This window comes from Paenibacillus sp. JJ-100 (assembly GCF_948329825.1).
In the GTDB taxonomy this organism is placed as follows: Bacteria; Bacillota; Bacilli; order Paenibacillales; family Paenibacillaceae; genus Paenibacillus.
The window spans coordinates 1-57,671 of sequence record NZ_CAOJCM010000004.1; the positions used below are offsets into that span (position 1 = coordinate 1).

General features: G+C 45.3%; 50 protein-coding genes (1 of these 50 running past the window's edge). 39 read left to right on the forward strand and 11 right to left on the reverse strand.

Translation table 11 applies throughout. The annotated features are described in order from the left end of the window. Positions 1–63: 63 nt before the first annotated feature. From PQG66_RS15945 to PQG66_RS15995, 11 genes are all read left to right on the forward strand, one after another. Positions 64–297: a hypothetical protein gene (locus PQG66_RS15945; RefSeq protein WP_272038746.1), complete on the forward strand. Its 234-nt coding sequence runs from the start codon at positions 64–66 to the stop codon at positions 295–297. Between the two features lie 501 nt (positions 298–798). Continuing rightward, positions 799–2,031, forward strand: a complete 1,233-nt coding sequence (locus tag PQG66_RS15950; protein WP_272038747.1) for a radical SAM/SPASM domain-containing protein — start codon at positions 799–801, stop codon at positions 2,029–2,031. Positions 2,032–2,058: 27 nt separating this feature from the next. Further along, the gene (locus PQG66_RS15955; protein WP_272038748.1) at positions 2,059–3,105 is read left to right on the forward strand and encodes a radical SAM/SPASM domain-containing protein; all 1,047 of its coding nucleotides are present in this window, start codon (positions 2,059–2,061) and stop codon (positions 3,103–3,105) included. A 14-nt stretch (positions 3,106–3,119) separates the two neighbouring features. Then, positions 3,120–3,290: a hypothetical protein gene (locus tag PQG66_RS15960; RefSeq protein WP_272038749.1), complete on the forward strand. Its 171-nt coding sequence runs from the start codon at positions 3,120–3,122 to the stop codon at positions 3,288–3,290. Between the two features lie 18 nt (positions 3,291–3,308). Next, positions 3,309–3,485, forward strand: a complete 177-nt coding sequence (locus PQG66_RS15965) for a hypothetical protein (RefSeq protein WP_272038750.1) — start codon at positions 3,309–3,311, stop codon at positions 3,483–3,485. Between the two features lie 31 nt (positions 3,486–3,516). Then, entirely contained in the window at positions 3,517–4,542 is a 1,026-nt protein-coding gene (locus PQG66_RS15970; RefSeq protein WP_272038751.1) for a S8 family serine peptidase, read from the forward strand. Then, entirely contained in the window at positions 4,542–6,323 is a 1,782-nt protein-coding gene (locus PQG66_RS15975; protein WP_272038752.1) for an ABC transporter ATP-binding protein, read from the forward strand. The genes PQG66_RS15970 and PQG66_RS15975 overlap by 1 nt, the downstream gene beginning before the upstream one ends. Positions 6,324–6,352: 29 nt before the next feature. Continuing rightward, the gene (locus PQG66_RS15980) at positions 6,353–7,219 is read left to right on the forward strand and encodes an ABC transporter ATP-binding protein (RefSeq protein ID WP_272038753.1); all 867 of its coding nucleotides are present in this window, start codon (positions 6,353–6,355) and stop codon (positions 7,217–7,219) included. 27 nt (positions 7,220–7,246) lie between these two features. Beyond that, positions 7,247–8,137, forward strand: coding sequence for a hypothetical protein (locus tag PQG66_RS15985; protein ID WP_272038754.1), 891 nt, complete (start codon positions 7,247–7,249; stop codon positions 8,135–8,137). A 362-nt stretch (positions 8,138–8,499) separates the two neighbouring features. Continuing rightward, the gene (locus tag PQG66_RS15990; RefSeq protein ID WP_272038755.1) at positions 8,500–8,832 is read left to right on the forward strand and encodes a hypothetical protein; all 333 of its coding nucleotides are present in this window, start codon (positions 8,500–8,502) and stop codon (positions 8,830–8,832) included. A gap of 340 nt (positions 8,833–9,172) precedes the next feature. Beyond that, entirely contained in the window at positions 9,173–10,048 is an 876-nt protein-coding gene (locus tag PQG66_RS15995) for a hypothetical protein (RefSeq protein ID WP_272038756.1), read from the forward strand. A 245-nt stretch (positions 10,049–10,293) separates the two neighbouring features. Here the strand turns inward: PQG66_RS15995 and PQG66_RS16000 are convergent, their stop codons facing one another. Both PQG66_RS16000 and PQG66_RS16005 read right to left on the reverse strand, forming a co-directional pair. After that, positions 10,294–10,683 carry a hypothetical protein gene (locus PQG66_RS16000; protein WP_272038757.1) on the reverse strand — a complete coding sequence of 130 codons (390 nt, stop codon included), beginning with the start codon at positions 10,681–10,683 and terminating at the stop codon, positions 10,294–10,296. Beyond that, positions 10,680–11,024, reverse strand: coding sequence for a hypothetical protein (locus PQG66_RS16005; protein WP_272038758.1), 345 nt, complete (start codon positions 11,022–11,024; stop codon positions 10,680–10,682). The genes PQG66_RS16000 and PQG66_RS16005 overlap by 4 nt, the downstream gene beginning before the upstream one ends. A 312-nt stretch (positions 11,025–11,336) precedes the next feature. Between PQG66_RS16005 and PQG66_RS16010 the strand changes: the two genes are divergently transcribed. Continuing rightward, positions 11,337–12,632: a galactokinase gene (locus PQG66_RS16010; protein WP_272038759.1), complete on the forward strand. Its 1,296-nt coding sequence runs from the start codon at positions 11,337–11,339 to the stop codon at positions 12,630–12,632. A gap of 96 nt (positions 12,633–12,728) precedes the next feature. Here PQG66_RS16010 and PQG66_RS16015 read toward each other — a convergent pair whose 3' ends face one another. Both PQG66_RS16015 and PQG66_RS16020 read right to left on the reverse strand, forming a co-directional pair. Then, complete coding sequence (locus PQG66_RS16015) at positions 12,729–13,673, reverse strand: DUF2268 domain-containing protein (protein ID WP_272038760.1); 945 nt, start codon at positions 13,671–13,673, stop codon at positions 12,729–12,731. A 108-nt stretch (positions 13,674–13,781) separates the two neighbouring features. Beyond that, positions 13,782–15,116 carry an MFS transporter gene (locus tag PQG66_RS16020; RefSeq protein WP_272038761.1) on the reverse strand — a complete coding sequence of 445 codons (1,335 nt, stop codon included), beginning with the start codon at positions 15,114–15,116 and terminating at the stop codon, positions 13,782–13,784. A gap of 149 nt (positions 15,117–15,265) precedes the next feature. Between PQG66_RS16020 and PQG66_RS16025 the strand changes: the two genes are divergently transcribed. Further along, entirely contained in the window at positions 15,266–15,550 is a 285-nt protein-coding gene (locus tag PQG66_RS16025; protein WP_272038762.1) for a hypothetical protein, read from the forward strand. Between the two features lie 236 nt (positions 15,551–15,786). Here PQG66_RS16025 and PQG66_RS16030 read toward each other — a convergent pair whose 3' ends face one another. Beyond that, entirely contained in the window at positions 15,787–16,311 is a 525-nt protein-coding gene (locus PQG66_RS16030; protein ID WP_272038763.1) for a hypothetical protein, read from the reverse strand. A 353-nt stretch (positions 16,312–16,664) separates the two neighbouring features. Between PQG66_RS16030 and PQG66_RS16035 the strand changes: the two genes are divergently transcribed. Next, positions 16,665–17,558: an NAD(P)-dependent oxidoreductase gene (locus PQG66_RS16035; protein ID WP_272038764.1), complete on the forward strand. Its 894-nt coding sequence runs from the start codon at positions 16,665–16,667 to the stop codon at positions 17,556–17,558. 241 nt (positions 17,559–17,799) lie between these two features. Then, positions 17,800–18,540 (forward strand): nuclease-related domain-containing protein, encoded by a 741-nt coding sequence (locus PQG66_RS16040; protein ID WP_272038765.1) that lies wholly within the window; start codon positions 17,800–17,802, stop codon positions 18,538–18,540. Between the two features lie 174 nt (positions 18,541–18,714). Here PQG66_RS16040 and PQG66_RS16045 read toward each other — a convergent pair whose 3' ends face one another. The 3 genes from PQG66_RS16045 to PQG66_RS16055 form a co-directional block, all read right to left on the reverse strand. Next, positions 18,715–19,383 carry a DUF2642 domain-containing protein gene (locus PQG66_RS16045; RefSeq protein ID WP_272038766.1) on the reverse strand — a complete coding sequence of 223 codons (669 nt, stop codon included), beginning with the start codon at positions 19,381–19,383 and terminating at the stop codon, positions 18,715–18,717. Positions 19,384–19,399: 16 nt separating this feature from the next. Continuing rightward, positions 19,400–20,755 carry an arsenic transporter gene (locus PQG66_RS16050; RefSeq protein WP_272038767.1) on the reverse strand — a complete coding sequence of 452 codons (1,356 nt, stop codon included), beginning with the start codon at positions 20,753–20,755 and terminating at the stop codon, positions 19,400–19,402. Positions 20,756–20,954: 199 nt separating this feature from the next. Next, on the reverse strand, positions 20,955–21,713 hold the full coding sequence (locus PQG66_RS16055) for a hypothetical protein (protein WP_272038768.1): 759 nt from the start codon (positions 21,711–21,713) through the stop codon (positions 20,955–20,957). A 243-nt stretch (positions 21,714–21,956) separates the two neighbouring features. Here PQG66_RS16055 and PQG66_RS16060 point away from each other — a divergent pair, with 243 nt between their 5' ends. From PQG66_RS16060 to PQG66_RS16070, 3 genes are all read left to right on the forward strand, one after another. Continuing rightward, a complete protein-coding gene (locus PQG66_RS16060; RefSeq protein ID WP_272038769.1) occupies positions 21,957–23,108 on the forward strand; it encodes a CotH kinase family protein in 1,152 nt (383 codons plus the stop codon). A gap of 259 nt (positions 23,109–23,367) precedes the next feature. Beyond that, positions 23,368–25,188, forward strand: a complete 1,821-nt coding sequence (locus tag PQG66_RS16065; protein WP_272039159.1) for an ABC transporter ATP-binding protein — start codon at positions 23,368–23,370, stop codon at positions 25,186–25,188. After that, positions 25,169–27,010, forward strand: coding sequence for an ABC transporter ATP-binding protein (locus PQG66_RS16070; RefSeq protein ID WP_272038770.1), 1,842 nt, complete (start codon positions 25,169–25,171; stop codon positions 27,008–27,010). Before PQG66_RS16065 ends, PQG66_RS16070 begins: the two co-directional genes overlap by 20 nt. Positions 27,011–27,264: 254 nt before the next feature. Here PQG66_RS16070 and PQG66_RS16075 read toward each other — a convergent pair whose 3' ends face one another. After that, positions 27,265–28,893 (reverse strand): bifunctional metallophosphatase/5'-nucleotidase, encoded by a 1,629-nt coding sequence (locus PQG66_RS16075; protein WP_272038771.1) that lies wholly within the window; start codon positions 28,891–28,893, stop codon positions 27,265–27,267. Between the two features lie 195 nt (positions 28,894–29,088). Between PQG66_RS16075 and PQG66_RS16080 the strand changes: the two genes are divergently transcribed. The 4 genes from PQG66_RS16080 to phnE (PQG66_RS16095) all read left to right on the forward strand — a co-directional run bounded on the left by PQG66_RS16080 (position 29,089) and on the right by phnE (PQG66_RS16095) (position 32,878). Beyond that, complete coding sequence (locus PQG66_RS16080) at positions 29,089–30,075, forward strand: phosphate/phosphite/phosphonate ABC transporter substrate-binding protein (RefSeq protein ID WP_272038772.1); 987 nt, start codon at positions 29,089–29,091, stop codon at positions 30,073–30,075. 342 nt (positions 30,076–30,417) lie between these two features. Next, positions 30,418–31,215, forward strand: a complete 798-nt coding sequence (phnC, locus tag PQG66_RS16085; RefSeq protein WP_272038773.1) for a phosphonate ABC transporter ATP-binding protein — start codon at positions 30,418–30,420, stop codon at positions 31,213–31,215. Beyond that, positions 31,212–32,069 (forward strand): phosphonate ABC transporter, permease protein PhnE, encoded by an 858-nt coding sequence (gene phnE, locus PQG66_RS16090; RefSeq protein ID WP_272038774.1) that lies wholly within the window; start codon positions 31,212–31,214, stop codon positions 32,067–32,069. The genes phnC and phnE (PQG66_RS16090) overlap by 4 nt, the downstream gene beginning before the upstream one ends. Next, on the forward strand, positions 32,066–32,878 hold the full coding sequence (gene phnE / locus PQG66_RS16095; protein ID WP_272038775.1) for a phosphonate ABC transporter, permease protein PhnE: 813 nt from the start codon (positions 32,066–32,068) through the stop codon (positions 32,876–32,878). The genes phnE (PQG66_RS16090) and phnE (PQG66_RS16095) overlap by 4 nt, the downstream gene beginning before the upstream one ends. Before the next feature lie 233 nt (positions 32,879–33,111). Here the strand turns inward: phnE (PQG66_RS16095) and PQG66_RS16100 are convergent, their stop codons facing one another. Further along, a complete protein-coding gene (locus PQG66_RS16100) occupies positions 33,112–35,919 on the reverse strand; it encodes a chitinase N-terminal domain-containing protein (protein WP_442955110.1) in 2,808 nt (935 codons plus the stop codon). Positions 35,920–36,564: 645 nt separating this feature from the next. Between PQG66_RS16100 and PQG66_RS16105 the strand changes: the two genes are divergently transcribed. Then, the gene (locus PQG66_RS16105; RefSeq protein WP_272038776.1) at positions 36,565–39,006 is read left to right on the forward strand and encodes a glycoside hydrolase family 6 protein; all 2,442 of its coding nucleotides are present in this window, start codon (positions 36,565–36,567) and stop codon (positions 39,004–39,006) included. 137 nt (positions 39,007–39,143) lie between these two features. Here the strand turns inward: PQG66_RS16105 and PQG66_RS16110 are convergent, their stop codons facing one another. Beyond that, on the reverse strand, positions 39,144–39,971 hold the full coding sequence (locus tag PQG66_RS16110; protein ID WP_272038777.1) for an HAD-IIB family hydrolase: 828 nt from the start codon (positions 39,969–39,971) through the stop codon (positions 39,144–39,146). Positions 39,972–40,058: 87 nt separating this feature from the next. Between PQG66_RS16110 and PQG66_RS16115 the strand changes: the two genes are divergently transcribed. The 16 genes from PQG66_RS16115 to PQG66_RS16190 all read left to right on the forward strand — a co-directional run. Next, positions 40,059–41,042, forward strand: coding sequence for a LacI family DNA-binding transcriptional regulator (locus PQG66_RS16115; RefSeq protein WP_272038778.1), 984 nt, complete (start codon positions 40,059–40,061; stop codon positions 41,040–41,042). A gap of 246 nt (positions 41,043–41,288) precedes the next feature. After that, complete coding sequence (locus PQG66_RS16120) at positions 41,289–43,694, forward strand: rhamnogalacturonan lyase (protein ID WP_272038779.1); 2,406 nt, start codon at positions 41,289–41,291, stop codon at positions 43,692–43,694. 306 nt (positions 43,695–44,000) lie between these two features. Further along, complete coding sequence (locus PQG66_RS16125) at positions 44,001–44,951, forward strand: AraC family transcriptional regulator (protein ID WP_442955111.1); 951 nt, start codon at positions 44,001–44,003, stop codon at positions 44,949–44,951. Between the two features lie 243 nt (positions 44,952–45,194). Beyond that, complete coding sequence (gene licT / locus PQG66_RS16130) at positions 45,195–46,043, forward strand: BglG family transcription antiterminator LicT (protein ID WP_272039164.1); 849 nt, start codon at positions 45,195–45,197, stop codon at positions 46,041–46,043. 190 nt (positions 46,044–46,233) lie between these two features. Then, the gene (locus tag PQG66_RS16135) at positions 46,234–48,156 is read left to right on the forward strand and encodes a beta-glucoside-specific PTS transporter subunit IIABC (protein ID WP_272038780.1); all 1,923 of its coding nucleotides are present in this window, start codon (positions 46,234–46,236) and stop codon (positions 48,154–48,156) included. 1 nt (position 48,157) lies between these two features. Next, positions 48,158–48,952 (forward strand): carbohydrate deacetylase, encoded by a 795-nt coding sequence (locus PQG66_RS16140; RefSeq protein WP_272038781.1) that lies wholly within the window; start codon positions 48,158–48,160, stop codon positions 48,950–48,952. A gap of 195 nt (positions 48,953–49,147) precedes the next feature. Beyond that, positions 49,148–50,653 (forward strand): alpha-glucosidase/alpha-galactosidase, encoded by a 1,506-nt coding sequence (locus tag PQG66_RS16145; RefSeq protein WP_272038782.1) that lies wholly within the window; start codon positions 49,148–49,150, stop codon positions 50,651–50,653. Positions 50,654–50,861: 208 nt separating this feature from the next. After that, positions 50,862–51,215: a PadR family transcriptional regulator gene (locus PQG66_RS16150; RefSeq protein ID WP_272039165.1), complete on the forward strand. Its 354-nt coding sequence runs from the start codon at positions 50,862–50,864 to the stop codon at positions 51,213–51,215. A 3-nt stretch (positions 51,216–51,218) separates the two neighbouring features. Further along, positions 51,219–51,938: a permease prefix domain 1-containing protein gene (locus PQG66_RS16155; protein ID WP_272038783.1), complete on the forward strand. Its 720-nt coding sequence runs from the start codon at positions 51,219–51,221 to the stop codon at positions 51,936–51,938. Between the two features lie 2 nt (positions 51,939–51,940). Beyond that, positions 51,941–52,504 carry a DUF4825 domain-containing protein gene (locus tag PQG66_RS16160; RefSeq protein WP_272038784.1) on the forward strand — a complete coding sequence of 188 codons (564 nt, stop codon included), beginning with the start codon at positions 51,941–51,943 and terminating at the stop codon, positions 52,502–52,504. Between the two features lie 127 nt (positions 52,505–52,631). Beyond that, positions 52,632–53,402 carry an amino acid ABC transporter substrate-binding protein gene (locus PQG66_RS16165; RefSeq protein ID WP_272038785.1) on the forward strand — a complete coding sequence of 257 codons (771 nt, stop codon included), beginning with the start codon at positions 52,632–52,634 and terminating at the stop codon, positions 53,400–53,402. Between the two features lie 231 nt (positions 53,403–53,633). Beyond that, positions 53,634–54,293, forward strand: a complete 660-nt coding sequence (locus tag PQG66_RS16170) for an amino acid ABC transporter permease (RefSeq protein ID WP_272038786.1) — start codon at positions 53,634–53,636, stop codon at positions 54,291–54,293. Between the two features lie 36 nt (positions 54,294–54,329). Continuing rightward, the gene (locus PQG66_RS16175) at positions 54,330–55,085 is read left to right on the forward strand and encodes an amino acid ABC transporter ATP-binding protein (protein ID WP_272038787.1); all 756 of its coding nucleotides are present in this window, start codon (positions 54,330–54,332) and stop codon (positions 55,083–55,085) included. A gap of 342 nt (positions 55,086–55,427) precedes the next feature. Further along, positions 55,428–55,775, forward strand: coding sequence for a DUF4190 domain-containing protein (locus PQG66_RS16180; protein WP_272038788.1), 348 nt, complete (start codon positions 55,428–55,430; stop codon positions 55,773–55,775). Between the two features lie 294 nt (positions 55,776–56,069). Then, positions 56,070–56,264, forward strand: coding sequence for a stalk domain-containing protein (locus tag PQG66_RS16185; protein ID WP_272038789.1), 195 nt, complete (start codon positions 56,070–56,072; stop codon positions 56,262–56,264). Between the two features lie 397 nt (positions 56,265–56,661). After that, positions 56,662–57,671, forward strand: the 5' portion of a protein-coding gene (locus tag PQG66_RS16190; protein ID WP_272038790.1) for a methyl-accepting chemotaxis protein. 679 nt of this gene lie beyond the right edge of the window; the window shows 1,010 of its 1,689 coding nt (coding positions 1–1,010); the start codon lies at positions 56,662–56,664; its stop codon lies beyond the right edge, outside the window.

Here is a 57,671-nt window from a genome sequence, read left to right on the forward strand (position 1 = left end):
GATTTATAATGAGTATTTTGCTGATCAAGCTAGTTTTTAAATTCATAGATAGCCAAAATGATTATGGCAATTAGTGCTATAAGAAAGAAAATAAATAGGGCAGTTAGAAGTCCATATCCTAGTATAGATGCTAGCTTGGTAATTAACTTTTTCATAGAGAACAACCTTTCTAATATAGGAAGTGCGGATATAAGATATGACCATGGCAAAGACGGTATTGAAGAGTATCAAAAGCAACAATATTGCTACTTTAGAGGCTCAGGTACAACAAGAGACTTAGGCCAAACTTTTGGATAAAGTACAACAATTTCAGTCTTCTACAAATGCTAATGATCCATCTAATTTTGCAGCAACAGCAGAAAAGAACAAAAGCACAGTATCGTTCTGACTTTACTTTAATAGCGCTATCACTAGGCTCTCTCTATTGAACTTTTGCAGGACAGGCTTTTAAAAATCCGCTTCAGGATTCTCCATCTGCACTTAATTATGTTGCTGGAAAAACATTTGTTTCTGGTGATTCGTGTGTTGCTACCAGCGCCGGAAATCATAAAAGGTGCGAAAGCTCAAGAAGCAGGAGACAGATCCTGAAGTTTCGCCAATTCCCGAATACCTTTCAGGAGTAATAGTTGTCTTGGAAATAGATTGGCGTCTAGGAATTGAAATAAAATACAAATAAAGAATATATTATATTGGAAAAAAATGTTTTTGTCTATGTCAAAGAATATGGATTCTTCCATACTGAATTGGTAATATGAGTAAAAAAAGAGAAAGATACTGGGTTGAAACGGAGGGTAGTATATGAAAATAGCAAATGAAGCCAGATTTTTATTTAGAGAGAATAAAGTGGTTGCATTGAGCAGGCAAGCCGGGACATGGATGAGATTAACGAAAGAGTGTTATGACATTCTCATGCAGGCTATCGAGATGGCACTTACCAGGGAAAAGCTTATATCAAGTATGTATGACGAGGAAGACAGAATATACTTTGGAAATCTTTTGAGCAAATTATATGAAATTGGTGTCCTTACGGATGGAAACACACCACACAAGGCTGATTTGACAGATGTGAGTATTATTTTGACCAAACGTTGCAATTTGAAATGTACTCATTGCATTGTCGATGCCAAAGCAGAAGATTTTATAGATCATTTGAATACAGAGCAATTGAAAGAGGTCATAGACAAGGTTAAGGCTGCCGATCCTCGTAACATCACACTAACCGGTGGAGAACCTATGGTCAGAAAAGATTTTATGGAAATACTCGAGCATACTTACCATAAATTCAATGGGAAGATTACTTTAATGACAAATGGCACTTTGATCAATCCAGCGAATGTTGGGGCTATTGTTAAAATGGTCAGCAATATCAATATCAGTATTGATGGCGTTGACGAAGCGTCTTGCAGTTTAGTAAGAGGAAAAGGTGTTTTTAACAAAGTTATTCGTACGGTGCGGTTACTTCAGCAGAATGGATTCAATAAAATCAGTCTTTCCATGGTTTTAACTAAAAATAACGCAAATGTCGTTACTCAATTTCATGAATTATGTGAAGAGCTCGGAACTAAACCCATGCTACGTGCCTTGTCTCTGGAAGGGCGAGCCAAACAAAATAAGGAATTGCTTACAGAAGTTCAGTTACATGAGGATAACAAGGAATTGACTAAGTTTGTTGAGTCCAAAACCCGTGTTTTTGGGTGTTCCTGTTGCGCTGGCGTCGAAGAATGCACCATTGAGACTAATGGAGATATATTTCCATGTAATCTATTTGTTAATAAGGAGTTTAAAATGGGCAATATTCAAGAGGTTCATTCATTATCGGCAATTCTTCCGATAGAAAACAATGGCTGTGCTCATTCATGCCTTCACCGTTATGAGCCGGAAAAAAATGAACAATGCAAAAATTGCGATGTTAACCTATTTTGCTGGAGCTGCTTACATGATTTGTACCAGTTTGAGGCGAATCCAGAAGCGTTCAAGAACAGATGTGCATACATGAAACGGGAGCTTGGCGAGTTAGTCTGGAGTAGCTAGGGATATGATTGCAAAGGAGGCTATATTTTGATTGCAACAGTATATCTTACAAACAGGTGCAATATGGCATGTACATATTGTTATCAGGGGAGTGAAAAAGCAGATCGGTTGATGGATAGGGAGACTCTGATCCAGACTGCAAAATATATCGGCAGGCACTCCCGTCAGTTGCGAGCCTCCAATGTTATGGTCGTTATTCATGGAGGGGAGCCTGTCCTTGCATTCCAAGAAATGAAGTTACTTATGAGTGAAATTAGATCGATCATCCCAAATGTATATTTTTCAATTACCACCAATGGATTGTTACTAACAGATGAAGTTATTGATTATATATCTGAAGAATTTCTGTACGCATCCGTGAGCCTTGACGGGGATGAGTGGTCCCATGACTGCAACAGAATCACTCATAACGGCAAAGGGACATATAAACTAATTATTCCAAAAGCGTTAAAACTGCTGGCACAGAAAAATGATGTTAGAGCTAGGATGACCATTAACCCGTATACCGTAAAAAACTTATATGAGAATGTGAAGCATTTAGTCCATTTGGGTTTTGGGACCGTTGCTCCTGTTCCGGACGCTTTTGATTCAGACTGGGACTCCGATTCCATGGGAATTCTTAAAGAACAATTGGAACGCATTGTGAACTGGAAACTTGCAGAAAACATAGAAAATAAGATTACCATTATCGATGAGGTCATTTCTCCACCTCGAGGTAAGGGCCTATGTTCTGGTGGTGTAGACACGATTAGCATAGATACAGATGGAAGTATTTTTCCCTGCACGTATGTCGTCGGGAATAGCGAGTATCGCATGGGGCATATCGCGGAAGGCGTTGCTCTGGAGAAGATTGAACATATAAAAACTATTGGGGAAAAGCCTAACGATAGTTGTGTAGGATGCAGCAGATATCATAGTTGTTCGACGACTCGATGCAAAATTATTAACAAAGTGTGTATGGGAGACTACCATGTGTCTTCTCCAGTATTTTGCCATCTAGAAAATATTAAACATGAGCTTGGATTGTATTATCGCGAGCAGACCCAAACCAGCATGAGAAACATGATGACATGAAGGGAGGTGATAAAGTGGAACTTAAAGTGAAAAAAATCACAGATTATATGGATTTATCAGTATCAGGTCAGGGTTGTAAAGATGATTGTATCGGTATGATCTGGAAAGCCAAAACCGACAAGGAAACCAAAGGCTGCTACTACAGCAATTCAGGTTATACACCTGAAACCACCTCATGGTTCTAAAAGAGAGGAGGAAAATACATGAGCTTAAAGTTATCTAAGATTACAGACAAAACGGAATCATTGGAAGTCATAGGTCAAGGATGCAAAACCGATTGCGTTACAGATTGGGTCTGGAAAGGGAATACGAATGGTAATGTCAAGGGCTGCGTAAAGTGGGAGAACGTATACACGCCACAAACGACTTCTTGGTTCTAATAAGTGCTTTCAATTATGGGATCATATCTATATGATCCCTTTTAAAATACAATATCTTTCTACTGAGGTGTTTATGGCCAATCCTTCGCTTGTAATTATTGATAGCGGTATTGACGATCTTACATTGGGAGGAAGCTTAGTAAAAGAATATGAGTATGATAAAGGTTTGGGGAAATGGAATGAGGTCTCTCAAAGTTTTGATCATTCAGGTCATGGCACGGCTTGTGCTTCAATTATCAAAAAAAAGATTCCGTCGGTCAGTATTATTTCGTTAAGGATTTTAAATAAAGAATCAAAAACTTCAATTACTGCTTTAAATTCAGCTCTGAAATTTTGCTTGGAATTAGATAGCGCATTGATTCATCTTAGTCTTGCTACAACATCCATAGAGAGAGTTCCAGATTTGAAAGCAACCTGTGAGTTGTTAAAGAAGGAAGGCAAAATTATTGTTTGTTCGGAATCCAATACGTCCAGATTTAGTTACCCTGCCTCATTTTCTTCGGTTATAGGAGTGAGAGGGTCATTTTTTGAGAATGAAGAGGAATTATGGTTTAACCCTAATTATACTATTCAAGCTGTCGCAAGTCTCGTGCCGGAGTATACAACCCGTTCAGCTAACCAATATATGTTCATGGGCGGTAATAGCAAAGCAGCTGCATTAGTAACTTCGGAAATTATTCGTTATATGCGAGAAGGAGATCTCAAGTTTGAAAGAATTTTGCAGAGACTGGAATCTCAGGCTTCAAGAAGGGAATGGAGTGAAGGTGTTATTATTAGAAGTTTCAATTCTCTTCTGAGCAAGTCTCCGAAATGTATTGAATTAAGTCCTAGTGAGAAGGGAATTTATCAAGCTCTTCTTCAATGGTTACCTGAGGGACAAATAAAGATTGATACAAACCTGTTTCTTGGAGGCTTTCTTCAATCTCCGGATAGATTAATGGAACTTTTGCAGAAGATTGAACAACACTTTGAATTGGTTATTCCTGACGATGACTTGCAAATCCAAAAATTTATAACCCCATATTCTATTATTAAGCTCATTACGGGGTGCTTGTGATGAGTAAAATCAAAATGCTTAAAGATGTGTTTGCATTTATATTACCTAACAACAAGAAAGATTATTTATTTGCAGTAATATTACTGTTGATTAGCACTGGCGCGGCAGTTGCCTCTCCATATTTTATTATGAGAATTTTGGATAATGCTCTATCTTTTCAGGGATTACAATTGTTCTATATTAACATCGGATTAGCATTGCTCTGCAACTTGCTGCAGTATGGGAGTAAATTTGGATCTGATTATTTGTTTGAAAAAATAGGAAGGAGATTCACTTCTTCCCATAGAAAGAAAGTATTAAGCCACGTCAGTAAGTTTTCCGGCTCAGAACTGATCACGTTGGAGACGGGCGATACGTATACCGTGTTATTTGAAGATATTGAGAACGTCCGTCAGATTGCTACCAAAGACTTAATCAACTTTCTATCAGACATCATGATGTCACTAGGCATGTTAGTGTTCCTATTATGGATTCAACCGGATATAGTACTCATTGTTGTTTTGTTGCAGTCTGGGGTATTTATTTTCCAAAGAATTTGTAATCGTAAAATGGAGCATTATGGGGAGAGAGCCAGAAATGCAATGGGGAGTATGGCTTCATTCTCACAGCAATTATTGAGTAATCTGTTCAGTATTATTTTATTACATTCAGGAAACTACTTTCTGAACCGATTTGCTATCGAGGAGGAAGAGAGTGCCCGCACGAAAATGAGATTGCAAAATCTGATATCTGGTTTCTCTAATGTACTCAATATCTTTAGCAGTTTAATAACGTTAATTATACTGGGCTATGGTGGATACAAAGTTATGATGGGGGCACTTACCATCGGAGGATTGGTAACGTTCAATATATACTCTCAACGATTAATATCTCCTATAACAAGAGCTTCCCAGTACCAGATGACCCTCACAGATGCCTACATTTCTTGGAATAGAGTTAGCAGAATTATGAATACTCCTATTCCATCAGATTCTTATTATTCCAGTCACATAGTCAATAAATTCAATGATTTTGATATTCAATTCTGTAATGTTCAATTTCACTACGCAGAGGATACGGTTATTTCTAAATTTAATTTGCGATTGGATTCAGATCAGACTCATGCCATTGTAGGGGAAAGTGGATCAGGGAAATCTACGTTAGTTAACTTGTTACTTAGGTTATGGGAACCCTCACGTGGAGAAATTAGAATCGATGGAAGGGATATTAGAGATCTCCCTATTAACTCTCTAAGAGATTTGATAGGGATTGTTAACCAGAATACGTTTTTATTTAATGATTCCATATACAACAATATCGTGATAGGTAGAGAAAACATTACTGAGCAGGATGTGGTAGACGCTTTGAAAAGAGCGGATATTTATGATTTTGTTCAAAGTTTGCCTGGAAAAATCCATACCATCGTTGGAGAACAAGGTATCAAACTGTCGGGTGGTCAAAAACAAAGAATCTCTATTGCCAGAGCATTACTGGGGAAAAATCCTATTTTGATTCTGGATGAAGCCACATCCATGCTGGATAATTTCTCAGAAGAAAAAATTATGAGTAAGTTTTTGGAAAGTAAGGGGCACAGACTTAAAATTATTATTGCCCATCGACTATCTACTATAACCAAAGCAGACGTGATCCACGTGATCCACGAGGGTAGGGTTGTTGAAGAAGGAACGCACTTCCAACTTATGGAGTATGGAGGTTATTATTACAGGTTGTTTACAACTTCCAATAATATGCAGACAGAGGGTGAAATAAATCACGGAAGGGAAGAAGTGGATATGTTATAAAATGGAAATAATATACTGAGGTGGCCAATATGACTATTGTTACACAAGATCTTTACAAAAAATACGGGAATCAGGATGCGCTCAAAGGGATCAATATAACTATACCTACAGGAATGTATGGGATTTTAGGGAGAAATGGTGCGGGAAAGACAACATTCATGCGCATACTCACCACGTTAATTGAGCCCAATAGTGGTAGTGTCGAAATGAATGGTATTCCCTTGTTACCCAAGAACGTAAATAAGATTAAAGCCATGGTGGGGTATTTACCACAGGAGTTTGGTTTTTATCCTAACTTCACAGTTAGGGAGAGCTTGGAATATATTGGTCTTCTGAATAAAATGGACTCTAGAATAATCAAGGCTCGCATCGATGACATCTTGGAAGAGGTTAACTTGATTCAACATACGCGAAAAAAAGTGAGGCAGTTGTCTGGGGGGATGAAACGTAGACTTGGTGTAGCCCAAGCTATTTTACATGAGCCAGAGATTCTTATCGTGGATGAACCAACAACAGGTGTTGATCCCGAGGAACGGATTGCACTGAGAAATCTATTAAGTAACTACTCCCGGGACAAGATTGTTATATTATCAACTCATATCATTGAGGATATAGCCAGCACCTGCAACCAGATCGCCATCTTGGATCAGGGTCGCCTTGCATTTGATGGGGAAGTACGAAGTCTGATAAAGCAGGGTGAAGGATGCGTGTGGACTGCAATGGTATATGACGTGGAAGAATTGGATCTTGTTAAGGAAAGCTATCCTGTCCTATCTACACGTTTTCTGGAAAATGGAATTGAGATTAGAATGATATCTAGAACAAGGCCAGCTATGGAATGCAGTCCCGTATCTCCAAGCATTGAAGATGCCTATATGCTTCTTCTGAAAGGATGAGGTTTATCTATGTCCGTTCTCAAGCTCATGGGATTTGAAATGAAACAACAATTCAGGAGCCCGATCCTTATCATGATCGGGTTAATTCTGATAATCTTTACCTATTCGGAATTCAATACATATATATATTATTATCCAATACAGAGCCAATCTGATATTGAAGGTTTACAACAGTCAGGATATCATTCTTTTCTCTATGTACCTCAGGCTGACGAAGATGTTAACGGTATTCATACTGAGGTGATCGGTACTGTTAAACAGGTCAACCAAAATTTGCTGCGAGAATTGGATGGTCGGACATTAACCTCTGTAGTAGCTCAAATCTTTGCCGACCGTATGCAAGTTGTGTCTTCGCTGCTGGCTCTGCCGTTATTTACGTTTATGTTTGACAAGGATCGCAGGTTTAGGATGAATGAGCTTGTTCGAACGCGACCCATCCATAAATATAGTTATGTTCTGGGGAAATACGGTGGAGTGCTATTGTCTTATTTGTCCATCATTACTGTCATAGGTATTATTCTGAACACCTGGGTGCTGTTCAAGGTATCGGGCTCAGGCAGTGGTTTAACGGGAAGCTTCTGGGATATGCCGATAACTTTGATTATACAGGTCTATCCAACAATATTGTATATGAGCGCCTTTATCGTCGGTATTTCCTTGTTATTTTCAAGCAACGTTATAAGTGTTCCGGTGGTGTTGGTATATGTTATTTTTAGTATTTCAATAACAGCTTTCACCGGAGAAGTGAATAACGATGTAGAACTATATAGTGCTATTATTCGAAATGACACAGGGTTCATTGAGCAATCGCAAGTCATGGTTCTGTTGAATCGCTTAATATACCTGGTTGCCACAGTTGCCATTCTTTACTTTGCTGGGTTTTGGTGGGAGAAGACGGGGAGGAGAGTTGATAAGTAGTGCTTAGAGATATAGCCTATCAATGGAAACTGATATATAGCCCCGTTCGATGGATCGTGTGTCTGCTATTCATTGTAATGGTGCCCTTCATATTCTATGCGCCAACAGCCAGAGACGTCTTGAACATATCAGAAATATATATGCCGTTGGCTGGAATGATTATGATGACCGATCTGATGTTAATTGAAGTTACATGTCAGGCAAGTGAAACTGTATATATGAGCAAGCAACACAGGGGGGTACCTCTGGCTTACAGATTCATTATGATTACCATACTTCTTTCATGTTGTTTACTAATTTCCTACGTTATAATTCAAGGGAAAAGTATGGACACGAGCTCGTTTACGTTTGATTTTCTCAAGATGTACATGATTGTTATGCCGGGAATACTTCTGATGGGCATGCTTGGAATGACGTTTGCCAATTTAACCTCATTCACTGCCGCCGGATACCTGCCTGCGCTGCTATACTGGGGATATTGGATGACCAATTCGACTATGAATCAGGATATGCCTTTTCATCTGTTTGCATTTGCCAACAATAATAACTATATCTTATCCAAAGGATTGCTTCTCCTCACTGCATTATTTTTTCTCGGAATAAATATTTATATGGTCAATCAGAGTCCATTGCGTAGAATGCGAATAAATCATCTGAAAAAGCATATAAAGCGATTTAAGAAAAAGATTATGTGAATACCAATCCACAGAGGGCCAAACGTTGCTTGTTTCCACACGAAAAAGCCCTTGTAATAGTAATGTTGCATCAGAACACTGTAGTCCATATGGACGGCAGTGTTTTTTCTTTTGGTGTGTTTGGTGTAGCAGAAATACCTACTGGTCTGCAATCAAAAAAGCCTTTAGACACAGGTATATGGTCGTATACAACCTATTTTTTACTTATGATACAATATAGTCCGCATCCAATGTGAACCGCGCTTGTTATCCGAAAGGGTTATTTTTGGAACAGGTATTCATAACTTGAAGCAGGGGTTAATGGTTCTGAGGAATATACATACGATAAGGGGAAGAGCATATGATGAAATGGAAATATACGATGAAAATGTTTACGATCATGTTCAGTGTAGCAGCTGTTCTGACAGCTTGTGGTGGTGGAGCTAAAGAAACGCCAAAGCCAGAGGCAACTTCCAGTACAGAAGTCACTCCATCCGAGACGAGTAGCACAGATCCTGTCTCAACGGAAGCGACGACATCTGGTTCGAATGGGAATGAACAGACAGGTTCAGCTACCGAAGAAGGTCGCATTGGGATGGACTCCACTATGGAAGAGTTGGAGCAGAAGTATACGGATAAGCTCGGTTATATCCGTATCCCAATTAGTGATCATCCGATTCGTCGAATCAGTGAGAATGGGTCTAAAAATGTTAATATTTCCAATTATGGTGATGCTGTTGTGGATTTGAATGCCGGTGTGCCGGTTCATTCCGATTCGCAGAAGCTGATCGATGATGCTTTCCCTTTTTTTACAACGGTGCAAGCACCTGACGTGTCTTATGTGACTTGGGAAGAGGCCACCAATATGGAGCGTGCCATGGTGAAAACGCTGTTTATCGCCCGTGAAGGCTTGCTCATCACTGAGGATGCTATGAAGAATAAGGACTACAGCAGCCAGGAATTTCGTGATTCCATGAATTTCTTCACAGTAACCGCCAAGTTCGAATCCATGGCACCCGTGGCACAGCATCCGTACGACATTACACTGACCACGCTGTATGAGAAGGCTCGAAAATCGTGGGGGCAGCTGGCTGCAATGGACCCGGAGCAGGATGAAGCGGCATTTGCCGAGATGTATAAGACGGCCCGAAAGGATGCCAACAATGCGATGGGATTTCTTAATGTGGTGTTGTCTACGAATGAGGAAGAGCGAATCAAAGAGATCTATGGGGAGTAAACCTAGCAATGTGCTGGTCGGCAGTGCCGTTGTAGCTTTTACCGCAGGAATTGCCAATGAAGGTGCAGAAGCTCAAGAGGCAGCGGCGGCATTGGTTTTTAATCCATAATGGTATTTATTTCTATATAACAACTAAAAAAGAGATTAGTTTCCCATTATTATCAAAAAAAGTGACTCTGAGCTTTTGAGTCACTTTTTATTTTGGGTTAGTGCTTTATAGATAGGTTGGTAATGGGTTGGAAAACTTATTTGGAGTTAACCTCTTCCTCGCTTTTTCGTTTGTCAATAAACTCTCCCGGTCCACTAGCTCCTTCAATTTCTAGAGAGGGAAGATAGAACGTAAGGGAAACTTTGGTATAGGGGTCATCTTTAGGATATCCATTTAAAACCATAGTAGAAGACATAGGCACATTAATATAAAACTCAGTAAATTCAACATCCGCATCATAATATTTTTTAAAGTAGTCTTGACCGATAGGAACGGCTCTTTCGTAATATGTATTCGCTTCTTTGTCAGAAAGTCCTCCACAGCCAGTGGCCATAGTGACGGTACCTAAAATCAGCACTGCTAAACAAAACCATTTAAGAAAGATAATATTTCTATCTCCTACAGGAGTTTGAGTGTAATATCTCATTTGTAGTTAACCTTTTCCTCGCTCTTTCGTTTGTCAATAAATTCTCCCGGTCCACCTTCTGAATCGATTTCCAAGGATGGTAGATGAAATATTAAAGAAACCCATGTTTGCGGATCATCTTTAACATGTCCATTTAATACGATTGTAGAAGACATAGGTAATAAGATCTGGTAATCGTTGAATTCAACATCCGCATCATAATACTTCTTGAAATATTCTTGTCCAATAGGAATCGCTTTATGATAATATTCATCACTTTCACTCTGAGATAATCCTCCGCAACCAGTTACAAGGATCATAAGTGTAATGAACATTAGTAATAAACGATGGTTAATAACCAAAATGAATATACATCCTTTCTTGGAAAAAAGTATGTGTCATAGTATACTATAATCCTCATGAAAATACATACGCCAATGCTATAGACCTTTAAAGACCATCCTATTCTCCATGGAGATTGGTGCTTAAAGGTTTTTGTTATCTTAATTTCTAAATAGACACATCTTTCAAAAAACGCTTACAAAATTTCAATTCTGCCCTACCCATTCGGCTACGAAGCTGAGATAATGGAAAGGGCTGATCCGATGAGGATTTTAGACGACATAAGAGATAGCGGTTACAACCCGCTCGCATATGAAATGGGAGGAATAGAGATGACCACACAGGTAACAGAACTCATTCAGTCAAAACAGGGACAGGCATTGCTTGCGCAAATGTACGGTTCACAGCATGCTGAGGAACAGGGCGCACGATACATCAAGCTAGATGCTTCATTTCGCGAGCACTTTGGTGAGCAAGAGCAGGTGCATTTGTTCAGTTCTCCGGGACGCAGCGAGATCGGTGGTAACCATACGGACCATAACCATGGTAAAGTTCTTGCGGGTAGTATCACACTGGATACGATTGCGGTAGCAGCAGCGACAGATGATTCCGTAATTACGTTTTACTCCGAGGGATATGATCAAAAATATGTCATCGATCTTGCAGATTTGAAGCCGAACGCAAATGACGACGGTACTACTGCATTGATTCGTGGTATGGCTGCCGGACTTGTCGAAATGGGCTATAAGGTTGGCGGATTCAAGGCAGACATCTCCAGTAACGTATTTGCGGCCTCTGGCGTGAGCTCCTCTGCATCCTTCGAGATGTTGATCTGTACGATCCTGAACCATTTCTACAATGAAGGTAAACTGGACGTTGTGACACTTGCGAAGATTGGGCAGTATGCAGAAAATCATTTCTGGAACAAACCGTCCGGCCTGTTGGATCAAATGGCTTGTGCATATGGGGGTCTGATCTCCATTGATTTTGCCAATCCGGCTGAACCTGTGATTGAGCCTGTGGAATGGAATTTCCAAGAGAACGGTTATTCCTTGGTCATCGTGAATACAGGTGGTAACCATGCCGACCTGACAGAAGATTATGCTTCGGTTCCTAATGAGATGAGAGCTGTTGCGAAGGCGCTTGGCGCTGAATATGTACGTGAAATTTCGGAAGAAGACATCTATGCGAAGCTGCCTGCGATCCGTGAAGCAGCTGGAGATCGCGCTGTATTGCGTGCACTGCATTTCCTGGAAGAGAATAAACGCGTGGATGGACAAGTATCTGCTCTACGCGAAGGACGCTTTACTGATTTCTTGTCCCTCATTACTGCGTCGGGTAACTCATCATGGAAATGGCTGCAAAACGTGTACCAAAGCGGTGCTTCGCGTGCACAGGAGATATCCGTCGCTCTGGCATTGACCGAGAATTACTTGAGTAAACTAGGGGATGGCGCTTGCCGTGTCCACGGCGGTGGATTTGCAGGGGTTATTCTGGCTATTGTACCGAATGCCAAGGCAGAGGAATACATGAACTGGATGCGTGGCATGCTGGATACACCAGTCATCGTGGTTAACGTGCGCCAGCATGGCTCCATCTGTTTGAATGCGGAGCTGAATGAAGTTTAAGGCGATAATAATTCAAGGCGGCCTGGAGGAAATTCCTCTAGGTCGCCTTTTTTGGATTCGGGAAATAATGCCGGACAATGGTTAGTCAGATGAGTTTCATATTAAACGTTGATTCTGAAAAATCGTGTCTTCATGCCAGAAGTCCTCGATCTCAGCAAGGATAACACTTGCCGGTGTAATGGTGGCTTCCGTAATCGGTTGGCCTGTTTTGTTCAGATAATATCGGATCAGATGATATCCGCAAGCGTATCCCGCAGCGTAGGGCATGCCCACAGGCGAAAAGTGCTGCATACGTGCGAGTTCATCACCGTAAAGATAAGGGTGAATCTGGTCGAACCCGGTCACACTTAATCGGTCTTTAATCTTAGGTTTAATGATGGTGTTTAAGGTATTCATATCCGTTTTAGTCACCCATGGTCCAAGTAGCCCCTCCCCATATAGTGATGTGGCAAAGTTCTCCGCAAGCCCCTCGCTCACCATCATCTCACCGAGTGTAATCGCCGGATTCCACTGGATATGTTGGTACCTCACATTATGGTTACACTCATGGGCAAGTACGGATGGAATGCGAGGTAGGGTATACGCGTTTGGAACCAGATTGGCAATAATATAACCTGGAATTCCTCCATCTCCACTAATGCCTTCATTTATTTGCAGCATCGGGCTGTCCGGATTACCTAATAAAATGGTGTATATGTATTCCGAAACGTTCAAGGTAACGCCATCCTCTATAAATGCATGCAGGTTTCTCTCAACCGCCTCCTGGCATTGCTGCCAGAATGTCTCCGAAGAGATGGCTGCGAGAGGTTCTTTAATGTCCGCAGTGATCGCTTCTGGTGCGATATTCATCCAGTTGTTCATCGTAATTACATCGAAACCGCCAGGCTCCTGAGCGCGGAAAGGGATGTGCTGAATGTTCCATTTTTCCATAAAAGGGCTCAGCATCTTCTGACGGTACAATTCTATTTTTTCCGCTGGCACAGCTTGCATAATATTCTGATAGATCTTGTCTGAACGTAACGCAGTTATGTTTAAAGACATGTTAAATCGCTCCCTTGTGTATGATGGAACTCATTATCCGGGATCACGTTACGTGAGAGTCAAGTGGGTCTGGACAAGACTTTGATTTTGATTCTGAACTGGACCAGACTACATGGATGAATGGTGCTGTTGCTGCTCAGGAAGATCAGACACATTGCGCATCTTGGAGGCAAACAGGAAGCAGGCCACGATGTAAACGGCACTAAGTAACAGATAAGGCAGTTGCAATGAGAAGGAGCGGTCGAAAAAGGTTTCGCTCACACGTACGAGTAATCCGCCCAGCAAGGTGCCGATCGCACTAATGCCGAAGGACAGGAATCGGAATACGCTGCCTACACGCCCGAGTAGTTCATTCGGAACAGAGCGTTGCAAGATCGACGAACGTGTCACGTTATAAACAACAATGAAAAAAGCTGCACAGAAGTACAGGCCGCCGACAAGATAAGCATTGGACGTCAGTCCGACCGCGCCGTAAAGTATGCCCATCGACAGGATGGATAGAAGGATGAGCTGCTTGGCACTCCAGCGTGTTCGCATATGTGCTACAGCCTGACTACCCAGAATACTGCCGATCGTCGCAATGGAGATGAGTACACCGAAGGCATACGCTTCTAGCTGCAACACTTCACGTACAAAGAAGATTTGAGTCACCAGAATCATCGAGAACATTAAAGTGATCGTCACCGAGAGAATAGCGAGACCCCGGAGAAAACGATCCTGAAAGACATACTGAATGCCGGACCACATCTCACGTTTCCAATTATGCATCGGCGGGGCTTTCTGCTCAGACTCTTCCTGAGTTGTTTGCTTGGAATCTTCTGTTGATGGTTCTTGGTCTTGGGACGCTGTCGGTTTCGCAGGCACGAAGCTGCCGCGTAAACCCATAATCAGGAGCAACGAGAGTACAGCCGTTACGGTGTCGATGGCAAAAGGATAAACGATATGCAGCGTAATAATAACTCCGCCGAGTGCTACGCCCAGAATATCACTGGTGATCAGCTGCCCGGCCGTGAATTGGCCGTTGGCTTTTTCAAGATTCTTTTCCTCCACGATCTGAGGAATAATCGTCTGGACGGTGCTGTCAAGGACAACGCGGCTCAGACCGATTCCGAACATAAAGAGGGCAAGCAATGGGATACTGATCCAGCCTCCCCAGATACATATCGTCAGGATCAATAGAAACATCATCCGGGTAAAGGTGGCTCCAACCAGCATATGTTTGCGTGAATATCGGTCGATCAGCACACCAACCGGCAGGGTGAAAATAAGCCAAGGCAATCGCAGAGCGGTCATCGTAATGGATGCATATAACGTATCTGTCGTTAAGGTGGAGACAAGCCAGGGGACAGCAGCGAGAGTCAAACCGTCTCCTAGGAAAGTAAGGGAGAAAGCGCTGAATAGTTTGGTGTAATTATTCTTTACCGATATGGATTTGCTCTTCATTATGTCCTCCATTTAGCTGATGAATGGTGGTATCTACTCATACGTCGCAGGATAAAGTATGAATGTGGCATAACTCCAATTTATGGTATTATAAAATGGATTTCAATCCTTATTATGTAAACGGATGGAATGAAGAGGGAGGAATGTCTATGAATACATTGCATCCGGAGACAAGTCTGGAAGAGGCGCGTCTATACGAAGAATTGCACCGTGCACTGGTAGACATACCGCAAGGGGAAGGGCGGCAGCGAGTTATGCAGCGAATGATTCGTCAGCTACAAGCTACCAACGGGCGCAATAAGCGTTTGAATGGACTCAAGGAATCATGGAAAAGTGGCAGGCCAGCTAAGCTGTGGATATGGATCGCTACTGGAGCGCTTGCACCTGTCGTGTTCTTCTGTATATTTATCTGGGCATCCCTTTGGGTGGAGTGACGGGGAATATGAAACTGATAAAGGGACGTTCCTCAGTCTATTGTTAATTTCCTTTATTATTGATGGCTACATTTTTATTATCTTTAACGTATCCACTCAAATTAACAGTTATGACTACGATCCTTTGGATATAGACTCAACAAAAAATAGTTAGAATCGGGTGAGAAGAAGCTCCGAATCTAACTATTTTCATTTATATGTGGATGGCTAAGATCTGCGAGGCTGAAGGTCCGTTGTTATTTATTCATTACCTTGACCTGACCTTGCACATACTCATGGTAGTCCCGAAAACTGCTGATATGGTGAAGGGCATCAGTTTTCGACGATTGAATTTTGATTTTTCCAGACCGAGTGCTGTTCTTCATTTTGGCTACTGCATTTTTGGAGCCTTCGATATCCCCGGACATCTCTTGAATGCGTTGCAGCAGGGCAGGTTGGCCTTCATATTGAAGCATCTCGGCGAGCGGTCTCATCTCTTCGAGTTTTTGACTTGAACGTTCCAGCGTTGTCATGACTTGATCACCATCGGTGTTGACGCTTAGAGAGACCATGCGATGAATGTGATCTTTCTCCATCCGTTCCAGAGCTTCAAGGTGAGAAGCTTCTAACCGTTTGGGATCTCCCCAGCTCTGGGCCTGTTCAGTTTGCTGAGACTGATCCATTGCCGTATGGTTGCCGTTTCCGCTGTTAGTCCCGCATCCCCAAACTAACGAGGTACATGCCAGAATCGCTCCAATAGCAGCTATGCATTTTATACTCATGTTGTCTTGTCACTCCTTCAAAATTTTCCTGAAGGTAGTATGAGCTATATTTTCCAAAAACATGCCTGATTTTTCAAGGATTCATTCTACAAGATTGCGCGTAAGACTACGATTTGGAAATGAGCCGGCATAGGAGAGGTTAGAATGAAGATCACTATGTTGTGTTGAAAATATAACGACTGAAATCCCTCATGCTGAGTTTCAACAAAATATCAGACCGAGATGGACGCAATAGAAAGAAAGCGATAACATGTACTGTATAAGGTATAGATCAAGCTATGCAGGATGAGTATTCAGGACGAGTAGATCGAGAGCTCCGACGGTTTCACTGAACAAACAGGGAGGAACACACAATGACCATATCAACAAAATCACCTGAAGAGATTACAGTAGGTTTTATTGGAACAGGCGTTATGGGGAAAAGCATGGCTGGTCACATTCAGCGTGCAGGTTATCCGCTTCATGTATACACGCGCACTGCCGCTAAGGCAGAAGCGCTCGTGAAGGAAGGGGCTGTCTGGCATGAAACGCCGGCAGACTTGGCTGCTGCATGTGATGTGATCATTACCATGGTAGGTTACCCCAAGGATGTAGAGGAGATTTATCTCGGAGAAGCTGGGCTTGTTGCTCATGCTAAGCCGGGTTCATATCTGATTGACATGACCACATCCAGCCCGCTGCTGGCAGCCCGCATTGCGGAGGCGGCCGAAGCCAAAGGTCTGCACGCACTGGACGCGCCTGTATCCGGCGGTGACATTGGCGCTCGGGACGCCAAGCTGTCCATTATGGTGGGCGGTAACGAGGACGCCTATGAAGCGGTGCGTCCGATCTTTGAGCTGATGGGCACCAACATTGTGCTGCAAGGCAAGCCGGGCGCCGGGCAGCATACCAAGATGTGCAACCAGATTGCCATCGCCTCTGGCATGCTTGGCGTATGCGAAGCGCTCGCCTATGCCAAGACGTCGGGACTGGACGCGGAGAATGTGCTGAAGAGTATAGCAACAGGCGCAGCCGGAAGCTGGTCGCTCAGCAACCTCGGACCGCGTATGATCGCAGGCGACTATGAGCCGGGATTCTATGTGAAACATTTTATCAAAGACATGGGCATTGCCCTTGAATCTGCTCAAGCGATGGGCATGACAACGCCGGGACTGGCTCTGGCGGAATCCCTCTATCAGGAAATATCGAAGAACGGTTTGGACGAGAAAGGTACACAGGTGCTGTACACCTACTATCTTCAGGCCTGAAGTTGAACATGAGAAAATGACAGTGGACTCTTTGGCTTGGGGGAAGGGGATGCTGTCTTTTTCTTTTTATGTTGAGCCAAAGGTGTGTCTGAAATCGCAGATTAGGGTATATCATGTCGTGTACTTATAACAAATCATTGAATTTATCGAATATCCCTTTATTTTTGTTCGACTTTATCCGACATAAGTTATAGAAGTTTACATAATGATTGTACCAATATAAATAGAACGGAGCTTGCCCATGTTCAAAAAAATCTTGTCTCTGTTCAAGACTCAGTCAGAGCTTGTGAGCCCGCTTACCGATTCTGTTTCAGCTGCGGCTGTGCCGACAGCTACAGCGATCCCTCCACGCATGGCGCGTAGTCGGCGCAAGAAGAAAAAATCGGATTCCGATTGGATCAGCGTCCCGCAAGAACCAACAACTGCCGAGCTTCTTCTTGGGTTGCCAAGCGAATATAAAGTGTTGAACGATCTGCTGGTTACCAATCCGAAGTCACGTTCGGGGTATTCACAGATTGATCATGTGGTGATTGGTCCGCGAGCAATCTTTGTCATCGAGACCCGCAACCTGACCACCGGAGAGATTCGTGGTGGCCGCCGGGAGGCGAATTGGTCGGTGAGCAGTAGCCGGGTCAAAATGTATAATCCGCTCATGCAGCATCGTGCTCGTGTTGAAGCGATTCAGGCACATCTCGGAGACTACAAGCGTGTTCGGCTTGTCTCCATGGTGACATTCACCAACCGCTGCCGGATCAGTGTGGATCCAGACGTAAGGTATGTCAATTCCGATGAGATGGTTATCTACGATCATGAATTGGTGGAGACCATCCAGCGCAAGACAGAACGGCTGGAGGCTGAACTTCCCGAAACCTTATATAAAGAGCAGGATACACAGATGATCTGGAACATGCTGAATGCAGCGAATACAACAGATTATCAGGTCCGGGCCGAGCATATGGCCAAGGCCAAAGGGATCAAGTAGTCAGGAACCAGTTAAACAGTAACTATTCGATCGGCTGAATGAATGAGCTACCAAGTTTTCAGAACCCAGAGTCAAGGGTCAGAGGTCAGCACAAACTACATGCAACAGGGATACTTCGAGCTATTGTACGATGCTCTGGAGTATCCCTGTTTGTTGTTCTTCTCCTTTTAACGATTAAGGCAGATGAAGCGTTTGAATATGACTGGTGTGCATGATACGTGCGGAACCTTCTGCATCGATTACTTCCAGTAACTTGCCATTTATACTTTTGAGCAATCCCGTCTGTTCAGGCTTGTAACTTAAGTTCAAAACTACGAGCCCTCCTACCATTTTCTGTAATTGTTGATCGAGAGTGCGAGAGAGTGAGAGTGATGATGGCTGGATCGGGAAATGTTGATGGTCCATAGCAAAAGGTCTACTTTCGGAGGGAGAAGGGATGATATATTTCAGATGGTGAATGGAAACATATACGGATTGATGTATCGGCGAGTAGAAGATAAAGTAATCGTTCATAATGCTAGTAATATAACCATGCAGGGTTCGTCCACCAATGGAGATTTCGCTGAATTTTGCACGAGCATTCATTAATACTTTTCGGTAAGAGATATCGTTATGGTCCATTTCAGGATCAGGGGCAGTTACATCTATGGTATTGGAGTTCTTCTCTGAATTCATAAAACACATCGTTTGAAGATGATGAAGCGGCACATAAATGTAGCGTTGATTCCCATACACCACCATGATGTCCTCACCTGCATCAATGACTTCCCCCTGAATAGGCATCTTACAGCCCGACAGTTCGAACTCGATGCTTTTACCTAACCACGTTGCTGCAGGTTTCACAGTATTTTACCCCCTATCAAAACAGCATAGCGACCCAAATATATAAGGAAAAGAGGCTAACAATTAGACTGAGAGGTATCACAATAAAGGTTACCTTCATATACTGTTTCCAAGAGACTCGAATATGATGAGTCCGTAATATATACATCCATATCAAAGTGGCAAGTGTGCCTATAGGAGTCAATAGTGCACCAATGTCACTGCCCAGTATATTGGCGAGGTATGCCAAATGCACCTGGGTTTCACTCAAGTGAAGGTCAGTAACAGCAAATGTTCCGATCATAACCGAAGGCAGATTGTTGAACAAATTAGACAGTGTAGTAAGCAGTAACCCGGATACAGCAATAAGTGTGGCGTCTCCACTTGCTGCAATCGGACCGATGATTTCGGTAATCCATGTTGTCATTCCGGCCCGGTGAAGACTGTCCACAATAATATAGATGCTGAAAGCAAAGAGAAGAATATGCCATGGCGTCTGTGTAACAACATCTTTCAGTCCAGATCGTGTACGATACCATCGTACAGTGAGCATGAGAACAACTCCGGTGATGGCCACAATCTCCATATGAATGCCGAATTGTTCTGCAAGGAAATAACCTGCCCGAATGAACACGACGATCCCGATACAGACACGGAATAACCACCAGTCTACCTTGTTTTTGGAATTATCGGATTCGGCTGTCTGGAGCGGATGATAACCTGAACCAGATGAGTTCTGCATAGACACGGGGAAATGATGAATAGTTTTGGGTATACTCTTGCGAAAATAATAGAGTAACAGCAGAGTCATGACGATAATCCCGAGCATAGAGGGTACAAACATCATCTGAGTATAGGTGTTCAAGTTCAATCCAACCATCTTTAACGCGATCAGATTAGCTAGATTACTGAGTCCGATAGGAGCACTGGAGGCTGTAGCAATGAGTGCACCGGATATGAGGTAGGGTAACTGCTGATGGATTTTTAGACGTAACATGGAACAGATTCGAATGATAATTGGGGTAGTGATCAGAATGCTTCCATCGTTGTTGAAAAAGATGGTCATGAGAAAACAGAGTAATAGAACGAGCCAGAATAATCGCAAGCCGGAGCCTCGTGCCTTCTCAATCATATTCACAGCGATCCAGCGAAAAAAGCCGATGCTATCTAGAATAATGGACATGACAATGGTAGAGAGAATCGTGATCGCTGCGCCAGAAACAATCTCAAAAATATTCAAGATATGCATCCAACTACTCACACCCGTTATCACAAGAAGCAGTGCGCCAACCGAAGTGGGGATGGATTCGTTTAATCCGCCAGGCCGCCACATGAGGAAAATAACAGTAACTATAAATATCCCGAGAGTTAACCACAACTGGTAATCAGGCATTTACTGTGATTCACCTCCCAGGGGGAGAAGTCTTTGTGAAGACTGAATTAAATGTTCATGGGTCGGGGCAGGCCTTCCCGGGATAACGATCCAATACAAAGGCACACCTGTCAAGATGATTGCAATAAAGATCAGCATGATAATTCCCCCCTTTAGACTGGCAGTATCTTATTTCCTTTGCAGACTTAGAAGACTCAAATTACCGTTTGCCACCTGACTTATTTCCACGAGATTGATTCCCCTGAGCTTTGTTCCCTTGAGACTTGTTCCCACGAGATTGATTCGCTTGGGATTGGTTCCCTCTGGACTTGTTGTTGGACCAGCGATTCCCGTTAGATTTATTGCCTTGTGCTTTGTTTCCTTGAGACTTATTGCCTTGAGATTTGTTGCCTTGGGATTGATTGCCCTGTGACTGATTCGCTACATTGCGATTCCCTTGCGAACGATTGCCACCGGATTGGTTGTTTTGTGTTCTATTTCCCTGGCTTGTATTGTTATTGTTACTGTTGTTATTGCTGTTGCTGTTATTGTTATTATTGTTGCTTCCACGAACAATCGAGACAGACTTAACATGCTGCAACGGAATACGAATGATCTCCTGGTTTTTCAATGTCAGTATCAATTGACTTTGGTTAGCCTCTGCCAGAACGCCTGCTACTTTTTCAGGGCCTCCACGGTTAATCTGAACATGACGGAAGCGAAGTGCCTGCATAACACCGAGGAAGGTGTTCGACGGAATTGGATTCCCGACCGCTCCTCTGACACCGCCAGAACGACCTGTGTCCGTAATGCTCTTGACATGGGATTCGTTCACATACACAATACCTTCCTTGCAACCCATCGCCATATAATCCCAACGAACATCCATCAACGTGCCTTGTATTGCATCAGGCCCGCCACGATTAACCTTGATGTCTCTTCCAATCAAACTTCTCAATCCTTGACCATTCATAGACATGGTTTGTTGCCCCTTCCCGGTATAAGTTCAGATAGGCCATTGACGGCTGTGACTTAAATCCCTTCCATTCGCCATTGGAGTCTGTCTGTAGTTTAATCATATGTGTCCTACGATGAAGTGGGACCAGCAGACAACTATTTATCTAGTAAATTGGCAGTAATCTATGAGAAAAATAGTAATTTATAGATTAGTGATATGTTTTTTCAGCAAGTTTACATAATGAATTTGCGTATGGTTCCATAAATGGGCTGTGTATATGCCCTTACGATCTACTGTGCTTTTGCATACGATGGTGTAACAGTCTACGGGCTAAACTCACAGGTGACTGAAAGGCGGATGGAAATGACTCTACCTGTCTACCACATCCAAGTGTCTGCGAATGAATACCAGCGCTTAACTTCGAACATATGGTCAGAGGTGTTTTCGAACGGCACGATGCGGATGGACGGCAAGCAACTTCCCATTCGAATTCGGTACCGGGGAGGACATACGCGTGCTTATGCCAAAAAATCATTCGAGGTTCGCACCTCCAGCCGTACGTTCCACTTTAATGCAGAATACGACGATCCATCTCAATTAAGGAATGCACTTTCGTTTCGATTTTTCGAATCCATTGGTGTTCCTGCGCCTTCTACGCGCCACTGTGTGCTGTATCTCAATGATCAGCTTGCAGGAGTGTATGTACGAATCCAAGGGGTGAAATCTTCTTTTTTTCGCCAGAGAAAAATGCCTGTCCGAAGCATTTTCTATGCTGTTAATGATCACGCCAATTTTGCTGTATCATCCGGGTCAACCGATGCAAGGACCAATGTATTGTCTGGATATAGTCTTATCCGGGGAGATGCAGGCGATCGAAAAAGACTAGGTCAGTTCATTCAACAATTGAATGCCAAGTCCCGCATGGATTTATTTCATTTTTTACAATCGAGAGTAGACATTACTAACTATTTGCGGTGGTTAAGCGGTGCTGTGCTGACAGGCAACTACGACGGATTTCATCAGAACTATACCTGGTATGAAAAAGCGAGAAGTCGAAAATACGGCATACTACCCTGGGACTACGAAGGAACTTGGGGGAGAAACTGTTACGGTGCAAAGGTGAATCCGAATCTGGTTCGCATCCAAGGGTATAACAAACTAACGGGCCGTCTGCTCGCATTCCGTGTATTTCGTGAACGATACAAGAAATTAATGCAACAACACCTGGAGAACGCATTTACGGAGAAGAGAGTCATGCCACTGGTGTACCAATTGCACGATGAGATACGGGAAGATGTGGAGAAAGACCCTTTTAAAAAGTGGTCTATGAACGTGTTTCTAGATGAACCGGAGCTGATTCGCAGGTATGTGAAAGAGCGCCGAGAATATGTATCCAACGCATTAAACCAGTTGTAAGAAGATGCCCAGGCAACGAGCAACGCTGCCTTGGGTATTTTATTTTGGCTAAATCAGCATGTTCTGGGGCAGTCGATTGCAGGTTAAAATTTGGGGGTAATACTAAGAATGGAAGAACGTAGCGATGTGCAGCTGGAAAATGCGATATAATAGTCGTATTGGTTACGTGAAATTTTACATAGTGTTGAAGTAAGAGAATAACGGAGCTAACGGTTTAGCCTCATGCAAGGTTGCCAGAAACGTGCTCCGGGCCGGAGGAATGGGAATGCTCAAGCTGTTTGTTCACTTGAAGAAGTACCGGGTCGCCGCCATTGCAGCGTTAGTTATGATGCTGATTGAATTAACGGTGGAGCTGGCTCAGCCTTATCTGATCTCCAAAATCATTGATAACGGTATCCAGCAAGGAGACCTGGCCGTCGTTTGGATGTGGGGCGGTGTACTCGTCGGTAGTGCAGTCATAGCGTTTGCCGCCGGGATTGCAAGTTCCTTTTTTGCTTCCCATGCGAGTCTTGGGTTTGGATACGATCTGAGAGAGAAGCTGTATGACAAGATGCAAACGTTTTCCTATGCGGTATTCAATCGCTTTGCAACCTCATCGCTCATCACTCGGTTAACCGGGGATGTGACGCAAGTGCAGGATACCATCTTTATGAGTCTTCGATTCATGACCCGTGTTCCGCTCGTGGTGATCGGCAGTATGATCATGGCGGTGGTGGTGAGTCCGAGACTGGGATTGCTGCTCGTTGTTATGGTGCCAATCCTGCTTATCGTTGTCGTTTGGATGATCAAAAAGGCAGCGCTGCTGTTCCGCAATGTGCAGCGCAGACTGGATGCCGTGAACGGTGTCATCCAGGAGAATCTGACAGGCATCCGGCTGATCCGTGTTTTTGTGCGGATGGGCCACGAGATTGAACGCTTTGCCACTTTTAGCGGCAAGCTGATGAAAGGCACCATCTCCGCGCTGCGTCTGACGGAGACAACGATGCCATTCATGCTGCTTATGATGAACGGCTGCATTATTACCGTGCTTTGGTTTGGACGGAAGGATATCGTGTCAGGTTCAGCAACAGTTGGAGAAGTTGTCGCTGTGATTAACTATTTGCTGCGCACGATCGGAGCGATGTCGGCACTCTCTTGGATCTTGGTTACCTTTTCACGGGCGAGCGCTTCAGCACAGCGTCTGAATGAAGTGTTCGAAACGGAGGATACATCGGAGACAGAACGTACCGGACAGAGAGAACAGACCACACAGCATGGAAAGACTGGAATGGCCGAGCAGGAGAGTTGGACAGCGCATACGGATGCGGATGCTATAACTCGTAACATACAAGGTGCGGTAGAATTCCGTCAGGTAGGTTTCAGTTATCCCAACAGTGAGATCAAAGTACTGGAGGATATCTCCTTTTCGGCAAAAGCAGGCGAGCGAATTGCCATCATGGGGGCAACCGGATCAGGGAAATCCTCACTGGTGCAGCTGATCCCGCGCCTGTATACGGAAGAACAAGGTGAGGTACGCATTGATGCTGTGGATGCGTCCGAGCTGGATCTGCCTACCCTTCGCAGAGCCATTGGTTATGTTCCTCAGGAAGTCGTGCTGTTTACTGGTTCTGTGCGAGAGAATATAGCCTGGGGACGAGAAGACGCCACAATGGATGAGATTGTGGAAGCTGCGAAGCGGGCTCAGATTCATGAGACCATTGAACAATTGCCGAAGGGGTACGATACGCAACTGGGACAGAGAGGTGTCAATCTTTCGGGTGGTCAGAAGCAGCGTCTCTCCATTGCGAGAGCATTAGTTCGTCGCCCAAGTATCTTGATTCTGGATGATAGCACAAGTGCGCTGGATGTAGCTACTGAAAGCAAGCTACTGGATGCACTCGAGGAGCTTTCATGTACAACGTTTATTATTACGCAGAAGATCAGTTCGACTACTTCGGCCGATCTGATTCTGCTCCTGGATGATGGACGGCTGATCGGTCAGGGAAAACACGAGGACTTGATGGAGTCGTCGGAATTATACCGCCGAATTCATGAATCACAATATGGGGAGGGTGCACAGTATGTTCAAAGCTATCATTGAGCCTTTCCGCCAGCCGCGCCCTTCACTGGATTCCGAATCTCTTCGTTCAGGAGGTCAGCGCAAGCCGAAGGCGAGAGCCAAAAACTGGTCAGGGACACTTGGACGGATCTGGGCCTATCTCTCTCGGCGCAAGCTCAAGCTCTCGCTTGTACTGCTCATGGTCTTTGCCAGCTCCGCTCTGGCCCTGCTTGGGCCTTACATGGTGGGCGTAGCAGTTGATCAATTTATCGCTGGAGAGGCGACAAGTTCAAGCTGGACCTGGTTCCTGCTTGGACTGACAGCGGTGTACGTATTTTTTTCCCTCACATCCTGGTTGCAAAATATATGGATGATTGAGATTGCTCAGGAGACAGTCTTCCGTATGCGTTACGATCTGTTCGCTCATCTGCATAAGCTGCCGATTCCGTACTTTGGCAAACGTCAGCAGGGAGAGATTATGAGCCGAGTCACCAACGATATCGAGAATGTCAGTAGCACACTAAATAGCTCGGCAATTCAGATTTTTTCGAGTGTGTTAACCTTGATTGGTACATTAGGTGTGATGCTGTGGCTTAGTCCACTGCTGACGTTACTTACATTTATCGTGGTACCTCTGATGGCTCTAGGGATGCGCTGGATTACGCGCAGAACGGGTCCGCTTTTCAAAGAGCGGCAGCGCAATCTGGGTGAACTGAACGGTTATATTGAAGAGACGTTATCCGGGCAGCGGATTATCAAGGCATTTTCACAGGAAGAACGCGTCATTCGCGGCTTTGAGGAGCGGAATATGCGCATCCGGATTTCTGCATTCTGGGCACAGACCATTTCGGGTTTTATTCCGAAACTCATGAACGGACTGAACAACCTGAGCTTTGCAATCGTAGCGGGGATTGGTGGTATTTTGGCCATTCAAGGCTCGGTTACGGTAGGGGTTATCATTATTTTTGTGGAATATGCGCGTCAATTCACTCGTCCATTGAACGATCTGGCGAATCAGTGGAATACACTGTTGTCTGCCATCGCCGGGGCTGAGCGGGTATTCGAAGTGTTAGACGAGGATGAAGAGACGAAGGATGAAGTGGCTGCGATAGCTCTGGATAACATACAGGGCAACGTTCGGTTCGATAAGGTATCGTTTGGATATGATGAAGGGCGAGAGATTCTACGCGGTATCAGCTTTGAGGCTAAGCCGGGTGAGATGATTGCGTTGGTCGGCCCGACGGGGGCAGGCAAAACTACCCTGATTCAGCTCTTATCCCGCTTTTACGATCCGACCAATGGAACGATTACCGTAGACGGGCATCCAATGACCACCATAAGGCGAGAAAGTCTTCGCTCACACATGGCCTTTGTGTTGCAAGATTCATTTTTGTTCCAGGGAACCATTCGGGAAAACATCCGATTTGGACGTTTGGATGCAACGGATGAAGAGGTAGAGGCGGCCTCCAAGCTGGCGAATGCGCATTCCTTTATAATGCGAATGAAGAATGGGTATGACCGGGTGCTCCAGGCAGATGGAAGTGGGATTAGCCAGGGGCAGAAGCAGTTGCTTGCCATTGCCCGGGCAATCCTCGCGGACCCGTCTATTCTGGTGCTGGACGAGGCGACCAGCAGCATTGATACGGTGACTGAGATCAAGATTCAGGAAGGGCTGGAGCGTCTGATGCAAGGCCGTACCAGCTTTGTGATCGCACACAGGCTGAACACCATCCGTCAAGCCGACCGCATTTTGGTGTTAAAGGACGGACAATTACTGGAGCAAGGTTCACATGAGGAACTGCTGAAACAAGGCGGATTTTATCGTGATCTGTACAACAGCCAGTTGCGCAAAAAAGCCCAGTAAGGCAGCTAATCAGGACAGAATCAAGTAGATTCGATGTCTCAATAGAGAAGTACATGATACTTGTATCAGTGAAGCCAAAGTTCCGAGTCACAAGTCACGAGTTCCGATAAGAAGCAGATTCGTAAGAAATAAATAAAGGACGGAGCTGGATCAACCCAGCCCGTCCTTTTACTATATATTCGTTAATCTCTCATATCCTTTTATCATATCCCATAATATCCCCATGACATCCCCCAGCTTCACACACATCAGTTTCAGCTGGTCACTTTCCAGTTATGCACTTCTCTCACTTGTAACGGCTGATGTCGTCGAATATAATCTTCCACCAGTGCAGCCATGTCTGTAGCGCCTTCGTGCAGCACTTTTTTGCCCGGATACATCGCATAATCTCCACCGCCTGCCGCGCGGTAACTGTTCATTACCACAGCGTACGTTCCATCCATCTCCAGCGGTTTACCCTCACATTCGAGCTTCACTACTCGCCTGCCCACAGGCTGGGAGATGTCCAGTTCGTATTCAATGCCGGCCCACATGTCGTAATTATAATGTTGAGGTTTGGGCTGTATGTAAGCTGGATTAACGATGACTTTCCCGGAAGGTTCCAACTCAAAATAGCGTGCAGTCTGCTCCAAAGCCTCCCGAATATCCTCTCCGCTCAGTTCTAGCACAGTTAAGGTGTTAGGATAGATGAAGTTGGATAACACATCCCGAACCGTAATTTGGCTGCCGAATCCACGAGCCTCTTCACTTAGCATAGCAGTATTGGATATCTGAGCTCCCGTTGCTTCCAACTGCACCTCATGTACAAAATCAATAAAGGGATGTGCCTGAAGCCGCAACTGTGTGGCACTGGATATGGATAGATCCCCATCTCCGGCTACTTCTCCGATTGGCTGATCCAACCATTGCTGCGCCGAAGCTTCCAACTCTTCCGTTACCTTTATGACCACTGGGTTAGGCTTAAGATCAGGGTATTCATCCAGCATTAGCAACTGCGCTTTCTTGTCCTTGATGCTCCACTCCCCGCTTGGAGATTGCTCCAACTGTACAGACACATGACCTAATCCACTACCATTGAATCCAGGTTGAATGACAGTTACCCCATGGATTTCTGCTGTTAACTGGCGGTGCTGATGACCTGTCAGTAATACGTCAATGCCATCGATTTCCCGGCATATGGCATAGGCTTGATTTTCCCCGGTTAAGCGCTCGGCAGGTTCTCCCGTTGTCAAATCACACTCAAATCCCCCATGATAACTGACTACCAGCACATCAGGCTGCTCGTTTTGACGAATGTAATGGACCCACGTACGAATGGTTTCCAGTGCATCCAGGAAGTGCAGGCCTTCGATATTTTTCGGGTGCTCCCAGTTAGGGATGTAATGTGTCGTGGCTCCGAGCAAAGCGATTTTCACACCGGAAGAGAGCTTTTTAATCAGATATGGAGGTCCAAAAGCAGGAGTACCTGTTCCACCCGGAGCAATGGGATGCTCTTCCTGTTTAACAATATTCGCAGACAGCCACGGAAAGGAGGAGCTTCTCACCGCATCATGCAGCAGATCCTGGCCATAGTTGAACTCGTGATTGCCCATCACAGCTGCATCGTATCCGAGCTCGTTTAACACGTTTATGAAAGGATGAATACCATCTTTGGAACCATGAGAAGCGGCATAAGAAGCTAGAGGGGAGCCTTGCAACAAGTCTCCGTTATCGACTAGCAGCAATTCAGGTGAGCGCTCACGTTCTTGCTGAATCAGAGAAGCCAGCAGGGCAAGACCGGCATGACGATAAGCATTGGTGTTGTAATGAATCGGGCGAATCGCCCCGTGAAGGTCACTAGTGAATAGGATATCGAAGTTTGTCGTAGGCAGAGTGCGCGTCATTTTACAATCTCCTCTAATATATAAGTTTAGATATATCTGGCATACTCAATGAGCCTATTTTAACAGAAGAATGTCACGCTGACAGCCTGCCAGGAAACTTTACAAAACTCCAAATTTCGTTTCACATCACGCAAATATTTGCCAATTATAGTAGACAAGTATTGAAAATTAGAAAAACTTTTGGAGGGTGTTCGATTGAAGAAGTCTGCTTTTTTTCTACCATTATTGATTTTGGTTCTGTTCCTAAGTGCATGTGGGTCTAATGCTACAAGCAACACATCCAACGGGGCTGAGAATGGTTCCAGTGCGCCGGGCACATCGACCGATTCAGCAGAGAAAGACAAAACCGCTGAAGGTTATGTACCTACAGAACTGACAGTACAATTCGTTCCTTCCCAGAATGCAGACACCCTAGAAGCGAAGGCGAAACCACTGGAAAAATTGCTTGGTGACAAGCTGGGTATTCCGGTGAAAGTGAGCGTTTCAACAGATTACAACACCATTATTGAAGCAATGGCTTCCAAAAAAGTAGATGTAGGCTTCCTGCCTCCAACGGCTTATGTACTTGCAAAAGAAAAAGAGGCTGCTCAGGTGATTTTGCAAGCTCAACGTTATGGTGTGAATGACGAGACAGGCGCTCCGACAGAGCAACTGGCAGACTCTTATAAGTCTATGATTATTGTAAAAAAAGACTCTCCGATCCAATCGGTTGAGGATCTGAAAGGTAAAAAGATCGCTTACCAGAACGTAACATCTTCCGCTGGTTATGTATGGCCTGCAGCCTTGTTGCTGGATCGCGGCGTTGACCCATTGAAAGATGTACAACCAGTAACGGTTAAGGGTCACGACCAAGGTGTTCTCGCCGTACTGAACGGTGATGTAGATGCAGCGGCTATTTTCCAAGATGCACGTAACACGGTTTCCAAAGACTACCCAACTATTTTTGAAGACACACGCGTACTTGCATTCACTGAGCCTATTCCTAACGATACGATTGCTGTTCGTACTGACATGAATGCAGATTGGACTGCGAAGATCAAACAAGCCTTCATCGATATCGGTAAAGATACTGAAGGTCACCAGATCATCAAAGAAATCTACACGCACGAAGGTTATGTGGAGTCCGATGACAGCAAGTTCGACATCGTTCGCCAGTATAACGAGAAAGTGAAAACCGAGTAGTTTTTCGATCCAGAAGCAATTCGTGACTTGTGTACAGCAAACAGGCCAGTTCAGCGTAATTGACGCTGCACTGGCTTGTGCCGTTATTACAAGTGCCTGCTGAAAGCCGCAGGAAACTATATAAGTTGAACTATTGATTTACACCATAACGGAGAGGGCAGAAAAAACCTGGAAAAGCGGAGCGTTCGCCTTTATCACCGGATTTTACCCTTGAATTGGGAATCAAAAAAATCTGGGGATAACAGCGATTGTAAGGTTATTCTGTCATCGAAGTGCCCGTTTAAATCATCTTTAGTTCAACTTATATAGATAAATTCTATGGATGAAAGAAGGATTAACGCGATGATTGAGCTTCACAACGTGACCAAAACGTATGCGAACGGCACGAAAGGCCTCGATAACATCAATTTAAAATTCAAGCAGGGTGAATTTATTGCAGTGGTTGGTTTGTCTGGTGCAGGCAAGTCTACACTGCTGCGTTCCATCAACCGGCTGCATGATATTAGTGAGGGAGAGATACTGATCAATGGAAGCTCCATCACGAGAGCGCAAGGCAAACGCCTGCGCATGATTCGGCGCGATATCGGCATGATTTTTCAGAGCTTCAATCTGGTGAAACGCTCCAGTGTATTGCGTAATGTATTGGCGGGCCGGGTGGGATATCATTCTACACTTCGTACCATTCTGGGTCGTTTTCCGAAAGAGGATGTCGAGCTCGCCTTTGACGCACTGGATCGGGTGAATATTTCGGAGAAAGCCTATTCTCGTGCAGATCAGTTGTCTGGTGGACAGCAGCAGCGTGTGGCGATTGCCCGTGTACTCGCTCAGGAAGCCAAAATTATTCTCGCGGATGAGCCGGTCGCTTCCCTTGACCCACTGACGACGAAACAGGTTATGGATGACCTAAAACGGATTAATCAGGAGCTTGGGATTACAACGATTGTTAACTTGCACTTTATTGACCTTGCGAGAGAGTATGCAACACGGATTGTTGGTTTGCGGGGAGGCGAAGTGGTATTTGATGGTCCGGTGGAAGAGGCGACGGATGAGCGTTTTGCTGAGATCTATGGCAGACCGATTCTGGCGGATGAATTGCTGGACAAGCAGGCTGTGCATGAGCAGGAAGAAGTGCTGGTATGAAAGGACAAACCAATATTTCACTTGAACATGAAGGACGTACGGGTGCGGGCAAGGAACCTGGTTCCAACCCGAGACAAATCGTGAATCGTCCCAAACCACCGGGGAAGACGAAACATTTGCTAACGCTAGTCATCATCGTGTTGCTCTTGTGGGCAAGTGCCAAGCAAACGGATGCCAGCTTTACAGAACTATTTACAGGTGGACCGGAGATGTGGAAGCTGTTGAAGGAGATGTTTCCACCTCGCTGGAGTTATTTTGACAATATCGTGCAGGGCATGTTGGAGACCATCCGTATGGCTTTGATCGGAACAACGATTGGTGCCATTCTTGCCATTCCGATCTCCATCATCTGTGCAGGCAATCTCATGCCGAGCCGCTGGATCTATTATCCGGCACGTTTTCTATTGAACCTGATTCGTACGATCCCTGACTTGCTTTTGGCAGCTTTGTTTGTTGCTGTGTTTGGTCTGGGGCCGATTCCGGGGATTCTCGCTTTGGCTGTATTCTCGGTAGGACTGATCGCCAAGCTCACGTATGAGTCACTGGAGACGATTGACAAAGGACCGCTTGAAGCCATGACCGCGGTAGGCATGAACCGAATCCAGCTTATTGTTTATGGTGTCGTACCGCAGCTGGCTGCCCAGTTCACATCGTATGTGTTGTATGCATTCGAGATAAACGTTCGCGCTGCCGCCATTCTTGGATTAGTCGGTGCGGGAGGGATCGGGCTCTATTACGAAGCGACACTCGGATTCCTGGAGTATGACAAGACGAATACGATCATTATTTTCACACTAGCCATCGTTCTGATTATCGACTATGTGAGCAATAAGCTGCGGGAGAAATTGTTATGATGAAAAATGAAGCAAGCCGTATACGGCCAAGACCCAAACCACGTAAAAATCCGATGCGCTGGATCATTATTCTGTTGTTAATTTTGGTCTATGCGTGGGCTCTAGCGGGGGTGCCTTTTACCGGATTCAAGGAAACCGCCGGACAGATTATGAAAGCGATCATCGCGGGCATATTCTCGCCTGACTGGGATTTTGTTTATTTACCTGAAGGTGAGGATTTGCTGCGCGGGTTGCTGGATACGCTAGCGATCTCTGTGCTTGGTACCGTGATTTCTGCCGTACTCTGTATTCCATTTGCCTTCTGGTCTGCACGCAATATGAGTGGACATCGGGCGATCTCGGGTGCGGGCAAAATGATGCTTAGTTTCATCCGTACGTTTCCCGAGATCATTATGGCCCTATTGTTCATCAAAGCGGTAGGCCCCGGATCATTCGCAGGGGTGCTCGCCCTTGGACTTCACTCCATCGGTATGCTTGGTAAACTGTACGCGGATGAGGTTGAAAATATCGATTATGGCCCGTCCGAGGCGTTACTCGCTTCCGGAGCGACCCGAATGCAGCAGTTATGGTTTGCCATTCTGCCGCAGGTTATCCCGGGCTTCCTGAACTATACGTTGTATCGGTTTGAGATCAATGTGCGTTCTGCCACGATCCTCGGCGTCATCGGAGCAGGTGGGATCGGAACGCCGCTGATCTTTGCACTCAGCACCCGAAACTGGCCACGTGTAGGTATTATCCTGCTCGGCATAATCGTGATGATCACGATTATTGACCTGATCTCCGGGTATATCCGGAAGAAGCTGGTGTAGAGGGGAGGAATACGTTAACCGTCTCGATCCATAATCAACGATGAGAAGCAGCCTCGTGCATTCGCATGGAGCTGCTTCTTTGATGATTTTATTTTCACACACGTAGAGGGGTTATGGGCCTGATCTCCATATCCTGATTTCTTTGTTCATAGAACAAAAAAAACCGAAACCAACACCGCCTGTTCCCCGGGGCGGAGTGGTTTCGGTTATCATTGCCTAAACTTACAGCAAAACTAGCTTGCTAAAGGCAAGGTTGCTTTACTTACCTGCACCGTAATCGTTTCTGTACTCGTCACGCCAGCAGCGTTCACAAGCTCGGCACGGTACGTGTACGTTCCGTTCGTACGGTCACTCAGATCGGTCTTCGCCGTTTGAGCAGAAGGAGTTGCAGCGTTTAAGACTTGGGTATCGATCAGTACATCATTTTCATACAGACGATACTCGGTTGCGTTGGTGCCCCACCAGAGGTTCATCGTTACGGTGAAGTTGCCATCGCCATCCCAGTTGTTTTGAGACAATACAGCTGAACCTGGCGCAGCATTGGCAATTTGAACGGTCAACTCGTCACTGTGAGTAGTGCCTTTGTCATTGATCAACTCGGCAACATACGTATATGTTCCATTCGCTTTGCCTTTAATTTCCGTTTTAGCAAATTGGGAAGAAGGTGAAGCTGCCGTTAACGTCTGCGTATCTACAAGAACACCGTTCTCGTACAGCTTGTACTCGGTTGCGTTCTCGCCCCACCACAGATTCATGCTAACGTTGAATGAACCATCCGACAATCCTGTCGAATATCCACTATCAGAAGAAAGATACGGTTTGCCCGGCGCTCCTTCAGCTGGAGTAGAAGGCTCCTCGCCTCCACCTTGTTCTTCAGCAGCCACAATATCGTTCAAGCTTCTAGGCTTTAATTGATATACATCTTTGAAAATAGCCGAAATGCCTGTGATATCCAGTTTGTCCCCAGCCACATAAGGGAAGGATGTTTCGTTCAAACCAGTACGTGTATCCACACGTACATGAGTACTTGTACCATCAGTAGCTACCGCATCGAATTCAAAGGAACCGGCAGGTGTAGCGCTGATGATGTTCTGGATGGTCACATCTTTCAATTGAACGAGTTGACCTTGATTGGTGTCATTGATTGCTGTAACGAGAGTTGGAGCAGGAACAGCAGCAGTTCCCGTTTTCTCAATCGCAACCACATCAGTTAACTCAAACTCACTATTATAAATTGTTGTTGGTGCAGTCACCTTTACTTTGTCCCCTACATCGAACCCACTGGTGTGCTGAAATACGTAGATTCCCGCTGTATCATCCTGAAGATAGAAGGCTTGTCCGCCAAAAGAACCCGGTTTCGTTGTTACTACACCTTCAACGGTTACAGTTGTGCCGATGGATTTGGTACGTGCTTCAGCAACAGTAATCGCTGCTGGGATCGGGCCTTCTTCTTCCGGCAGTGGTTGTGCAGGCACATTCGCGATGCTTACCGCATTCGTGATCAGGTTGCTACCATTGAGACGCAGACGCAAGCTGGCATTCCCATTCGTGCCCGGCTTGATGCGTACATTCAGATCCTTAATTGCGCGGCCTTTGCTATCTGATGTTACACTGAACGCAGCGCTGTATCCGTAAGAAGTTGGCCATGTTCCGTTATCATTCTGAACCATAGCTACCTGGGTTCCGCCTGCCAGATAGATACCAGCACTATAACCGGAGACCGTCGTGTTCGGCGGCATATTCTCAACCACTACACGAATCTGGAAGTCTTCTGCATTAGGCAGCGTATCTTGCTTCACGAAGCTATAAGCTGCGTTGGCGCTAGATGCTGGACCACCATAAGAGCCTGGTTTGAACGTAGAACGATCATACCACTTGTATCCAGCAGCTGGTGCAGACCAAGGTTCAGCTTGCGGCTCTGTAGATGCTGCAGGCTCCTCGAAAGGCAGCAGAGCTGTAGCCGTATCCAGTTTAAGGCCGGCTACTTCGGACAATTTAGTGTAGTTTTCTTGTGTCGCCAGCCAGTTTACGGTATTGACGAGTAATACAGCATCATCGGCTTCTTTGAAACCGTCGTATGTCGTTTTGCGTGTGCCTGTCTCTTCGCGCAAGTACTTTGGTGATGCATCTTCCACAGGGGAGGAATCACCGATAAAGGCCGCTTTACCTGCACCAAGTTTGGATACAGCCACATATGGGCCTTCTTCAATACCGCCGCCATTGTATACGCCCTGATCTACGGCATTATTCCATTTGGCGTTCGTTTTTGGCAAGTATACGATCCCTTTGGCTTTTTCGGGGTCCGTGATTGCAAGGGTAGAGCCAGCGTGCATCGCTACAGCAGATACACCTTCCGTAATGCCGAATGCCTGATCAGCCGGCACGATGATATTAGCATTAATGTCGCCGAGTGCATTATAACGGAAGCGTACACCGAAGTTGTCCGACAACCAGTCTGAGCTGGTAATGTTCTGCATCGCTTCAGAGTTACGTTCGTCTGTGCTCATCCCTTTGGCGGGGTCTTCATATGCGCCGCGGCGGTATCCATTGATAACCTCGGAGCCGTCCCAGCGATTTTTGTTACGGTCGGCATTATAGTGATCTCCCACGAAGAAGATACTTCCACCGGATTCTACATATTGTTTCAATGCTGCCTGTTCAGACGTTTTAAATGGGATTTGTGGTTCTGCTATAACGAATACGTTGTACTCTTTCAGGTCGTCATAGGTAAAAGGAGTGGTTTTGCGCAGTTCTTTCACATCATAACCGTCACTGGCGAGAGCGTTCGCGAAGTCGGAGAAGCCGCCATCAATGACCCAGTCTGCTGCTCCAGCCGTCTGACCATGCGAATTGTCGAATAGTACCTTTTTGCCGGCATTTTCGTTAACTACTTTGGCTTGAATGAATGGAGCTGGATCTGTTGGTCCTTCTGCATGAACCGAAGCATCTCCGTTCCATAATCCCACTTGAAGTGGCAAAGCCATAGATAATGCCAGGAGTGATTTTAACCAGACTCCCCGCAAGCGTGTCAATTTACCCAACCAAATCCCTCCCAAAAAATAGTTGATTCATAAGTTCGTCCATATTCTACCACATGAAAATCTCACTTTGTCATAACAAAATGTAAAAATTAGATCGATATTTGTAAAATTAGGTATTATGGCATGCGGATAGGTATTTTGAATCGTTTATATCGAAAGCGATCTCGGTTATGACGAAGAGGGACAGAATCCTTCTTTTTTCGGTGGAAAAAAATATAATAAATTTTATATAATTCAATTTACAGTAATATTTACATGTCGTATAATCACACTATAAGGAGGTGAACAGGTAGTAACCTCAACCCATAGTCAGACAATCCAGTTTTTTAAAAGACAAAGAAGTAAGCGCTTACGGTTAAGGTGATTTTGGATTCAACATTTTTCTTCACTCTTCAAGCCCAATCACATGGAGCAACTACACCACCACAGTATACTCTCTTGATTTCACCCCCACACACACTCACATTGCAATTCTACCGAACACACCCGACGTTTATTTTGTATTTAATCTAGCCCTTTGAATTAATGGAGGTGATTGAAACACACTCGTTCGATCATGCATATTGTGCCATGCATCCTGCTTCTACACAGGAGAAACAGCTGACATGAGTTCAATCCAATCTTAAATAAGGGAAAGGTGGAACTATGAAGAAAACATTGAAAACTAAATCAAGAGGTAAGCAGACGCTGCGTAAAGGTGTAAAACAAGTGCTGGCAGCTGCGCTGCTTGCGGCAGGCGTTTTCCCGGGAATGTCTCCAGGCGTGACACAGGCAGCGGAGGCGCATGTTGACAATCCGTTTGTGGGTGCTACGGCATATATCAACCAGGACTACGCTGCACTTGTAGATACCTCGATTGCAATTACCAATGATGCCTCGTTGAAGGCCAAGATGGAGACGGTGAAATCCTATCCAACAGCGGTATGGATTGACCGGATTGCAGCAATCTACGGTGGTGCAGATAATGCCGGCCGTAAGAGTGTGGAGGAGCATCTGGATGCGGTGCTTGCCCAGAAGAAACCTGGCGTACCTATAACGGCATCATTTGTTATCTATAACTTGCCAGGCCGGGATTGCCATGCCCTTGCGTCGAACGGGGAGCTCCCTTTAACCCAGGCCGCTTTGCAGACCTATAAAACAGATTATATTGATGTCATCGCGGATATTTTTGCTGATCCCAAATATCAGGACATTCGCATTGTCACCATTATCGAGCCGGACAGTCTTCCTAACCTGGTGACTAATCTTAGCACGCCAGCTTGTGGTCAGGCTGCGGCCACGGGGATCTACGAAGCTGGGGTCCAATATGCTTTGGACAAGCTACATGCAATTCCAAACGTATACAACTATCTGGATATCGGCCACTCAGGCTGGCTTGGCTGGGACAATAACCGTTCAGGAGCAGTAGCTCTTTATACAGATGTGGTCGGCGGAACATTGGGTGGACTTCGCAGTGCAGATGGATTTATCACAAATACCGCCAATACGACACCACTTGCTGAACCGAACCTGTCCAATCCGGATCTGAACGTCGGTGGGCAACCGATCCGCTCAGCCAAATTTTATGAATGGAATCCATATTTTGACGAAACGGATTTCACAGCGAAGTTGTATGCAGATTTCGTACAAGCAGGATGGCCAGCGAGCACCGGTTTCCTGATTGATACCAGCCGTAACGGATGGGGCGGGGAGAATCGTCCGGCCACAGCCATAGGCAACAATATCAATGATTATGTGAATTCCGGTCGTGTGGATCGCCGGGAGCACCGGGGCAACTGGTGTAATGCAAGCGGAGCAGGAATCGGTGAAGTGCCTAAGGCGGCTCCAGGACCTGCACATCTGGACGCTTATGTATGGGTAAAACCTCCTGGTGAATCGGATGGCTCCAGTTCTGAGATTCCAAACAATGAAGGTAAAGGCTTTGACCGGATGTGTGATCCGACATATACAACGAAGGACGGTGTGCTGACAGGTGCATTGCCTAACGCACCGGTATCAGGCCACTGGTTCCATGATCAGTTTGTACAACTGGTTAAGAACTCGTTCCCAGTACTTTCTGAGAACGGAGGAAGCAACCCTCCAGGTGGGAACACAGCACCAGCAGCTCCTGCTTCTGTAACAGCCACGGCAGGTAATGCTCAAGTGACCTTGACCTGGGCGGCTTCGACAGGTGCCACCAAGTATACGGTGAAACGTGCTTTGACAGCATCTGGACCATTTGTAACGGTTGCCGCGAATGTCAGCGGAACCACATACACGAACACGGGATTAACCAATGGTACAACATACTATTATGTTGTGACAGCAAGTAATGCAGCAGGCGAGAGTGTGAACTCGGCAGCTGCGATGGCAACACCAATAGCTGCAGCTACAGCTCCGGCGGCTCCGACGGCTTTGACTGCAACTCCTGGCAACGCACAGGTGAGCCTGTCCTGGACAGCCTCCGCAGGTGCGACCAGCTATAATGTGAAACGTGCAGCGACTGCTGCAGGTCCATTCACAACGATTGCATCCAACGTAACGGCAACGTCGTACACGAACACATCACTGACGAATGGCACCACATATTATTATGTAGTGAGTGCAGTGAATGCAGCAGGACAAAGTGCGAATTCTGCTGTCGCTTCTGCCACTCCGGCGGGAGTCGTAGCGCCGACAAGTGATCTGGTGGTGCAATATCGTGCAGGAGATACCAATGCCACAGATAACCAGATCAGACCGTTGTTTAATATCAAAAATCTGGGCAGCGCCGCTGTTGATTTGAGCGACTTGAAACTCCGGTATTATTTCACCAAAGAGGGTACAGCAGCAATGGATTCCGCAATTGACTGGGCTGTCGTTGGCGCTGCCAACATCGAGCGTACCTTCGGAGATGGATATGTTGAGCTGAGCTTTAAATCCGGCGCAGGAAGTATAGCTGCTGGTGGACAGTCCGGCGATATTCAACTTCGGATGTACAAAACAGACTGGTCTAACTTTGACGAGAGTGATGACTATTCCTTTGATTCAACCAAGACATCTTATCAAGACTGGGATAAAGTCACGCTCTATCAAGATGGCAGCCTCGTATGGGGAATTGAGCCATAACGTTTCTGGGTAAGTATTACGTATTACGTTCAAGGTAAGCATTAAAACCGCCGTTTTCCCTTAAGGGGAGACGGCGGTTTTTTAATAGGGTTCGTTTGCGAGCAAGATAGATATCCAATCCAGATATAGAAGGGCCATTATTCCTTGAAAAACTGTCTACATACATGCAAAATGCCCTCGGCGTAGGGATACGGAGCAATAGATTTATGGTATGCTTTGGCTTCAGAAGTAGCATTTTGCAGGAGATACCCGTGAGCTACGGATTGAAGCATTTCAATATCGTTCCCGCTGTCCCCGAAGGCAAAGGTGTTAGAGGGAGGCACTTGATTATAGTCGATCAGGAATTGAACGGCAGCTTTTTTTCCCGTACCTAACGGGATAAAATCAACATCGTAAGCACCCTCGGGATCACCAGCTTTAGGGTTGCATTGATTGATATTGATACCCATCCCCGAACTGGAGGCTAGATGTTGGATTATAGGCAGATCATACTGAGTTTTAACATTGGATTCTGCATAATAGTAGTAGTTCATTTTGTATCCGGATTGACCGAATTGAGTTTGTTCATGAAGAACAATATTGTACATGGATTTTAATTCGGCGATAAGATCCTCAACAACTCTGCGGGAATACCCGGAGCTGTCAATCTTCTGTTGCCAGGGAGGGATTACGTCCCAAGTTCCATCTAAACGGAGTTCCCACAGATCGGTTCCCAGATTGCTGGCGATAAAATGAGGAAGATAGGTCATGCCTGCCATTTTCATTTTCGTTTGAATCTGTTTCATGCTACTTCCAGTAATCCAGGCTGTCTTGACTTGATGACGTGATGTCAATGTCTTCATATATTGTTCCATTTCGTATACTCTCTCCAGCTGTTCTGGCAAACAATCATGAGGGAAATACGTCTCATCAAAATCAAATAATATCAAATACTCGGTCTGAACTGGAATGTGGATCGTTTCCATGTGCTGTCATACCTCCTAAGGTTCGTTATGTATATCTTAGAAGCTGGGAACGTTCCCAGGTCAAATCTTTATAACGAGGTGTTGTTGTTGCCAACTATTATTGATATATCCCGTGCGTGCGGTCTGTCCAAATCAACTGTATCCCGGGTACTGAACAATCATCCGCATGTGTCTGAAGATAGCAGGGCAAAGGTGATGGAGGCTGTCCAAAAGCTTGGATACGTTCGAAACTTACATGGCGTTCAGCTACGTCTTCAGGAGAGTCGCAATATCGGGGTACTTATCCCGGATGTAGAGCATCCTTTTTTCAGCCAACTGGTGAGTGCATTAAGTCGTTCCTTGAGTTCCAGAGGTTATCGGCTGGTCATATACCAAACCGAGTATTCTCAAGAATATGAGCGTGAAGTATATGCCAGGTTACGGTGCCGAGAGATTGACGCTGTTATTGTTGTATATTCGCATTACAACGAGAAAGAAATACAAGAGTTTATAGGCACAGGTGTTGCGATCATCTGCAACGAAGCGATGGAGGGGGAGTTCCTGGATGTGTTCCGGTTGGATGAACAGGATGCGGTGTATCAGGCAACGGCCTATTTGCTCTCCAAAGGGCGGCGCCGTCTGTTGTTTGGGATGGACCACAAAACATTACTTCAGGAAAAAAGGTGGCTTGGATTTCAGCAAGCACTTCAAGATTCAGGCGAACCATGCTTAGAATCACAGTGTCACTCGGGGCTGATTACGATGGAGGATGGTTATGCGTGGGGGGAACGGTTATTTGCTTCGGCAACATGGCCTGATGGAATCATAACAGGCAGTGATTACGTCGCTGCAGGGTTATTAAAGGCAGCAGAGAAGCATGGAGTTTCTATTCCGGAGCAAGTGTCTGTGATCGGCTTTGACAATCATCCTGTCGGTCAGATGACTAGTCCGGAGTTAACGACCATACCCAACTGTATCCCGGAAATGACCAAAGACGTTACAGAATGCCTCGTTCAGAGGTTAGAAGGGATACGATCCACTCCTCTCGTGCGAACGTATAAAACTTCCCTTATTATTCGGCAATCCGGATAATTTGGTTTATGGGGCTAATCATCTCCTTTGCATCTACACTGATTATTCATTATTTTGATCGGATATTTACCTATGGTTAGAAGAAGAGGATGTCTATAATAGTACCGGATGGGTGGTAAGGCTTGTTCCAGTATTCATTCCTGGAGACAGAAGAAGGGATAGAGCGAGCTAAGCCACCTGGTATCCAGGTTTCTTTTTTTCATTTATGTAAGCGCAAACATTATAACAAAAGGAGCGTGAAGCTAGATGAATTTGAAAAGAACTACACCGGTAGATGGAAGGCCTATCTCAGGGCCGAATTCAGGAATAAGAAGGACAGGAGCATTCCGAGCACCTTTTGCGTTCAAAGTGTTCTCATCTGCACTCAGTCTGGCTTTGATCCTTGGCGGATCTGCTGGAATCAGCGGAGTAAAGGCTTCGCAAGCGGAAGGGAGCGGTGCGATGGAAGCGAATATGTATGCCCAAGATAAGGGGGCCAGCCGTGGGAAAGGCGCTCAACTGGAGAAGCTGGATCGTGGACTTGTTGCAGCTTCCACATCCGAAGGTGTTTTTCTAAGCTGGAGATTGCTTGGGGAAGAAGCGACAGGATACAGCGACAAGGGACTGACCGGAACGGATTTTAACATTTATCGGGATGGCAAAAAAATTGCAACGGTCACAGATAGTACGAACTATGTGGACAGCGCAGGTACAACATCTTCTCGTTATGAAGTTGCCGCCGTGAACAGCAAAGGCAAAGAAAGCAAACGCAGCGCATCTGTCAAGCCTTGGGCGAACGGGTACGTCGATATTCCTTTGCAAAAGCCGGCTGATGGTATGACACCGGTGGGTGAAACGTACACATATGCTGCCAATGATATGAGTGTTGGTGATGTGGACGGAGATGGTCAGTACGAGTTTTTTGTTAAATGGGACCCGTCTAATGCCAAGGACGTATCGCAAAAGGGATACACCGGCAACACCTACGTTGATTGTTACACGTTAGATGGACAATTACTGTACCGGATCGATCTCGGGGTTAACATTCGTGCGGGTGCTCATTATACACAGATGCTTGTCTATGATTTTGATGGAGATGGTAAGGCTGAATTGATGTTCAAGACCGCTCCGGGTACGCAAATCATCAAATATAATAAAAAGGGCAAACCCACCTCACAGAAGTACATCACACTGCCAAAGGAAGATCGCAAAGCAGGGGTGACTAACGAGGATGATTATCGCCTCAGTGCAGAGGGGTACCACGACCATGTGGTCGATATGTTCAAGAACTGGCATAAACACGAAGAGGTTGTGAAAGGGAACTGGCCTGCGACTCTGGAAGAGGCATTCGGAATAGAGAAGAAGTACAACTATCCGTTATCCCAGCAAGATGCGGAGAGCCTGGCCGACTACTTTATCGATGTATACGCACCGCAGCGGAGCGATCGCAATGAACTGCGCAAGTTCGAAGGTTTTATTGTCGATGGGCCAGAGTATATCACGGTGTTTGAAGGCAAGTCGGGAAAAGAACTGCAGACCGTCCCGTATGAACCGGAACGTCATGATGACGGTTTGATGTGGGGCGATTATGCGATGGCACGCATTGAACCGGCAAACCGCGTAGATCGTTTCCTGGCAGGGGTCGCTTATCTGGATGGCAAGAAACCGTCTGCAATTTTTGCACGTGGATATTATACTCGCTCTACCATGGCGGCCTACAACTGGGATGGCAAGAAACTGAAGAAAGAATGGATGGTAGACAGCGGTTGGACACCGATGAAAAATCCGTTTAATGACGGGCCGCATGGTGTAGATGGAACAGACCCGCAGTACGGCTCTATTACAACACAAGGTGCACACTATTTCAGTGTCGCTGACGTGGACGGTGATGGCAAACAGGAGATCATCTACGGCTCGGCTACCATTGATCACGATGGAAGTGTGTTATATAGCTCCACAGATGTCATGCCGCCTGAGAGTGCTGCACCAGGAACGATCGCCCGTTTGGGACATGGGGACGCGCTACATGTTGCAGATATCGACCCGGATCGCCCGGGGCTGGAAATATTCATGGTGCATGAGGGTGGCCCTTGGGCGCCGTATGGTTACTCCTTGCGTGATGCGAAGACCGGGAAAGTAATCTATGGCGGATATACGGGTAAAGATACCGGACGAGGTATGGTTGGGGATATCGAACCAACTCGTCGAGGGCTGGAGACATGGGCTGTTGGTTTATGGACAGCACAGGGTGAAAAAATAAGTGATCAGGCACCCGGAACGAATATGAGTATTCGCTGGGCCGCCGATATGACCACCCAAATCGTAGACGGTGCTATTGATGTTACGCCTACGATTAAGGACTGGAAACGTGGCACTCTGCTGACCGCAAGCGGAACCTTGACGAATAATCATACGAAAGGTACACCTTCGCTGGTCGCTGATGTATTTGGAGACTGGCGGGAAGAGATGCTGGTGCGTACGGCTGATAGTTCAGCGATCCGGATCTATCTGAGCACCGAGAAGACAGATCGCAAGTTATACACGCTGATGCATGACGCCATGTATCGCGTGGGCATTGCTGGACAGAACAGTGGATATAACCAGCCATCGTATCCGTCCTTCTACATGGCATCCGATATCGATTGGTCAAAGGTTACGCTGCTCAACAAATAGCACGTGTTGTCCAAAATAGGTTGCGAAATGGCTGAAAAATGCTCTGTAAAGCTCTAGATAAGCTCTGAAAAAAGGCTCTGGAAAAGCTCTGGGATTCTCTTCTGTGTCACGATAACGGAGGGACTTTCCAGAGCTTTTTGGGTCTGAATGTGGAGCATTAATTCTCACCGTTTCCACTCAAGTTCAAGTGTGTTGTGGAGGCGAACGATTATTCATAAAGCTAATACCCAGCGCACAGACTTAAGACTTGTTACAATAGAAGAAACGGGGGAGACGCAGGGATCAAACTCCAAGGAGGTCATAGGGATGGTCATGGATCAGGCACAACCCTTCTCGGGCAGTCTTTTTCAAGAACGGCTTCGAACAGAGGACTGGGGACCGCAATTTTTCGCCTATTATTACAAGCAGTGGGATGATTATGAGATGGCCTATCACACCCATGATTCCACGGAAATCATGTACATTATTACGGGGGTGTGCCGGGTAGATGTGATGATCGCAGACGGAAGTTCAGAACAAGTAGTGTTGAAAAAAGGACAGTTCATCTTGCTGGATGCCGGGGTTCCCCATCGGTTGCTGGTGCAGGACGGTGTACCGTGCCGGATGCTCAATGTCGAATTTGGATTTGCACGTACTACCCCTAAGCATCCATCCATTCGTCAGCTTGCGCTGGAAGAAGCGGCAGTTCACACCCTACTGACCCGTCCAATACCGTATCTTGTATTGCCTGACCCGGAAGAGGTATATCACACGATGAAAGGTCTGGTTCTTGAGCTAGATCAGCGGCTTCAACGTGAAGCCCGAAATCTTACCTCTCCAGAGCAGGGAACGCTGGTGCACACTCTCTTTATCCAATTGCTTGTTCGGATTGCAAGGCTGCGGGGAGAGATGGAAGGAAGTACACTGGATCACACCGAGCTGTATGTGAAACGCGCGATCGAATTCATGGTGCACAATATGGATCGCAGCATACAGGTGAAAGATATAGCGGCTGAGGTTAATCTGCATCCGGGATACTTGCACCGAATTTTTCGCAATTCCACGGAGCAGACGCCAACCGAATATCTGACGATGTTACGCATGGAAAAGGCAAAGATGTTGTTACACCAGACCAATATTCCGATTTCCGAAATTTCAGATTACGTGGGCGTGGGGAGTCGTCCATATTTTCATATGCTATTCAAGAAAACTACAGGTATGACACCTGTCCAATATCGGACTAGTGTGGAACGAACACAATGGAGGTACCCGGAGTAGACGTGGTAAGAGCGGAGACCAACGCCTAAGTAGAAACTAAGTGTTGAATTGAAAGGGTAATCATGATATTCTTTGTTCATAGTAACGTGTCTTATATAAGTTAGAGATTCATATCATATATTATAGGATTGTGACTGTTCGGCAGGCGATACCTAAATTGTTCGTAGTAGACAAGCGTTCTGCATGTCACTGCTTCAATTTAGGTTTTTTTTGTGAAGAAATGATGAGTTGGGGGTGATGAAGATCAAGATTAGGAAGATTTTTAACAACAACGTCATATTACTAACGGATGACAATGGTGACGAAATGATCGTGATGGGAAAAGGGATAGGTTATAACAAACATAACAGTGATGTTATTGATTTTTCCCAAGTGGAAAAGAAGTTTGTGGTTGAAAAAGCAACATCCGATAAACTGATGGGATTGATTGGCGAGATTCCAACGGAACATCTGGAGTTATCCAATGAAATCATCGAATATGCTGAGCAGCAGCTTGCGCTTAAATTCAGTGATAACATCTACATCACCCTGACAGATCATATCAGCTTCGCACTCAGCAGATTTCCCGAAGGGATCATTGTCAAGAATGCTTTGCTGTGGGAGATCAAAAAATTCTATGCGTCTGAATACGAGGTAGCGCTGAATGCGCTGAACATCATTGAACAGAAAACGGGTGTGAGGCTGCCCGAAGATGAAGCCGGTTCCATCGCCCTTCATTTCGTCAATGCCCAGCAACGTGGGCAGGATATGAAGCAGACGTATCAGATGACCAAGATCGTTAACGATCTAGCAAACATCGTGAAATATCATTTCGGAATTAAACTGGACGAAAGTTCAATTAATTACAGTCGTTTTCTCACACATCTGCGGTACTTCGCATACAGAATTCTGCATGATGAATTGATTCCAGAGGAAAGAGATTCTTTATACGACCATGTGAAGGACAAGTACCCTGAAGCATATGCGTGTGCCCGAAAGATTCGGAACTATCTAGAGATTAATTACGAGAAGAAAACAACGAATGAAGAAATGGTTTATTTCATGATTCATATTCACCGGGTAACCAGCCGGGATGATCAGATAGAAGAATGAAGATATAACTGAATTGAATATAGATCAAGGGATTGTGACTGTTCGGCAGGCGAAACCTGAGCTGAAGCTTGTGTATTGACTTCGTGTCAGTAGACTGGCTTCAGTTCAGGTTTTTATTTTTTTCATCGTACATGATGATGAAGGTAAGACTTGAATTGTAGTGATAGTACAAGAGTATGGGGGGAGCAACATGGATCATAACAAATTAGCTCAAAACATTGTAGACCGCGTTGGAGGCAGAGACAATATTCAATCGCTAACGCACTGTGCGACTCGTTTGAGATTCGTCTTGAACGATAACGGGAAGGCTGATGCCGGCAGTTTGGAAAATACAGCAGGCATACTCAAGGTAGTTGAGAGCGGCGGCCAATTCCAGGTCGTTGTTGGTAATGAGGTGTCTGAGGTATACAAACATATCGTGAAGGAAGGAGATTTCGACGGAGGAGAATCAGGTGAAGGTTCTGCCAAAGAAAAGAAGGGAATACGTTCAGCCATCTTCGGCTTGATCTCAGGCAGTTTAACTCCATTAATCCCCGTGTTCGCCGGAGCAGGTCTGGTCAAGGCACTGTTAATTGTTCTGGAAAAATTAGGATGGATTGCAGTGGATAGTGGGACATACGCTATATTGGCAGCGGCAGGGAACTCGATCTTCTATTTCCTTCCGATTTTGCTCGGGATTACGATTGCTAAAGTTCTGAATGTGAACTCATATGTGGCAGCTGCCATTGGAGCTGCATTAATGGAGCCGAATTTCACAGCACTGGCTGCAGCAGGAAGCGCAACTCATTTTCTCGGAATTCCTGTCGCATTAATGAACTACGCTTCGTCGGTGTTCCCAATGTTCATCGCAGTTAGCATCTATGCGGTTCTGGAGAAGTTCCTGAAGAAAATTACGCATAGAAATATACAGCTGTTCGCGGTTCCGTTCCTGTCTCTTGTTATTATGGTACCGTTGACGGCCATGTTAATTGGTCCATTCGGACAGTATGTAGGCCAATGGATTGGTGATATCGTTAATTTCTTGATCAACAGTAACTCGATCATCGCAGGCATTATTCTTGGTGGATCATGGTCCTTCCTCGTATTGCTTGGATTACACTGGGCAACCGTGCCTATTATTATGAGTAATCTGAACGCCGGTGGAGACTTCATCACACCTCTTGCGGCGACATCGATTGCGGCTTCAATGGGTATCGGTCTTGGGGTGTTCTTGAAAACGAAGAATAAAGATCTTAAAGCTCTGAGTGGTTCGTCATTCCTGTCCGCAATTCTATCAGGTGTTACTGAACCTATTCTATACGGTATCATTCTGCGTTATCGCAAAACACTCATTTATTTGGTGGCAGCCGGGGCTATTGGCGGCGGTCTGATGGGGTATCTGGGCGTGAAGCTGATTGCATTCAACTTCTTCCTCAATGTATTCACATTGCCAGCTCAGAGTCCGATGCTGTTGTACATCATTGGTATACTGGTTACGATTGCGGTCGGAGCGCTGTGCGTGGTGCTGTTTGGCTATGAGAAGAAAAAAGATTCGGGTACTGTAGAAACTGAAGTAGGGAATACCTCCGATAACTCGAATCATCAGCAGTCCACACTTGGATCGGATAGTGAAAAAGTGGAGCAAGATGCGGCTGATGCAAGCACGAACAACGTGGTAGACAGCTTGATTGTGAGCCCTCTTGAGGGAACGGTAATACCACTTAGTGAAGTAGAGGATGTTGTATTTTCCTCCGAATCGATGGGTAAAGGTGCAGCGATTATTCCGTCCAAAGGTCAGTTGGTATCTCCAGTAGACGGTGTGGTGTCCGTAACGATGAAAAGCGCACATGCGATTGCCGTCACTTCGGATGAAGGCGTCGAGATTCTTATGCATATCGGCATAGATACAGTGAAATTAAAAGGACAATACTTCACACAGAAGGTTCAGCAAGGTAACCGAATTCAGAAGGGTCAGGTATTAATTGAGTTTGATATGGAGCGTATTCGGGAAGAAGGATTCAAGCTGACTACTCCAGTTGTCGTGACGAACTCCGATCAATTCAGTGTTGTCACACCTTTGCTGACAGAAGGCACCGTTGCTGTAAAAGAAGGACTCTTGTCCGTTCGATCATAAGTTGAAACAGAGAAAGGAACGAAGCAAAATGAAGCTGATTATCAATGCAGACGATTATGGGATTACCATGAGAGTGAGCGAAGGTATCCTTCAGGGGATGAAACAAGGTCTGATTACAGATACCTCTGCGCTGGTGAATTCGGTCCATTTTGAAAAGAGTAGTGCCATGGCTCTTGAAGCAGGGATTAGGGCTATGGGAGTTCATCTGAACCTCACGTTCATGAGTCCGGTCTTGGAAGCTTCGGCTGTTCAGAGTATCGTCGATGAATCGGGTCGTTTCTACCGGAAACCAGGACTTATTCCTTCATCCTATGATGCTGGGGAAGTCCGTGCGGAGCTGAAGGCACAGATCGAGAAGTTTCTGGCTTCCGGGCTAACCTTGAATCATCTGGATACTCATCATGGTGTGAGTGTGAAGGATGCACAAATGCTTGATATCGTCATGGAACTCGCTCGGGAGTATAACGTTCCCATGAGAAGAGATGATATCTTGTCTCCGGAATTAAAGGGGAAGATTGCGGATGCGGCAGGTATTCGATCTACAGATATGTTATGTGGCGATCCGGCTATGCCTACTCTGCAAGAATCGTGGTTTCGTGGTGTTCTGGAGAAGTATAAAGATACGGAATCTATTGTTGAAATTGCCGGTCATCCGGGGTTTGCAGATGATGAACTGCGCAGTGTTACCTCTCTAGTAGATGAGCGTGAGCAGGACCTGGCTCTATTGATGAATCCAGCGCTGCGGGAGTACGTGATGGAACAAGGGATTACACTAATTAGCTATAGCCAGCTTTAGAAGTGACATGTTCATTCCAGAATTCAGAAGGTATCTATAGTAGGTAGATGAAAATAAAAGTTAGGATTTTGGACACCTCGCTGTAGAACAAGTCATGATTTTGATAACGGTCTCGATCTTACCGTTGCTACAATGAACCCATGAAGCAAGTCATTAACCGAAGCCGGAAGGTTTGGATTGCGGGAGGACATGAACATGTCGTTTAAAGTGGCGTTTATTGGAGCTGGTAGCATTGGATTCACAAGGGGATTGTTGCGTGACCTGCTTACTGTACCGGAGTTCAGTAATATTGAGATCGCATTCTGCGATATTAATCAGCATAATCTGGACATGGTCACCGAGCTGTGTCAGCGGGATATCCGCGAGAACGGATTGAATATTCAGATTCAGTCAACAACCGATCGAAGAGAAGCGTTGAAAGACGCGAAGTATGTGCTGTGCACGATTCGGGTAGGAGGACTTGAAGCTTTTGCAACCGATGTGGATATTCCGCTGAAATACGGGGTGGATCAATGTGTAGGTGATACGTTATGTGCAGGCGGCATTATGTATGGACAGCGCGGGATTGCCGAGATGCTTGAGATCTGCAAAGATATTCGTGAGCAAAGTGCGCCCGATGTGCTGCTTCTGAATTACTCCAATCCGATGGCGATGCTGACATGGGCATGCAACCAATATGGCGGAGTGCGGACGATCGGACTCTGTCATGGCGTTCAGCATGGTCATCATCAGATTGCGGAAGTGTACGGGCTGCACAAGAATGAAGTCGATATTATCTGTGCGGGCATTAATCATCAGACCTGGTACATTCAGGCGTCACATGAAGGCAGGGATCTTACCGAAGGTATGCTGGAAGCTTTTGAGAAGCACCCGGAATACAGCCGTACCGAGAAAGTTCGGATTGATATGTTACGCCGCTTTGGATATTACAGTACAGAGTCCAACGGTCATTTGAGTGAATATGTGCCATGGTACCGCAAACGTCCTGAAGAAATTGGCGACTGGATCGACATGGGGAGCTGGATCAACGGGGAGACGGGCGGATATCTGCGCGTGTGTACCGAGGGTCGCAACTGGTTTGAGACGGACTTTCCTAACTGGATGAAGGATGACCCCATGTCATTTATTCCGGAAAAACGGGGCGAGGAGCACGGTTCATATATTATTGAAGCGCTCGAGACAGGACGTATCTACCGTGGTCATTTCAACACGGTCAACAATGGAGTGATCTCCAATCTGCCGAATGATGCCATTATTGAAGCGCCGGGTTATGTGGATCGTAACGGTATTTCGATGCCGCATGTCGGTGATCTTCCACTGGGTCCTGCGGCGGTGTGCAACGTAAGTATATCTGTACAGCGGCTTGCGGTCGAGGCAGCAGTCCATGGGGACGAGAAGCTGCTGCGGCAAGCGTTTATGATGGACCCGCTGGTGGGGGCAGTCTGCAATCCGAAGGAAATCTGGCAGATGGTGGACGAGATGCTCGTCGCGCAGGCACAGTGGCTACCGCAGTATGGTGAAGCGATTGCCGCTGCCAATGCGAGACTGGCTGCCGGCAATCTGATTCCAACGAAGGCATATGAAGGTGCTGCACGCCTGAAAGTCAAAACGGTCGAAGAGATGCAACAAGACCGGGAAGCCGCCAACAAAAATGCGGGCGAATCGGATAAAGGAAAAGATCGTGAGAAGGTGCAGCAGTAAGCGATAGGCAACGGTGGAGTGAACTAATGTGGTGCAGTAAACAAAAACTGCAGGTGAACAAACGGGGACAAAACAGCAATATTGCTGTTTTGTCTTTTTTTTATTTGAGTACAGCACGATACATATTACCTTTACAGACATAGTAATATGTCATATAGTATACTTTGACGAAAGGCAAAAGTAAGCAGGAGAGCTGGTGAACGCTAAAATGGATAATCCAATGATCAACAGTGATCTTATTAGGGGAAATATTGATCCGATTATATTGAGTGTGCTCATCTCGAAAGATAATTATGGATACGGCATTATTAAGGAGATTTACCGCAAGAGTAGTGAGCAGTTTGATCTTAAGGAGCCTACGCTGTACTCCAGTCTGAAACGTCTGGAGAAGGGCGGATACGTGGAGTCCTATTGGGGAGAAGAGACACAGGGCGGACGCCGGAAATACTATCGGATTACTAGCCAAGGTCGTGACATCTACCAGATGCAGGTTCAAGCTTGGCATGCGGCCAAAATATTAATTGATTGCATGATTACAACCAGTGAACAAGGAGTTGAGTAAAGTATGACACTCGAAACACGAATTAATCGGCATTTGGATCGTTTGTTCGCAGGTGCTCAGGATACGTTGGAGCATCGAGAGTTGAAAGAAGAGATACGCGGCAATCTTCTGGCACGGATGGAGGATTATCTGGCCAAGGGCATGAGCGAGAAACAGGCTTTTCAGACAGCCATTCAGCATATAAAGGGTATGGAACAACTCATGAGCGACCAGCGGCGTGTGAAACGTGTTCCTTACTGGACAGCGTTATGGCAGTCCATTTTGATCTACAGTCTTGTTGCCTGGATTGTTACGATTCCTACGCGAGTGAAGCTGGAAGGCGCTCTTCTTAACAATCTACTGTTCATCTTAAGCCTGATTGTGGGTGTAGCTTATGTATTTTATATGATCAGCAACAGGGACAACCTCAACAGAGACGAGCAATCAACCCAATCTTCCGATCAAGACAAGACCATGCGTATTCGTATGTCGGTTATGAAGCAATGGCAACGCAGAGTATGGTGGCTGTGGGCAGCTGTGATGTTTGTACTTTGGGGTACCCAGGCAGCATTACGATTTGGAAGCAATATCTGGTTTAATCGCCCCATTGAGGTGGATGGGCCCTATCAACTGGCTGTAATCTTGGTTGCTTTTGCCCTGCCACTAATCAGTATTATTGTTCCGTTGATCGTAAACCGTGCATACCGGATCGTTAGCAAATATGAAGTGAGTGAGAATATATGAACGTGAAAAACATAAAAAATATATGGATTGTTTCGCTTTTTATCATCGGGTTAATTGGTCTTGTGGTGGTGGAGGGATTCATTAATCCCAAGATTGCTGCAGATGAAGTTCGATATGAAGCCGAGCAGGATGATCCGCTGACCCATGATTTTACCGCTGTGGCTCAATATCAGAACGCTTATATGGGGAATTTCTCGAATCTCAGCCATCTGAATCAGAATCTTCCGTTGCATGAGCGATTAGATGGCTATGAGTTATTTCCAGAGACGTTCACGGCTCAGATCCATTACAGTTTGAATACAGATGAGATGGATTCCGTGCAGCTTGATCGAATACTCGTATATAACGCGCTTGCGAATTTTGTGCTGATTGATAATTTAGAGCAGATCGTATACCAGTTCAAGGATACACGGATCGTGTTAGGACGAGAGCTGGCACAGCAATGGGTTGGTACGGAGCTTAAATCATTGCAAAACGTTGAAATATGGGATGATGTAGTACGGCAGAGGCTGGTGGAACCGGCAAAAGCACAGGAGGCATTTTCACAGATGGTTGACCAATCTTAGGGTTAAATTATTAGAATATGTCGAAGATACTCGACTCTTCTCTCATGCTATGTTATTATAAGACTCTGATAACGTGGTAACGAACTAAAGCGTTTGGCTTGGTTATAGACATGGAGGGGTACGAGAGATGAGAAAAAAAGCAATTCTACTATTATTTATCAGCATATGTATGATCGTTGTGGCAGGTTGTTCCAGCTCCGCAAGCAAAGATGAGAACACGATTATTGTCGGGATTGACGACAAATTCGCTCCGATGGGATTCCGAGATGAGCAGAATGAAATTGTTGGGTTCGATATTGATTATGCCCGTGCCGCTGGGGAGAAAATGGGTAAAAAGATAACATTCCAGCCGATCGACTGGTCTTCCAAAGAGTCTGAGCTGAATAGCGGCCGAATCGATATGATCTGGAACGGGTATACGATTACCGACGAGCGCAAAGAGAAAGTGCTTTTCACTAAGCCTTATCTGGAGAACAGTCAGGTTGCGATTACACTCGCAGACTCCCCGATTACCAAGCTGGATGAACTGAATGGTAAGAATGTAGGCTTGCAGGCACTATCTTCAGCTGCAGATGCACTGGCGGCAAGTCCTCTGAAGGATAAAGTGAAGACTTCGGAATTTAAAGACAACGTACTTGCCTTGACCGACCTGAAAACGAAACGTCTGGATGCCGTCATCATTGATGAAGTGGTTGCAAGATATTATATGTCCAAAGAAGAAGGAACTTTCAAACTGCTGGATGAATCCCTGGCGCCAGAACAATATGGAATCGGGATCAAAAAAGGAAATGAAGAACTTCTGAACGAACTGCAAAAAGCACTGGATGAGTTGAATGCTGATGGTACAGCAGCTAAAATCTCCACACAGTGGCTAGGTGAGGACAAGGTTCTGAAGTAACTTGAAGTGCGGACTATTGATTTCTGAAAAGAAAGCTAAAGTGATCTATGAGATCTTGAAATTGCACTCATTCGGAGAATAGACCTAGACAGGTGAAATGACCTGACATATAACATGTGAACTGTTCTCGCTATTGAGATACAGCACTCACATAAACCCTGACCCCGTATTCCGCGTTGAAGCTATAGGCTTCCGAGGAGTGCGGGGTTAACAGATTAGAGGAGACTTTATATGAGTTTGGACTATATATTAACCATTTTAAAACCGATGCTTGAGGGTGCGCAGACAACGATTATCATGTTTTTGGTTGCAATTATTTTGTCGGTACCGCTCGGCTTTCTGATTACACTTGCAATGAGAAGCAGGTTTAAACCACTGGCCTGGATTGCTCACATTTACGTCTATGTCATGCGTGGAACACCGTTGCTTTTGCAAATTTTATTCTTTTGCTTTGGATTGCCGTTATTACCGGTCATTGGTGAATACCTCGTGTTTGAACGAGTTGTAGCTGCGGGAATCGCTTTTGTGCTGAACTATGCGGCTTACTTCGCGGAAATTTTCCGTGGCGGTTTGTTATCCATCGACAAAGGTCAGCATGAAGCGGCTAAAGTGCTTGGATTAACGAAGTGGCAGACGATGACCAAAGTCATTATTCCGCAGATGATTCGTGTGGTGCTCCCAGCGACAGCCAACGAAGCAATAACTCTGGTTAAAGATACAGCATTACTCTATGCAGTCGCTGTACCTGAATTGCTGTATTTTGCACAAGCCGCGGTCAACCGGGACTTGCAGCTTATTCCGTTTTTTGTAGCCGCAGTCATATACTTGCTTATGACTCTGATACTTACGTTATTGTTCAAGGCGCTGGAAAAGCGGTTTTCATTTGAATAATCCAATAAATCTCTTCAATCAAAGGACTGTCTGCATATGACATATAGTATCGAAGTTAATCAGTTGAAAAAATCATTTGGCACACTTGAAGTGCTAAAACAGGTGTCTTTTAATGTGGCGCCTGGGGAAGTCATTGCCGTGATTGGTCCTTCGGGTTCGGGCAAAAGCACCATGTTGCGTAGCTTGGTCCACTTGGAAGATATCACGGGCGGTACGATTCGTATTCAGAACCAATCTCTGGTGGAGGATGGACGATACACAGGGGCTACCGAGATTCGAAAGATTACCGATCGCATGGGTATGGTGTTTCAGCATTTTAACTTGTTCCCGCATCTGACCGTACAGGCTAATCTGGAACTCGCACCGAAGACGTTGAAAAAAGAGAGCACCAAGGCGATTCGCACCCGCAGTATGGAGTTACTTGCCAAAGTTGGACTCTCGGACAAGGCCGATGCTTATCCGGCTAACCTGTCTGGTGGACAGAAGCAGCGTGTGGCGATCGCCCGCGCTCTGATGATGCAGCCCGATATCCTGCTCTTCGATGAGCCGACCTCGGCCCTTGACCCGGAGCTGACGGGAGAAGTGCTACGCGTTATCAAGAAGTTGGCGCAGGAGAACATGACCATGATGATCGTTACCCATGAGATGAGCTTCGCTCGGGATGTTGCGGACCGTGTGTTCTTTATGGATAATGGCGAAATTGCTGAGGAAGGGCCGCCTGAACAAATCTTTGGTGCACCAAAGCTCGCACGCACGAAGACATTTCTGCAGCGGGTTGATATGGAAGAGTAGACACCCTGATGAATGATGTAATTTATACGCGACGAGTATATGAAGGTATGTTCTCGTCGCGTTTTTTGTGCGGCGGTCAAGGGTGCCTTTGATTCTGTATCAGGAGACAAATCCGTCGAATACCCAAATTCCCTCAGGAGAACGGATAAATGAAAATTCATACGAGATATTACCTTCTGAGCCCTTGGTTGTTATATTTCGTGCGATAAAGAGTAAAAAGCGATCTTCATCTCGTTGTAATGAAAAATAAATAACAAAGTTATTATTTTACATAATTTGGATGTGGTTATTTCCTATTATCGATTATAATGAGAGAGTACTTAATCTAAGGGAGGATTTACGTTGAATCAACCAAATCACAATAATTTTGATCGGAATTATAACGACACATTGCCGCCACCGCCGCCTTATGTGGCACCACCCAGAACAAACTCCAAGTCCATTGTATCGCTCGTTCTAGGGATACTTTCGATCGTGATTCCCTACCTGGGTTTTTTGATCGGTATCGTAGCCATCGTTTTTGCTTCGCTTTCTTTCAAAGAACTTCGGATGCGTCCAGAACAAGGTAGAGGTCTTGCCGTCGCAGGACTCGTATGCGGCATTATTGGAACGGCAATCTATGCTATTGTCCTTTTTTTGATTCTGTTAGGAGTTATTTTGTATTCCACAAGCGGGTACTCTACATACTAGATCGACGATAAAAATTAGAAGCAACTAGAAGCATTTTTATTGCAAATCAAGTTTAGTAGAAGTCACCATATTCAAAAAAGACCTTTAAATAGGAACATTCAAAAAGGCATAACCTTCATGTCCGATTTGCTGTTTAAGCAGCGAGTCAGGACTGGGATATGCCTTTTGATTTAGTGCAGGTGCGAATGTGAAGCTCCCATGAAATCCCCGGGGGATTCGCACCTCGAAAGTAATGAAAATGAGGTGTTTTGTTACCTTTAGGCAACGAAATCAGGAAAAAGATTGAATTAGTTGGTGGGAAGACATAGAATAGTATTGAAAAAACGTGGTTTTTTAACGTGCAGAAACGTACTATACGTATTTTTCGCTGTCGCCCTCCGTAAACTAAACAACCGAACACTGGTGCCAGTACATTTCATCTCAGATGGATTGAGTTTGAAAGTAGATTGGAATTCGAATAATGCATTGGTGACTCTGACGTCCGAATAAAAAACGAATTAGAGGGATTACATCTCCTCGATAGTCCGATGGCAAAAAATTGTAAGCAAACGAATAAATAAAGTCGTATCTACCCTCCGATCAGCTGGGGGTGATACGGCTTTATTTTTTTGAATGAGTTCTCTACTATGAATTGTTATCTGTATTTTCAGGTCACATAAGATGTAATATTCATGGGTGATTTCCTATATTAATACATACTCTTACATATCTAATTTGAATTAGTAAACAAATGGTTCATTTATTTCAAATTCTGTGATAAATATCACAGCAAAGATATAACAAATGTATATTACCACACCGATATGACTATATGTGAAATCTCTAAGTAGAACTAAATCTGTTGGGGATCAGCACAATCTAATCGTGAAAAGGGTGGCTCACACACATGCGTAGCATGAGTATTGGTACTAAAATCAGTTTGATCGTAATTGGCATTTTTATTCTGTTCTCCTCAGCTGTAGCGGTCAGTGTCATCATGGAGATGAGAGATGGCATTAAGACCTTCGCTACTGAAAAGGCGAAACGGGACTTGGATATGGCAAATCACATCATCTCATACAAATATCCTGGAGACTGGGCAATAAAGGATGGAAAGTTATACAAGGGCAATGTATTGGTAGAGGAAAATTTTGATCTGGTGGATGAAATCGGCAACGCATCCGGAGATACGGTGACGATCTTTCGCGGAGATGAACGGGTTGCTACGAATGTGATGACTGACGGAAAGCGTGCAGTAGGCACGAAGGTATCTGAGCAGGTCGCACAAACCGTTCTGCAGAAAGGAGAAAAGTATTATGGGGAAGCCGTTGTTGTCGGGCAGAAAACCCAGACAGCATACGAACCCATCAAAAATGCATCTGGAGAGATTATCGGCATTTTCTATGTAGGTGCTTCTCAATCGTTGATTGATGTGATCATCTCTTCGTTTCTTAAAACCTTCCTGATCGTCGTTGGCATCGCTATGCTGGTTGCGATTGCTTTAATCATCTGGTATGTCCGCAGGGTGAAGGTAAGAATCAATCGGGTATCCCTGGCCATCAAACGTGCAGGAACTGGAGACTTCACACAGCCAGTGGTAGATCATGTTAGAGATGAGATCGGGATGCTGAGTGCAGGCTATAACGAAATGAGAAACAGCTTGCAGGGCATTATTCAAGGCGGGTTGGACGCAGCGGATAAAGCAGGTCATTCAACCGGATTACTGCTGAAGATTGCAGATCAGACCGCAAGTAAGTCTGAGGAGATTGTTATCTCTGTTGAGCAGGTAGCGCGGGGGGCTGAGAGTCAGACGATAACTACGGAAGAAAACTTGCAGGCCATGGAAGAGGTGGCTATCGGAGTACAACGCATGGCGGACAGAGCTTCCAGTATCGCTGATGCCGCAGTATACTCACG

Coding starts and splice junctions, on each gene's coding strand:
- PQG66_RS15945 (WP_272038746.1), top strand. CDS start 64: ATGGCAATTAGTGCTATAAGAAAGAAAATAAATAGGGCAGTTAGAAGT.
- PQG66_RS15950 (WP_272038747.1), top strand. CDS start 799: ATGAAAATAGCAAATGAAGCCAGATTTTTATTTAGAGAGAATAAAGTG.
- PQG66_RS15965 (WP_272038750.1), top strand. CDS start 3,309: ATGAGCTTAAAGTTATCTAAGATTACAGACAAAACGGAATCATTGGAA.
- PQG66_RS15970 (WP_272038751.1), top strand. CDS start 3,517: ATGATCCCTTTTAAAATACAATATCTTTCTACTGAGGTGTTTATGGCC.
- PQG66_RS15975 (WP_272038752.1), top strand. CDS start 4,542: ATGAGTAAAATCAAAATGCTTAAAGATGTGTTTGCATTTATATTACCT.
- PQG66_RS15980 (WP_272038753.1), top strand. CDS start 6,353: ATGACTATTGTTACACAAGATCTTTACAAAAAATACGGGAATCAGGAT.
- PQG66_RS15985 (WP_272038754.1), top strand. CDS start 7,247: ATGGGATTTGAAATGAAACAACAATTCAGGAGCCCGATCCTTATCATG.
- PQG66_RS15990 (WP_272038755.1), top strand. CDS start 8,500: ATGTACATGATTGTTATGCCGGGAATACTTCTGATGGGCATGCTTGGA.
- PQG66_RS15995 (WP_272038756.1), top strand. CDS start 9,173: ATGATGAAATGGAAATATACGATGAAAATGTTTACGATCATGTTCAGT.
- PQG66_RS16000 (WP_272038757.1), bottom strand. CDS start 10,683: ATGAGATATTACACTCAAACTCCTGTAGGAGATAGAAATATTATCTTT.
- PQG66_RS16010 (WP_272038759.1), top strand. CDS start 11,337: ATGACCACACAGGTAACAGAACTCATTCAGTCAAAACAGGGACAGGCA.
- PQG66_RS16015 (WP_272038760.1), bottom strand. CDS start 13,673: ATGTCTTTAAACATAACTGCGTTACGTTCAGACAAGATCTATCAGAAT.
- PQG66_RS16020 (WP_272038761.1), bottom strand. CDS start 15,116: ATGAAGAGCAAATCCATATCGGTAAAGAATAATTACACCAAACTATTC.
- PQG66_RS16025 (WP_272038762.1), top strand. CDS start 15,266: ATGAATACATTGCATCCGGAGACAAGTCTGGAAGAGGCGCGTCTATAC.
- PQG66_RS16030 (WP_272038763.1), bottom strand. CDS start 16,311: ATGAGTATAAAATGCATAGCTGCTATTGGAGCGATTCTGGCATGTACC.
- PQG66_RS16035 (WP_272038764.1), top strand. CDS start 16,665: ATGACCATATCAACAAAATCACCTGAAGAGATTACAGTAGGTTTTATT.
- PQG66_RS16040 (WP_272038765.1), top strand. CDS start 17,800: ATGTTCAAAAAAATCTTGTCTCTGTTCAAGACTCAGTCAGAGCTTGTG.
- PQG66_RS16050 (WP_272038767.1), bottom strand. CDS start 20,755: ATGCCTGATTACCAGTTGTGGTTAACTCTCGGGATATTTATAGTTACT.
- PQG66_RS16055 (WP_272038768.1), bottom strand. CDS start 21,713: ATGTCTATGAATGGTCAAGGATTGAGAAGTTTGATTGGAAGAGACATC.
- PQG66_RS16060 (WP_272038769.1), top strand. CDS start 21,957: ATGGGCTGTGTATATGCCCTTACGATCTACTGTGCTTTTGCATACGAT.
- PQG66_RS16065 (WP_272039159.1), top strand. CDS start 23,368: ATGGGAATGCTCAAGCTGTTTGTTCACTTGAAGAAGTACCGGGTCGCC.
- PQG66_RS16070 (WP_272038770.1), top strand. CDS start 25,169: ATGTTCAAAGCTATCATTGAGCCTTTCCGCCAGCCGCGCCCTTCACTG.
- PQG66_RS16075 (WP_272038771.1), bottom strand. CDS start 28,893: ATGACGCGCACTCTGCCTACGACAAACTTCGATATCCTATTCACTAGT.
- phnC (WP_272038773.1), top strand. CDS start 30,418: ATGATTGAGCTTCACAACGTGACCAAAACGTATGCGAACGGCACGAAA.
- phnE (WP_272038774.1), top strand. CDS start 31,212: ATGAAAGGACAAACCAATATTTCACTTGAACATGAAGGACGTACGGGT.
- phnE (WP_272038775.1), top strand. CDS start 32,066: ATGATGAAAAATGAAGCAAGCCGTATACGGCCAAGACCCAAACCACGT.
- PQG66_RS16105 (WP_272038776.1), top strand. CDS start 36,565: ATGAAGAAAACATTGAAAACTAAATCAAGAGGTAAGCAGACGCTGCGT.
- PQG66_RS16110 (WP_272038777.1), bottom strand. CDS start 39,971: ATGGAAACGATCCACATTCCAGTTCAGACCGAGTATTTGATATTATTT.
- PQG66_RS16120 (WP_272038779.1), top strand. CDS start 41,289: ATGAATTTGAAAAGAACTACACCGGTAGATGGAAGGCCTATCTCAGGG.
- PQG66_RS16125 (WP_442955111.1), top strand. CDS start 44,001: ATGGTCATGGATCAGGCACAACCCTTCTCGGGCAGTCTTTTTCAAGAA.
- PQG66_RS16135 (WP_272038780.1), top strand. CDS start 46,234: ATGGATCATAACAAATTAGCTCAAAACATTGTAGACCGCGTTGGAGGC.
- PQG66_RS16145 (WP_272038782.1), top strand. CDS start 49,148: ATGTCGTTTAAAGTGGCGTTTATTGGAGCTGGTAGCATTGGATTCACA.
- PQG66_RS16150 (WP_272039165.1), top strand. CDS start 50,862: ATGGATAATCCAATGATCAACAGTGATCTTATTAGGGGAAATATTGAT.
- PQG66_RS16155 (WP_272038783.1), top strand. CDS start 51,219: ATGACACTCGAAACACGAATTAATCGGCATTTGGATCGTTTGTTCGCA.
- PQG66_RS16165 (WP_272038785.1), top strand. CDS start 52,632: ATGAGAAAAAAAGCAATTCTACTATTATTTATCAGCATATGTATGATC.
- PQG66_RS16170 (WP_272038786.1), top strand. CDS start 53,634: ATGAGTTTGGACTATATATTAACCATTTTAAAACCGATGCTTGAGGGT.
- PQG66_RS16175 (WP_272038787.1), top strand. CDS start 54,330: ATGACATATAGTATCGAAGTTAATCAGTTGAAAAAATCATTTGGCACA.